This window comes from Stenotrophomonas sp. STEN031 (genome assembly GCF_056759975.1).
In genome coordinates, this window is record NZ_JBRREA010000013.1 from 56,693 (window position 1) to 105,351 (window position 48,659).

General features: G+C 65.5%; 39 protein-coding genes (1 of these 39 cut by a window edge). 29 read left to right on the plus strand and 10 right to left on the minus strand.

Translation table 11 applies throughout. The features are described from left to right. From otsB to ACVOLQ_RS08380, 3 genes are all read right to left on the minus strand, one after another. Nucleotides 1-103: the beginning of a trehalose-phosphatase gene (otsB, locus tag ACVOLQ_RS08370; protein WP_481527690.1), read on the minus strand. 644 nt of this gene lie to the left of the window's left edge; only the first 103 of its 747 coding nucleotides appear in the window; the start codon lies at nucleotides 101-103; its stop codon lies off the left edge, out of view. A 214-nt stretch (nucleotides 104-317) separates the two neighbouring features. Beyond that, nucleotides 318-1,661 (minus strand): OmpA family protein, encoded by a 1,344-nt coding sequence (locus ACVOLQ_RS08375; RefSeq protein WP_481527691.1) that lies wholly within the window; start codon nucleotides 1,659-1,661, stop codon nucleotides 318-320. 243 nt (nucleotides 1,662-1,904) lie between these two features. Beyond that, nucleotides 1,905-4,337, minus strand: coding sequence for a TonB-dependent receptor plug domain-containing protein (locus tag ACVOLQ_RS08380; protein WP_481527692.1), 2,433 nt, complete (start codon nucleotides 4,335-4,337; stop codon nucleotides 1,905-1,907). Nucleotides 4,338-4,556: 219 nt separating this feature from the next. Here ACVOLQ_RS08380 and ACVOLQ_RS08385 point away from each other — a divergent pair, with 219 nt between their 5' ends. The 6 genes from ACVOLQ_RS08385 to ACVOLQ_RS08410 all read left to right on the plus strand — a co-directional run bounded on the left by ACVOLQ_RS08385 (nucleotide 4,557) and on the right by ACVOLQ_RS08410 (nucleotide 12,828). Beyond that, on the plus strand, nucleotides 4,557-5,030 hold the full coding sequence (locus ACVOLQ_RS08385) for a DUF3574 domain-containing protein (RefSeq protein WP_481527693.1): 474 nt from the start codon (nucleotides 4,557-4,559) through the stop codon (nucleotides 5,028-5,030). A 55-nt stretch (nucleotides 5,031-5,085) separates the two neighbouring features. Further along, complete coding sequence (locus tag ACVOLQ_RS08390; RefSeq protein ID WP_481527694.1) at nucleotides 5,086-5,979, plus strand: XAC2610-related protein; 894 nt, start codon at nucleotides 5,086-5,088, stop codon at nucleotides 5,977-5,979. Nucleotides 5,980-6,043: 64 nt separating this feature from the next. After that, nucleotides 6,044-7,621: a hypothetical protein gene (locus ACVOLQ_RS08395; RefSeq protein ID WP_481527695.1), complete on the plus strand. Its 1,578-nt coding sequence runs from the start codon at nucleotides 6,044-6,046 to the stop codon at nucleotides 7,619-7,621. 77 nt (nucleotides 7,622-7,698) lie between these two features. Further along, nucleotides 7,699-8,511 carry a DUF3014 domain-containing protein gene (locus ACVOLQ_RS08400; RefSeq protein ID WP_481527696.1) on the plus strand — a complete coding sequence of 271 codons (813 nt, stop codon included), beginning with the start codon at nucleotides 7,699-7,701 and terminating at the stop codon, nucleotides 8,509-8,511. A gap of 177 nt (nucleotides 8,512-8,688) precedes the next feature. Further along, nucleotides 8,689-11,277, plus strand: coding sequence for an ATP-dependent chaperone ClpB (clpB, locus tag ACVOLQ_RS08405; RefSeq protein ID WP_481527697.1), 2,589 nt, complete (start codon nucleotides 8,689-8,691; stop codon nucleotides 11,275-11,277). A gap of 264 nt (nucleotides 11,278-11,541) precedes the next feature. Further along, complete coding sequence (locus tag ACVOLQ_RS08410) at nucleotides 11,542-12,828, plus strand: O-acetylhomoserine aminocarboxypropyltransferase/cysteine synthase family protein (protein WP_481527698.1); 1,287 nt, start codon at nucleotides 11,542-11,544, stop codon at nucleotides 12,826-12,828. Between the two features lie 263 nt (nucleotides 12,829-13,091). On the opposite strand, the gene ACVOLQ_RS08415 is transcribed toward ACVOLQ_RS08410, so the two are convergent. Continuing rightward, nucleotides 13,092-13,742 carry an NAD(P)-dependent oxidoreductase gene (locus ACVOLQ_RS08415; RefSeq protein WP_481527699.1) on the minus strand — a complete coding sequence of 217 codons (651 nt, stop codon included), beginning with the start codon at nucleotides 13,740-13,742 and terminating at the stop codon, nucleotides 13,092-13,094. Nucleotides 13,743-13,862: 120 nt separating this feature from the next. Here ACVOLQ_RS08415 and ACVOLQ_RS08420 point away from each other — a divergent pair, with 120 nt between their 5' ends. Together ACVOLQ_RS08420 and ACVOLQ_RS08425 are read left to right on the plus strand one after the other, a co-directional pair. Next, nucleotides 13,863-14,789: a LysR family transcriptional regulator gene (locus ACVOLQ_RS08420; protein WP_481527700.1), complete on the plus strand. Its 927-nt coding sequence runs from the start codon at nucleotides 13,863-13,865 to the stop codon at nucleotides 14,787-14,789. Nucleotides 14,790-14,831: 42 nt separating this feature from the next. Then, nucleotides 14,832-15,710, plus strand: coding sequence for an AraC family transcriptional regulator (locus ACVOLQ_RS08425; protein WP_481527701.1), 879 nt, complete (start codon nucleotides 14,832-14,834; stop codon nucleotides 15,708-15,710). Here the strand turns inward: ACVOLQ_RS08425 and ybaL are convergent. Together ybaL and ACVOLQ_RS08435 are read right to left on the minus strand one after the other, a co-directional pair. Beyond that, on the minus strand, nucleotides 15,686-17,398 hold the full coding sequence (gene ybaL, locus ACVOLQ_RS08430; RefSeq protein WP_313494002.1) for a YbaL family putative K(+) efflux transporter: 1,713 nt from the start codon (nucleotides 17,396-17,398) through the stop codon (nucleotides 15,686-15,688). The two genes, ACVOLQ_RS08425 and ybaL, sit on opposite strands and share 25 nt — an antisense overlap. Nucleotides 17,399-17,759: 361 nt before the next feature. Next, a complete protein-coding gene (locus tag ACVOLQ_RS08435; protein WP_481527702.1) occupies nucleotides 17,760-20,138 on the minus strand; it encodes a TonB-dependent receptor plug domain-containing protein in 2,379 nt (792 codons plus the stop codon). Nucleotides 20,139-20,450: 312 nt separating this feature from the next. Here ACVOLQ_RS08435 and ACVOLQ_RS08440 point away from each other — a divergent pair, with 312 nt between their 5' ends. Next, complete coding sequence (locus tag ACVOLQ_RS08440; RefSeq protein WP_481527703.1) at nucleotides 20,451-22,325, plus strand: ABC-F family ATP-binding cassette domain-containing protein; 1,875 nt, start codon at nucleotides 20,451-20,453, stop codon at nucleotides 22,323-22,325. Between the two features lie 139 nt (nucleotides 22,326-22,464). Here the strand turns inward: ACVOLQ_RS08440 and ACVOLQ_RS08445 are convergent, their stop codons facing one another. Continuing rightward, nucleotides 22,465-23,340, minus strand: a complete 876-nt coding sequence (locus ACVOLQ_RS08445) for a LysR family transcriptional regulator (protein WP_481527704.1) — start codon at nucleotides 23,338-23,340, stop codon at nucleotides 22,465-22,467. A gap of 166 nt (nucleotides 23,341-23,506) precedes the next feature. Between ACVOLQ_RS08445 and blaCESS the strand changes: the two genes are divergently transcribed. The 4 genes from blaCESS to ACVOLQ_RS08465 all read left to right on the plus strand — a co-directional run bounded on the left by blaCESS (nucleotide 23,507) and on the right by ACVOLQ_RS08465 (nucleotide 29,107). Beyond that, nucleotides 23,507-24,403, plus strand: coding sequence for a CESS family extended-spectrum class A beta-lactamase (gene blaCESS, locus ACVOLQ_RS08450; protein ID WP_481527705.1), 897 nt, complete (start codon nucleotides 23,507-23,509; stop codon nucleotides 24,401-24,403). Nucleotides 24,404-24,470: 67 nt separating this feature from the next. Next, nucleotides 24,471-25,715 (plus strand): cation:proton antiporter, encoded by a 1,245-nt coding sequence (locus ACVOLQ_RS08455; RefSeq protein ID WP_481527706.1) that lies wholly within the window; start codon nucleotides 24,471-24,473, stop codon nucleotides 25,713-25,715. A gap of 69 nt (nucleotides 25,716-25,784) precedes the next feature. Next, the gene (locus tag ACVOLQ_RS08460; RefSeq protein WP_481527707.1) at nucleotides 25,785-28,433 is read left to right on the plus strand and encodes a serine/threonine-protein kinase; all 2,649 of its coding nucleotides are present in this window, start codon (nucleotides 25,785-25,787) and stop codon (nucleotides 28,431-28,433) included. Nucleotides 28,434-28,510: 77 nt separating this feature from the next. After that, nucleotides 28,511-29,107: a hypothetical protein gene (locus tag ACVOLQ_RS08465; protein ID WP_313174400.1), complete on the plus strand. Its 597-nt coding sequence runs from the start codon at nucleotides 28,511-28,513 to the stop codon at nucleotides 29,105-29,107. A gap of 50 nt (nucleotides 29,108-29,157) precedes the next feature. On the opposite strand, the gene ACVOLQ_RS08470 is transcribed toward ACVOLQ_RS08465, so the two are convergent. Then, on the minus strand, nucleotides 29,158-29,910 hold the full coding sequence (locus ACVOLQ_RS08470) for a DUF3011 domain-containing protein (protein ID WP_481527708.1): 753 nt from the start codon (nucleotides 29,908-29,910) through the stop codon (nucleotides 29,158-29,160). Nucleotides 29,911-30,065: 155 nt separating this feature from the next. Between ACVOLQ_RS08470 and aspS the strand changes: the two genes are divergently transcribed. The 3 genes from aspS to ACVOLQ_RS08485 all read left to right on the plus strand — a co-directional run bounded on the left by aspS (nucleotide 30,066) and on the right by ACVOLQ_RS08485 (nucleotide 32,972). Next, nucleotides 30,066-31,823, plus strand: coding sequence for an aspartate--tRNA ligase (gene aspS / locus ACVOLQ_RS08475; RefSeq protein ID WP_481527709.1), 1,758 nt, complete (start codon nucleotides 30,066-30,068; stop codon nucleotides 31,821-31,823). Between the two features lie 3 nt (nucleotides 31,824-31,826). Further along, on the plus strand, nucleotides 31,827-32,348 hold the full coding sequence (locus tag ACVOLQ_RS08480; protein ID WP_313174376.1) for a GNAT family N-acetyltransferase: 522 nt from the start codon (nucleotides 31,827-31,829) through the stop codon (nucleotides 32,346-32,348). A 360-nt stretch (nucleotides 32,349-32,708) separates the two neighbouring features. Then, nucleotides 32,709-32,972, plus strand: coding sequence for a transposase (locus ACVOLQ_RS08485; RefSeq protein WP_481527710.1), 264 nt, complete (start codon nucleotides 32,709-32,711; stop codon nucleotides 32,970-32,972). 41 nt (nucleotides 32,973-33,013) lie between these two features. Here ACVOLQ_RS08485 and ACVOLQ_RS08490 read toward each other — a convergent pair whose 3' ends face one another. Beyond that, a complete protein-coding gene (locus ACVOLQ_RS08490; RefSeq protein ID WP_481527711.1) occupies nucleotides 33,014-34,021 on the minus strand; it encodes a FecR family protein in 1,008 nt (335 codons plus the stop codon). Next, entirely contained in the window at nucleotides 34,018-34,500 is a 483-nt protein-coding gene (locus ACVOLQ_RS08495; RefSeq protein WP_313174370.1) for an RNA polymerase sigma factor, read from the minus strand. The genes ACVOLQ_RS08490 and ACVOLQ_RS08495 overlap by 4 nt, the downstream gene beginning before the upstream one ends. Before the next feature lie 195 nt (nucleotides 34,501-34,695). On the opposite strand from ACVOLQ_RS08495, the gene ACVOLQ_RS08500 reads away from it, so the two are divergent. The 13 genes from ACVOLQ_RS08500 to pal all read left to right on the plus strand — a co-directional run bounded on the left by ACVOLQ_RS08500 (nucleotide 34,696) and on the right by pal (nucleotide 48,495). Continuing rightward, the gene (locus ACVOLQ_RS08500; protein ID WP_481527712.1) at nucleotides 34,696-37,776 is read left to right on the plus strand and encodes a TonB-dependent receptor domain-containing protein; all 3,081 of its coding nucleotides are present in this window, start codon (nucleotides 34,696-34,698) and stop codon (nucleotides 37,774-37,776) included. 36 nt (nucleotides 37,777-37,812) lie between these two features. Further along, nucleotides 37,813-38,481, plus strand: coding sequence for an esterase/lipase family protein (locus ACVOLQ_RS08505; RefSeq protein WP_313174367.1), 669 nt, complete (start codon nucleotides 37,813-37,815; stop codon nucleotides 38,479-38,481). A 64-nt stretch (nucleotides 38,482-38,545) separates the two neighbouring features. Beyond that, nucleotides 38,546-39,277 (plus strand): YebC/PmpR family DNA-binding transcriptional regulator, encoded by a 732-nt coding sequence (locus ACVOLQ_RS08510; RefSeq protein ID WP_313174366.1) that lies wholly within the window; start codon nucleotides 38,546-38,548, stop codon nucleotides 39,275-39,277. Between the two features lie 73 nt (nucleotides 39,278-39,350). Continuing rightward, nucleotides 39,351-39,872: a crossover junction endodeoxyribonuclease RuvC gene (gene ruvC, locus ACVOLQ_RS08515; protein WP_481527713.1), complete on the plus strand. Its 522-nt coding sequence runs from the start codon at nucleotides 39,351-39,353 to the stop codon at nucleotides 39,870-39,872. A gap of 10 nt (nucleotides 39,873-39,882) precedes the next feature. Further along, nucleotides 39,883-40,470, plus strand: a complete 588-nt coding sequence (ruvA, locus tag ACVOLQ_RS08520) for a Holliday junction branch migration protein RuvA (protein ID WP_303747170.1) — start codon at nucleotides 39,883-39,885, stop codon at nucleotides 40,468-40,470. 35 nt (nucleotides 40,471-40,505) lie between these two features. Beyond that, the gene (locus ACVOLQ_RS08525; RefSeq protein ID WP_481527714.1) at nucleotides 40,506-42,425 is read left to right on the plus strand and encodes a potassium transporter Kup; all 1,920 of its coding nucleotides are present in this window, start codon (nucleotides 40,506-40,508) and stop codon (nucleotides 42,423-42,425) included. A gap of 223 nt (nucleotides 42,426-42,648) precedes the next feature. Continuing rightward, nucleotides 42,649-43,695 carry a Holliday junction branch migration DNA helicase RuvB gene (ruvB, locus tag ACVOLQ_RS08530; protein ID WP_313174360.1) on the plus strand — a complete coding sequence of 349 codons (1,047 nt, stop codon included), beginning with the start codon at nucleotides 42,649-42,651 and terminating at the stop codon, nucleotides 43,693-43,695. Further along, nucleotides 43,685-44,110, plus strand: a complete 426-nt coding sequence (gene ybgC, locus ACVOLQ_RS08535) for a tol-pal system-associated acyl-CoA thioesterase (protein ID WP_481527715.1) — start codon at nucleotides 43,685-43,687, stop codon at nucleotides 44,108-44,110. The genes ruvB and ybgC overlap by 11 nt, the downstream gene beginning before the upstream one ends. Before the next feature lie 20 nt (nucleotides 44,111-44,130). Further along, nucleotides 44,131-44,913 (plus strand): protein TolQ, encoded by a 783-nt coding sequence (gene tolQ, locus ACVOLQ_RS08540; protein ID WP_481527716.1) that lies wholly within the window; start codon nucleotides 44,131-44,133, stop codon nucleotides 44,911-44,913. A gap of 38 nt (nucleotides 44,914-44,951) precedes the next feature. Further along, nucleotides 44,952-45,380 (plus strand): protein TolR, encoded by a 429-nt coding sequence (tolR, locus tag ACVOLQ_RS08545; protein WP_057628798.1) that lies wholly within the window; start codon nucleotides 44,952-44,954, stop codon nucleotides 45,378-45,380. After that, nucleotides 45,370-46,437 carry a cell envelope integrity protein TolA gene (tolA, locus tag ACVOLQ_RS08550; protein ID WP_481527717.1) on the plus strand — a complete coding sequence of 356 codons (1,068 nt, stop codon included), beginning with the start codon at nucleotides 45,370-45,372 and terminating at the stop codon, nucleotides 46,435-46,437. The genes tolR and tolA overlap by 11 nt, the downstream gene beginning before the upstream one ends. 157 nt (nucleotides 46,438-46,594) lie before the next feature. Further along, on the plus strand, nucleotides 46,595-47,914 hold the full coding sequence (tolB, locus tag ACVOLQ_RS08555) for a Tol-Pal system beta propeller repeat protein TolB (RefSeq protein WP_313174353.1): 1,320 nt from the start codon (nucleotides 46,595-46,597) through the stop codon (nucleotides 47,912-47,914). A gap of 62 nt (nucleotides 47,915-47,976) precedes the next feature. Then, complete coding sequence (gene pal / locus ACVOLQ_RS08560) at nucleotides 47,977-48,495, plus strand: peptidoglycan-associated lipoprotein Pal (protein ID WP_057628800.1); 519 nt, start codon at nucleotides 47,977-47,979, stop codon at nucleotides 48,493-48,495. Nucleotides 48,496-48,659: the final 164 nt, after the last annotated feature.

Below are 48,659 nucleotides of genomic sequence, written 5' to 3' on the forward strand. Positions count from 1 at the left end.
CCGGGTGGTCGGCAAAGGCGAGCAGGGTGCCATCCACGTCGAGAAACAGTGCGTCGTCGTCTGCCAGCGCCGGAGGTGGCGGTCGCTGTAGGTCATCAAGCATGCGGACACTATGCCGCGGCGGTTGTTACAGGAAGGTCATTTGGGGTGAACGGTTTGGGTTTACGTGTCTTAAGAGCGCCCTCACCCCAACCCCTCTCCCGCGTGCGGGAGAGGGGCTAGTGGACTACGAGTGCGCGCGATGCGAGCCCCTCTCCCGCGCGCGGGAGAGGGGTTGGGGTGAGGGCAAGCCGTTGTGCTTCACCCAAGGCAGAACATCACTTGCTAACCGCAAACTCGATCCGCCGGTTCTGCGCACGGCCTTCTTCATTGTCATTGCTGGCGCGTGGCTTTTCCTGGCCATAGCCCTTGGCAGTTAGCGTATCGGCGGCAACCCCCAGTTCGACCAGCTTGGCCACCACCGCATCGGCGCGCTGCTGGCTCAAGGTCACGTTGGCAGCGGCATCACCGGTGTTGTCGGTATGCCCACCGACCTCGATCCTGGTACCCGCCGGTGCCTGCTTGATCGCGTTGGCGGCGCTGGTCAGCGTCTCCATGCTGTCGCGGGTGATGGTGGCCGAGCCGGTGTCGAAGTAGATGTTCATCAGGTTCAGCGCCTTGACCAGGTCAGCGCCGCTGAAACCGGCTTTGAGTCCCGACAATGCCGCTGCCGCACGGTCCCACAAGCCACTGATCTCGAAGCCGCCGAACAGGTTGCGCAGCTTGTCACTCACCGTGAAACGATCGGCTTCGGCCATGCCGCTGGTGTCGATGTTGAGCTTGTCGCCATCGAAGCCGAACTTCAGGCCTTTGGCTTTCAGCTCAGGCAGCGCGGCGATCAGCTTGTCCAGCCAGTTGGCAGGCAGGGTAGCGGGATCGACAGTGATGTCACCGGACAGGTTGCTCTCGCCATAGGTGGCCTTGAGTGCATCCCATAGCCGCGTCTTGTCGGAATCGGCGGCAACCCGGCCGTTGACCATGACCTTGCCGTCCACGTTCTCGAAGCCAAAGCGGGCGTTTGCCTGGGCGGCGGGCTCTGATGCGGGAGCAGTTGGCGCGGTCGCCACCGGCTCTGCCGCCGGTGGTGCGGCGACATCCTCCTTCTTGCAGCTGCGGAACAGCAGGAACGCTGCGATCAGGATGATCAGCGGAATCAGCCATTTCCAGAAGCTTCCGGATGCGGCTGGCGGGGGCACGGCGGCACCGCCGCTATAGCCTGCAGCAGGTGTTGTGGTGCCAAACCATCGGTCGTAGTCGGCCGGGCGCGCGCTGGGGATGCTGCCGCCCTGGGTCAATTGGCCGACGATCTTCGGCAGCAACCAGGCACCGGCCATATTCACCGCGGCAGGGGGAATGCCGAGTTTGTTGGCGATGCCGCTGGCCAGGTTCTGGCCGAAGCCGGCGCTGAACTGGTCCGGCTGCAGGACGTTGTCGCCGGGTGTGGTGCCTATCCAGGAGGCGAACAGCGTGTCCAGGCCTGCGTCATCAAAGCGCTTTCGCAGCCCGGCAAAGCCACCGTAGGCGGGATCGAAGATGTTATCGACAAGCTGGCGCACCAGACGCCCTGCGTTGTCGCCAAGATGAAAGCGGCTGGCCGCTTCGCGAATCAACGACTCGAACATATACGCCTCCGCAATGGATGGCCGGGCTGGAATGCGCCGGCAGGCGTAAGGAGCGCTCTGTGCTGTTAAAGCTGGATGAATTCGGGTGGCATGAGCTAGAAGCTTCCCCTCACCCCAACCCCTCTCCCGTGAACGGGAGAGGGGCTAGTGCACTACGAGCGCAAGCAATCGGAGCCCCTCTCCCGCGCGCGGGAGAGGGGTTGGGGTGAGGGGAAGCTTTTAAAAAGCCATCCCCCCGAAAAATCAGAACGTAAACCGCACCCGCCCATACCAGTAGGCGCCATTGCTGCCGATTGGCGACAACACGTCATACGGCAGGTTGCCGAAGTAGTAGATGTCTTCGTTCGACTTGTCCGGGTAGTTGTCGGTCAGGTTCTGCCCGCCCACCGCCACGCTCCATTGCGGTGTGATGCGGTACTCGACTTCCGCATCCAGCTGCCATTCGGCCTGGTAGGTCTGGGTCGGGACGTAGCCGCCACCAAAATCGAAGACGCGCTTGGCGCTGCCATGACGGCTGACGCGGCTGCTCAGTGACCAGCTGTCATTGGCCCAACTGGCGGCGAACTGTGCGCGGGTACGCGGTGCGGCATCGGTGAGCGTATTGCTCTCCTCCACGCCGAACAGCACGTAGTCCGGATTCAGTGCGAGCAACTGCGAAGGCGTGGCGACGACGTTCTTCAACTCGGTTTTGGCGTAACTCCAGGTGCCGGTCAGCAGCAGCTCACCGTCACCCAGCGACTGCCGCCAGTTGCCGACGAACTCGGCGCCACGGGTACGGGTATCGGCGGCGTTGACGAAGTAATGCGCGCTTTCCAGCCCGCCGATGCCGAACTGCTGCTGCACGAAATCGGTCAGCGCATCGCCGGTAATGCTTTCCGACAGAGCAATGCGGTCATCGATATCGATCTGGAACAGGTCCAGCGACAGGTCGAAGTGGCTGCCGATCTGGCTGGTGAAGCCGAGGCTGTAGTTGATCGACTTCTCCGGCTTCAGGTCGCTTGCGCCCAGCGCCCGCGCGATCGGATTGTTGACCGACAACAGGCGGCCCTGCACCAGCTGGCCACCGGCGGTATAGCCGGTTGAAGTGGATTCGTAGCCGATCTGGCTCAGCGACGGCGCGTGGAAGTTGTTGGAGACCGAACCACGCAGCGCGAACGCCGGCGCAAACGCGTAGCGCGCGCCGATCTTGCCGGTCAGCTCGCCACCGAAGTCCTCGTAGTGCTCATAGCGTGCAGCGATATCGGTGGAGAACTTCTCGCCGAAGGTCGAGGACAGGCTGGTGTAGGCACTGAACACATCGCGCGACAGATGCGCTTCGTCCTGCGGGGTCAGGCCGCCGCCGGCCTGCGAGCCGGTCGGGCGGTCGGTGTAGGGGCCGGCGGCGTAGCTGGCCGGGTCACCGGCACCGGTTTCATAACGCTCGTGGCGTCCTTCGATGCCGAAGCCAAGGCTGTGGCTGTCGTTGGCACGCACGAAAATGCGTCCGAAATCGAGGTTGGCCACGGTCTGCGCGAAACTGAAATCGGCGGTTTTGAAGCGGGTCGGGCTGGTCGGGCCGAGCGAAGCGTTGAGCGAATTGCGCAGGCGATAGGTGAATTCGTTGCGGCCATGGTCGAGGCTGGCATCGTAGTTCCAGTCGCCGAGTTCACCGCGGGCACCGGCCACCAGCTGCACATCCAGGTTTTCGCCTTCGGAGATCGGCCGGTAACCGTTCGGGTACAACTCCTTCCAGTTGGCTTCGCCGTCCGGGTAACGGAAGTAATTGGCGCCTTCGGTATCGCGCTGGTTGTAGGTGCCGAAGGCATAGGCCTTGGAGGCGGCGCCGAACGGGATTTCGGCATTGAACCAGGCATTGAGGTCCTTGCTGGCGCCATCGCCCAGTGAGTAATTGCGCTTGCCGGCCAGGGCCAGATTGTCAGGGGTCTGTGCTTCCCACGGCGGGATCTGATCGAAACCGGCACGGTTGGTGGCTTCGCGGTTCTTCAGCTCCAGGCCGACGCGCAGGAAGCCGCCGTCGTCCGTCAGCGCGGTGCCGACCTTGGCGCTGAAGAAGCTGGTCTGGCCATCGGTCAAGGTGCGGTCGATCGGCTTGAGGTCGGTGTGGTGCGCGCCGAAGCTGGCTTCGATGGCGCCGCCTTCCGGCGCGTCGTCGAGGATCACGTTGATCACGCCGGCCACCGCATCGGAGCCATACAGCGCGCCGGCGCCGTCACGCAGCACCTCGATGCGCTTGATCGCGCTGACCGGGATGGCATTGAAATCTACCGGCGTGGTGCCCTTGCCGATCTTGCTGTCGGTGTTGACCAGGGCGCTGTTATGGCGACGCTTGCCGTTGATCAGCACCAGCACATGGTCGGGTGACAGGCCGCGCAGCTGGGCGGCGCGGATGTGGTCGGCACCGCCGGAGTTGGACTGGCGCGGGAAGTTGAACGAGGGCAGCAGCGCCTGCAGCGCGCTGCCCAGCTCGCCGTTGACCACGCCAGCCTTGCGGATGTCCTCGGCACTGAGCACGTCCACCGGCGAGGTGGACTCCAGCACGGTTCGGTCGACGGCGCGGGTGCCGGTGACGATCACCGTATCCAGATTGGTCGCCTGCTGGACGTCCTGGGCAAAAGCGGGGGAAGACAGCGCCAGCGCGATGGCCAGGCCGAGCGGGGCCGAGGTGGGGCGGGACATGGGAGCTCCAGAAACTGTGGGGAAAGCGGGACGTGGGGGAGGCGCGGATGGTGAAAAGGCTTCAGGCAACACTTGCATCCATCCGGATGAAGCGATATATTATCTTCGCGTTAACGGCGGCCGGGATGCAAGTCCTGCTGGCAATTGGTTGATAACCAAACGCGATATCCCCTGCGGTGCCTTGGATGCCACCGTGTCGTTCCTGTCCGGAGGTTTTCCATGAAGTTGCACGCTGTCCTGTTGCCCCTGTTGTTTGCCGTTGCCGGAGCTGCCCTCGCCGCTCCACCTGCTGCCGAGCCTGCACCCAGTGCCCAATTGCACGGCGATGCAGCGCGACCGGCCGAAGCCGCTGGCTGGTCACGCAGCGAGCTGTATTTCGGCGTCGGCGAGGAAACCGGGCCATCGGCACGTGAGCAGACCGACGTGATCAGCGAGGCGCAGTGGCGCGCCTTCCTGGACAGGGAAGTGACGCCGCGCTTTCCCGATGGCCTGACCGTGTTTGATGCTTACGGCCAGTGGCTGTTCCGTGGCGCGGCCGAGCCCAACCGGTTGCGCACCAAGGTGCTGGTGATCCTGCACGAGGACAGCCCGCAGCGGCGCAACGACATCGAAGCCATCCGCCTGGCCTGGAAGCAGGCCACCCGGCACCAGTCGGTGCTGTGGTCGCGGCAGCCGGTCGAGGTTTCGTTCTGACCGGCACTGGATCGGCTAGCCTTCGGGCAGCCTCCAACCGCAGATGAGCTTCTCGATGATGTCCCTGATATCCACGTCCCGCTGCCGTTCTGCCGCCCGCGGCTTGCTGATTGCAGCGGTTTCGCTGCTGGCAGCGCCGGCATTCGCGGCAGATGACAGCCAGATCCGCTTCGAGGTCACAGCCGGCGTGAGCGCGCATGCGCGCTTGCTGGGCGACGGCAGCGTGGAAGTGGTCACCAACCGCTCAACGGCCCGGCAGGTGTTGCCAGCGTCCACGGACGAGGAAGGTGGCGGCACGCGGCTGGGTCACGCCGACTACAACTTCGACGGTTACCAGGACCTGGATACCAGTGCGACGCTGGGTCAAGTCAACGAATCGGTCACGGTTTACCTGTACGAGCCGGCCACTGGCCAGTTCCGCGCGTTGGCCGCACCCGAGGGCCCGGAAATCAGCTGCGAAGGCTTCTGGTCGCTGACCCCGGACCCGGCCACACGCACGTTGAGCAGCAGCTGTCGTAGCGGGCCGATGTGGTACAGCGATATCTACCGCTTTGCGGGCGAAAAGGTTTACCTGTACCGCTCAATGCGCAATGCCTTCCTCGACACCGAAGCACTCGCGCGGGTGTTGGCGCTGGCTGAAGTTGACGATGCGGAGATCCTCACGGTGTGGAGCACCTGGGATGCCGCAGGCAAGCGACTCGAAACCGCCATCTGGAATGCCTTCGATCCGCCGCTGAAGGACGCCCCGATGCCGGGCCGCAGCGCGTCGGTGGTGCCGGACAAGCTGCTGCTGTACAGCAAGGCCGGTGACACCTCGACCAAGCGCTACCTGCTCAAGGGCGACCGCGTCGAGTTGTTGGATGAAGCCGATGGCTGGTTGCAGTTGCGCTACCGCAATCCCAGCCGTGGCCCGGTGCTGGGCTGGGTGAAACTGCCCACGAACGAATGATCTGTTCCACTCGCACGCATTTTCCCGCCGTTACCATCGCTCCGCATTCCTGACGATATTCCCCATGAATTCTTCTGCATCCGCATCCCGTCCACGTTGGTTCGTCGCCGGCGATCTCAATGGCTTTTTCGGCCTGGTGGTCGATAACCTGTCGATCCTCGGTTTCATCGCGATGGCGCTGGTCGGCATCTTCCAGTTCCCGGCCGATGTGGTGTTCGGCCGCATGTTCCCGGGCACCGCCTTCGGCGTGTTGATCGGCAACCTGATGTACACGGTGATGGCGCGCCGCCTGGCTGCCCGCACTGGCCGTGATGACATCACCGCGATGCCGCTGGGGCTGGACGCGCCAACCAGCATCGGCATGGCCTTGTTGGTGCTGGGCCCGGCCTTCGTCGGCTTCAAGCAACTGGGCATGGACCCGCAGGCGGCGGCGATGCTGACCTGGAAGCTGGGCATGGCCTCGCTGGTGGTGATGGGCCTGCTCAAGCTGGTCCTGTCCTTTGTGGGCGATGCGGTCACCCGCCACGTGCCGCGTGCGGCGCTGCTCGGCTCCATCGGTGGTGCGGCGCTGACACTGCTGGGTTTCCTGCCGCTGATCGAAAGCATGCGCCAGCCGTTGGTGGGCCTGGTCACGCTGGGCGTGCTGCTGTACGTGCTGGTCGCGCGTGGCGTGGTGCCGCTGCGCTTGCCGGGCGTGCTGTTTTCGCTGCTGGTTGGTGTTGCGCTGTATTACGGATTGGGTGCCGCTGGCGCGCTGACCGGCTTCCAATGGCCGCCGGCCATCTCTTTCGCGGTGGCCCTGCCGCTGCCGACGCTGGGCTTTATCGACGGCCTGCCGCTGACCGTGCCGTATCTATCGCTGCTGCTGCCGTTCGGCCTGCTGATGGTGGTGGGCGGTATCAACGTGGCGGAGAGTGCGCGCGCTGCCGGTGACGATTACCGCACCCGCGACATCCTGCTGGTCGAGGCCATTGCTACGCTGATCGCTGGCGTCTGCGGCGGTGTCGCACAGACCACGCCGTACATCGGCCAGCCGGCCTACAAGCGTCTGGGTGCACGCAGCGGCTACACACTGCTGACCGGCCTGTTCATCGGCATCGGCGGCATGCTCGGCGTGGTTGCCGGGTTGGTGCAGTGGCTGCCGGTGGCGGTGCTGGCACCGATCATCGTCTTCGTCGGCCTCGACATCACTGTGCAGGCGTTCCAGCAGACCAAGCGCGAGCACGCGATCGCGGTGGCGCTGGCCTTCCTGCCGGCCATCGCCTACCTGATCAACATCAAGTTCGGCACCTGGGTAGCACCCGATGCGGCGGCCGCCCTGTATGCAGTGGTCGATGGCCATGGCCTGTCGGACGTGGCTACCCTGCAGCTGCTTGGCAATGGTTTCATCATCAGCGCGATGATCTGGGCGGCAGCACTGGTGGCCTTGATCGAGCGCCGCGCTGGCGTGGCGGTAAGCCTGCTGTTGGTGGCTGCCGCGCTGAGTGCGTTTGGCGTGATCCATTCCACCGATCCGCGCGGTGGCATCTACCTGCCGTGGCAGCTGGAAGGCCTGCGCCAGGCCATCACCTTGCAGGTATCGGCTGCCTACGCGGTGCTGGCGGTCGTGATCGGCCTGATGTCGCTGCAGAAACAGCGTTGATGCACGAGGCTTGAACCGCAGGGGAACCCGGCGGGATAAACAGGGTCACACCATCACATGCAATAAAGGTGCAAGTGATGCAGAAGCGCAAAGCAGTGTGGCCCTGGGCAGTGGTTGGCGTCGTCGCGGTAGGCGGCGCTGCATGGTGGATGTTCCGTGATGATGTGGCGCAGCTGCGGCAGGCAACGGCAACCGCTGCTCCGCTGGTGGATAGCCCGGCTGCACCGGCCGTCCAACCGCCGGCTAGGCCCGAACCAGCGGCCGAGCCGAAATATCCGCTCGACGTAGCTGCCGACCCGGCCTTGCCGGCTCTGGCCGACAGCGATGCTTCCAGTTGGCAGGCGCTGAACGGGTTGTTTCCCGCAGATGTCTTGGCCGTGCTGCTGCGTGAGCAGCTGATCCAGCGCGTGGTGGTTCATGTCGACAATCTCACCCAGCCCAGCCTGCCAGCTGCGGCGATGGCGGTGCGGCCGTTGCCAGGCGCGCTGCAGGTGGAGCAGGGCGGTGCTGGCGGTGAGCGGTTGGCAGCCGCCAATGCCACCCGCTATGCACCTTACGTGGATGCCTTTACCCGTGCCGATACGGGGGCGGTAGCGGCTGCTTACAAGCGCTTCTATCCCTTGCTGCAGCAGGCCTACCGCGATATCGGTCATCCCGATGGCCATTTCAACGACAGGCTGGTGGCGGTGATCGACCATCTGCTGCAGACCCCCGAGCCGGCCCGTCCGCTGGCGGTGGAGCCGGACGGCAAGGGCCGCTATCGCTTCGTCGACCCGGCCCTGCAATCGCTGTCGATCGGGCAGAAAGCCTTGCTGCGCATGGATGCCAGCCAGCAACAGGCGGTGAAGCAGCAGCTGCGGGCGTTGCGCGCGGCGATCACGCGCGGCTGAGCCGCGCTGCCGCTTGCGTTGGATCAAGGTTGCGGTGACAGCAGCGGGTGATACTGGGGCGGGATTGCGATTGCAGCTGAACAAGATGGCTATTCACCCTTGAATCACGCCGTTGCAACCGCATCTGAACCAGTATCGCCGGCAGTGCTGGCAACCCAACATTGAGGAAGAAGACCCATGCGGATGGACAAACTCACCTCCAACTTCCAGAAGGCCCTGGCAGATGCCCAGTCGCTGGCAGTTGGCCGTGACAACAACATCATCGAGCCGGTGCACGTGCTCAGCGCGCTGCTCGATCAGCCCGGTGGCAGCAGCCGGCCCTTGCTGGCCCAGGCCGGTGTCAACGTGCCGGTGTTGCGCGAGCGGCTGACCGAAGCGCTGGATGCACTGCCCAAGGTATCCGGCCAGGCCGGCAGCCTGTCGATGGGCAATGATCTCAACCGCCTGCTCAACAGCACCGACAAGCTGGCCCAGCAGCACAACGACCAGTTCATCGCCAGCGAGTGGTTCCTGCTGGCGGCGGTGGACGACGGTGGCCCGGCTGGCATGGCCCTGCGCGCTGCCGGTGCCGACAAGAAAAAAGTGGAGGCCGCCATCGACAAGCTGCGCGGCGGGGAAACCGTGCAGAGCGAAAACGCAGAAGAGCAGCGCCAGGCGCTGGAGAAGTACACCATCGACCTGACCGCGCGTGCCGAGAGCGGCAAGCTCGACCCGGTGATTGGCCGCGACGAGGAAATCCGCCGCACCATCCAGGTGCTGCAGCGCCGTACCAAGAACAACCCGGTGCTGATCGGGGAGCCCGGCGTGGGCAAGACTGCCATTGTCGAAGGCCTGGCCCAGCGCATCATCAACGACGAAGTGCCCGAGGGCCTGCGCGGCAAGCGCGTGCTGTCGCTGGACATGGGCGCGCTGATTGCCGGTGCCAAGTTCCGCGGCGAGTTCGAGGAACGGCTCAAGGGCGTGCTCAACGATCTGTCCAAGAACGAAGGCCAGATCATCCTGTTCATCGACGAGCTGCACACCATGGTCGGCGCCGGCAAGGGCGACGGCGCGATGGATGCGGGCAATATGCTCAAGCCGGCGCTTGCGCGTGGCGAGCTGCATTGCATCGGTGCCACCACCCTGGACGAGTACCGCCAGTACATCGAGAAGGACGCCGCGCTGGAGCGCCGCTTCCAGAAGGTGTTCGTGGGTGAGCCGACGGTGGAGGACACCATCGCCATCCTGCGTGGCCTGAAGGAACGCTATGCGGTGCACCACGGCGTGGAAATCACCGACCCTGCGGTGGTTGCGGCGGCGACGCTGTCCAACCGCTACATCACCGACCGCCAGCTGCCGGACAAGGCCATCGACCTGATGGACGAGGCGGCATCGCGTATCCGCATGGAGATCGACTCCAAGCCGGAAGAGCTTGATCGCCTGGAGCGTCGCCTGATCCAGCTCAAGATCCAGCGCGAAATGCTGAAGAAGGAAAAGGACGACGCCTCGCGCAAGCGCCTGGCCGATCTGGAAGCCGATATCGACACACTGGAGCGTGAGTTCTCCGACCTCAACGAAATCTGGAAGTCGGAGAAGGCCGCACTGCAGGGCGCGACCAAGATCAAGGAGCAGGTCGAGAAGGCCAAGCTGGATCTGGAAGCCGCACAGCGTCGCCAGGACTTCGCCAAGATGAGCGAGATCCAGTACGGCCTGCTGCCGAACCTGGAGAAGCAGCTGCAGGCCGCGCAGGAAATGGAGCGCAAGGACTTCAAGCTGGTGCAGGACAAGGTGACCGACGAGGAAATCGCCGAGGTCGTCTCGCGCTGGACCGGTATCCCGGTCAGCAAGATGCTGGAAGGCGAGCGCGACAAGCTGCTGCGCATGGAAGATATGCTGCACAACCGCGTGGTTGGCCAGGAAGAAGCGATCCGCGTGGTTTCCGACGCGGTGCGGCGTTCGCGCGCCGGCCTGTCGGACCCGAACCGTCCGAGTGGCTCGTTCCTGTTCCTGGGCCCGACCGGCGTGGGCAAGACCGAGCTGACCAAGGCGCTGGCCGACTTCCTGTTCGATTCGCCCGACGCGATGGTGCGCATCGACATGAGTGAGTTCATGGAGAAGCACAGCGTGTCGCGCCTGATCGGTGCGCCCCCGGGCTATGTGGGCTACGAGGAAGGTGGCTACCTGACCGAGGCGGTGCGCCGTCGCCCGTACAGCGTGATCCTGCTGGACGAGGTGGAGAAGGCGCATCCGGATGTGTTCAACATCCTGCTGCAGGTGCTGGACGACGGTCGTTTGACCGATGGCCAGGGCCGCACCGTGGACTTCCGCAACACCGTCATCGTGATGACCTCGAACCTGGGCTCGCACCAGATCCAGGACATGAGCGGTGACGACAGCCCGGAAGCCTATACGCAGATGAAGGCCGCGGTGATGGGCGTGGTGCAGGCGCACTTCCGTCCGGAGTTCATCAACCGCCTGGACGACATCGTCGTGTTCCACCCGCTGGACAAGCAGCAGATCAAGCAGATCGCACGCATCCAGATGCGTGGCCTGGAGAAGCGCCTGGGCGAGCGTGGCCTGCGCCTGGAAGTGTCGGATTCGGCCTTCGATGTGCTGGGCAATGTCGGCTTCGACCCGATCTATGGCGCGCGTCCGTTGAAGCGTGCGATCCAGGCGCAGCTGGAAAACCCGCTGGCGCAGAAGATCCTGGCCGGCGAGTTCGCCAGCGGCGACACCATCAAGGTGGAAGCCGGTGGTGGCGGGCAGCTGCAGTTCGGCAAGGGCTGAGAGCCAGAGCCAAAGCTTCAAGTGCGTTAAAAGCTGCCCTCACCCCAACCCCTCTCCCGCGCGCGGGAGAGGGGCAAGGTTTGCGGCGGCTCGTGGTGCGTTAGCCCCTCTCCCGCACGCGGGAGAGGGGTTGGGGTGAGGGGAAGCTTCCAGCTGAAAATGCATCAGAAGATTCCATCCCCTCACAAGTAACCCCTGCAACCGTCCACCGGTTGCCAGCCATCCTCGGCTATCGTCAGCGGTCACTCCTTAGCGAGCGCTCCGATGACCGATCCGCAGTGGAAGCCAGAAACCATCGCCGTGCACGGCGGTTATTCCCCTGACCCGACCACCCGCGCGGTGGCGGTGCCGATCTACCAGACCGTTGCCTACGCCTTCGACGACACCCAGCACGGTGCCGATCTGTTCGACCTCAAGGTCCAGGGCAATATCTATACCCGCATCATGAATCCCACCACCGATGTGCTGGAAAAGCGCATCGCGGCCTTGGAAGGCGGCATCGGTGCGTTGGCGCTGGCCTCGGGCCAGGCCGCCATCACCTACGCCATCCAGACCATTGCCGAGGCCGGCGACAATATCCTCGCCTCCAGCGCGCTGTACGGTGGCACCTACAACCTGTTCGCACACACGCTGCCGCAGTTCGGCATCCAGACCCGCTTTGCCGATTACCGTGATCCGCAGGCATTTGCGGCGCTGATTGATGAGCGCACCAAGGCGGTGTTCGTCGAATCCATCGGCAACCCGCGCGGCAATATCACCGATATCGAGGCCATCGCCAAGATCGCGCATGCGCATGGCGTGCCGGTGATCGTCGACAACACCGTGGCCACGCCGTATCTGCAGCGCTCCTTCGATTTTGGTGCGGATATCGTGGTGCACTCCTTGACCAAGTATCTCGGTGGCCATGGCACCAGTCTTGGCGGTGCCATCGTCGATTCCGGCCGCTTCCCGTGGGCCGAGCACAAGGCGCGCTTCCCGCGCCTCAATACGCCGGACGTCAGCTACCACGGCGTGGTCTATACCGAGGCATTGGGGCCGGCGGCCTTTATTGGCCGTGCCCGCGTGGTGCCATTGCGCAACATGGGCGCGGCGATTTCGCCGTTCAACGCCTTCCAGATCCTGCAGGGCGTCGAGACGCTGGCGCTGCGCATGGATCGCATCAACAGCAATACGCTGGCCGTGGCCAACTACCTGCAGAACCATGCAAAGGTCGCCTGGGTGAACTACGCGGCGCTGCCGGACCATCCGGAACATGCGCTGGTGCAGAAGTACCTGCGTGGCCACGGCTCGGGCGTGCTGACCTTCGGTTTGCCGGGTGGGCGCGAAGCCGGCGCGCGCTTCCTGGATGCCTTGCAGCTGTTCACGCGACTGGTGAACCTGGGCGATGCCAAGTCACTGGCCACGCATCCGGCATCCACCACCCATCGGCAGCTGGATGAGGCCGAGCTGGAAAAGGCCGGGGTGACGCTGGACACCGTGCGCCTGTCGGTGGGCATCGAGCATATCGATGACCTGCTGGCGGATCTGGAGCAGGCGTTGGCTGGGGCTTGAGTCCCAGCTTGGACGCTGCAGAGGAGAATCAAGGGCGGGGTTCGCTTGTTAGAAGCTTCCCCTCACCCCAACCCCTCTCCCGTAAACGGGAGAGGGGCTAACGCACTACGAGCCGCCGCAATCCTGGCCCCTCTCCCGCATGCGGGGTGAGAAGGGCTGTTTGCGAACCAAAGGTTCGCAGCCATTTGAACGCGCTTGCGTCAGCGCAAGGGCCGGGGCGCGGAGCGGGGGTTGGGGTGAGGGCAGCTCTCAGCTCCTAGCTTTTACCAGGCAACCGTAAACCGCTTGCCCACGTGCTTCGGCGTTTCCAGCTCATCCACCACTGCCACCGCCAGATCGGCCGCACTGATCGTGCCCGGGCCATCACCGGTGCTCAGCGGAGTGTCGCTGCCCACCCGGTACTTGCCGGTGCGCTCGGTCGCACTGCCCGGATGGAAGGCCACCGGCGGGCTCAGTTGGGTCCAGGCCAGCGAGGTCTCATTACGCAACTCGTTCAGCGCATCGCGCGCGGCGCTGGCACCGGGATAGATAGCCGCCGGGAAGTCGGGGGAATCCACCAGCTGGGTGCCGTCCGCCGCATACAGGCTGCCAGCGCCGCCAATCACGATGTAGCGCTTGACGCCTGCTGCCTTGGTGCCGGCCACGATCGCGCGGGTGCCACGCATGAACTCGTTGTACAGATCCGGATTGGCCCAGCCGGCGTTGTAGGCACTGATCACGGTGTCGGCACCGCTGACCCCGGCGCGTACCTCCTCAGCATTGAGCACATCGGCCTTGACCACGTGCAAGCGCGCGCGGCTTGCCAGCTTGGCTGAGTCACGCACCAGGGCGGTGACGTCATGGCCGCGCGCCAGCAGTTCGTCCAGCAGGGCCTTGCCGACGAAGCCGGTGGCACCAATCAATGCGACTTTCATGGGAAATCCTTGCGAGTGGGAATGACGCCAGTTTCCGCCTCCGCGTGCCGCCGCGGCAGTCGCAAAAAATCACAAAGACCTTGAAGCTGTGCTTCACAATGGCCCGCAAGGAGGTGACCCATGGACAGCTTCAAGCGGATGGCCCTGTTTGCCCAGGTGGTGCAGCACGGCTCGATGAGTGCGGCGGCGCGGGCCCTGGGCATGAGTACCTCGGCGGTGAGCCAGCAACTGCGCGCGCTGGAGCAGGAGGCCGGGGTGGCGCTGTTGCACCGCTCCACCCGACGGCTGGCCCTCACCGATGTGGGCAGCCGTTACTACGCGGCCTGCGCGCGTCTGCTGGACGCGGCCGGGGAGGCAGCGGCAGAACTGTCGGCCGCCCGCCAGGCCCCCAGCGGTGAACTGCGGCTGTCGGCGCCGCTGGGCATGGCCGCGCATATCGGGCCGGCGCTGGGGACGTGGTTGCAGGACAACCCGCAGCTGCGCCTGCACCTGTTCTTCGACGACGGCTGGACCGACCTGTTGCAGGCGCGCATCGATCTGGCCCTGCGCTTTGGCCAGCTGCCGGATAGCGATTGGATGGCGCAGCGCCTGGGCAGCCTGCAGCGTTGGCCCTGCGCGTCGCCGCAGTGGCTGCAGGCCCACGGCATGCCCACCGATCCCCTGCAGGTACCCGCCGCCGACTGGCTGGGTGTGCCGCAGGTGCCCGGCTTGGTCTGGCAACACCGTGACAGCGGCGAGGAACGGCTGGTGCCGGCGCATCCGCGCATCGCCAGCCAGAACCAGCCAGCGGTCCTGCAGCTATGCCAGGCCGGTTTGGGCGTGGCGGTGCTGACCAGCCTGGATGCGGCCCCGCTATTGGCTGACGGCCACCTGCAGCGCCTGTTGCCGGATTGGGAAGTGCCAGCGTTGCCGGCCTGGGCGGTGACACCACATCGCCAGACCCAACCGGCCAAGGTGCGCCAGGCCATCGCCTTGTTGCAGGACTATCTGGCGCGGATGCCTGCTGCCGGGCCGACGCCTGCGCAAGATCGGAAACGCCAGCGCTGAGCAGGCGCGCTGCAATAGCCCCACTTCCACGGAGACGATGCAATGAAAGCCAATGCCGCACAGCTGCCACGCCTGGACCGGGTCATTGCCTGTCTGCAGCAGGCCGTCGATACCGGCGGCCCCTTGCCCGACCTGGAGGCGCTGGCGGCCATCGCCCATTACTCGCCTTTCCACTTCCATCGCGTTTACCGCGCGCTGACCGGTGAAACGATAGGCCGCACGGTGCAGCGGCTGCGGGTGGTCAAGGCGCTGCAGCGTCTGGCGCATAGCGCGGCCAGTGTCACCGAGATCGCCTTGCTGGCCGGTTACGACACCCCGCAGGCCTTGGCCCGGGTGCTGCGCGAAAGCGTGGATGCCAGTGCCAGCGAACTGCGCGACGATCCGCAGCGACTGGCCGCCTGCATCGCCCAGCTGTCGCGCCCGCTGCCGGTGGCTGAAACTCCCGCGCCGCTGAGCGTGGAAGTGATCACCCTGGAGCCGTTCGAGGTGGTCGCGTTGCGTGCCCGGGGTGCCTTCGACGATCTGGATGGTGTGTTCGGCGAACTGTTCGGCTGGGCGGCCGAGCAGGGCCTGATCGAACAGCTGCAGCAGTTGATCGGCCTGCCGCTGGGTGACCACCGTGAGCTGCCTGCCGACGAGCTGCTGTTCGACTGCGCGCTGGCGCTGGATGCCGAGCTGCCGGCCTTGCCGGCATCACTGCAGCGCCTGCAGTTGGGGGGCGGGCGCATGGCGCGCCTGCATCATGTCGGCAGCTACTCCCTGCTCGAGGACGCCACCGACCGGTTGCTGCGTGAGTGGTTGCCGGGCAGCGGCCATGCCCTGCGCGACGCGCCGTTGCACTATCACTTCCTGGATGACCCCGAGGACGTTCCCGAGGCCATCCTGCGCGCCGACATCTACGTGCCGCTGGCCGCCGGCTGAGGCACGTTGCGGCGCAGGCTGCGGTAGGGCGGGGTGGACATGATCATTTCCGCCAGCGAGTAGGCCAGCTCGCGCTCGGCCATCACCGTGCCGTCGGCGCCGTGCTCCAGCAGATGCTTGACCTCGGCATCGCTGTGGGCACGCGCCAACAGGGTCAGATTGGGGTTGATGGCGCGCAGCTTGGCCAGCACCTCACCGGATTCCAGCGGTTGCGGGATGGCCAGCACGGCGATGGTGGCGCGCTCGGGGTGCGCCTCGGCCAGCACCTTGTCCGAGGCGGCACTGCCGCGGATGCCGGGGATGCCGGCGGCGTGCGCGCGTTCCACATGCTCGCGGTTGTCGTCGATCACCAGCACCGGCACGCCGCGGTCGCGCAGCACCTGCGCCAGCTCGCTGCCGACCCGGCCATAGCCGACCACGATGGCGTGGTCGTGCAGGTCCAGCGACGGACCCGGCGGGATGTCCGGCACTTCCGGCACCGGCGCGGTTTCCTTGTGGCGTGCCTGCCAGCGGTCGAGCAGGCCGAACACCACCGGGTTGAGCATGATCGAGACCAGCGCACCGGCCAGTACCAGCGATTGCCCGGTGGGCGGCAGGATCTTCAGGGCCACGCCCAGCCCAGCGATGATGAAGGCGAACTCGCCGATCTGCGCCAGCGAGGCGGAGATGGTCAGCGCGGTGCTCTTGGAGTGGCCGAAGGCGCGCACGATGAAGAAGGCGGCGGCTGACTTGCCGAACATGATGATCACTACCGTCGCCAGCACCTGCCAGGGGTGCTCGACGATGATCATCGGGTTGAACAACATGCCGACCGAAACGAAGAACAGCACCGCGAACGCATCGCGCAGCGGCAGCGAATCATGCGCGGCCTTGTGGCTGAGCTCGGATTCGTTGAGCATCATGCCGGCGAAGAATGCGCCCAGCGCGAACGAGACGCCGAACAGCGCGGCCGCACCAAACGCCACGCCCAGCGCGATGGCCAGCACGCACAGGGTGAACAGCTCGCGCGAGCCGGTGCCGGCCACTTTCTCCAGCACCCACGGAATCACCCGCCGGCCAACCACCAGCATCACTGCCACGAACAGGCCCAACTGCACGAAGGTCCAGCCGATCGAGGCCAGCAGGCCGCCAATCGAAAGTGCCTTGCCACTGGCCTCGGGGCCGAACACCTCGGCAATCACCGGCATCATCACCAGGGCCAGCACACAGGCCAGGTCTTCGACGATCAGCCAGCCCACCGCGATCTTGCCGCGCGTGGTTTCCAGCAAGCGGCGTTCCTCCATGGCCCGCAACAACACCACGGTGGACGCGGTGGCCAGCGAGAAGCCGAAGATCACCCCGTGCAGCGCCGGCCAGCCCATCAGCGTAGCCACGCCCCAGCCGAGCAGGGTGGCGACCAGGATCTGGCCGATGGCACCGGGGATGGCGATGGCCTTGACCGCCATCAGGTCCTTCAACGAGAAGTGCAGGCCGACGCCGAACATCAGCAGCATCACCCCGATCTCGGCCAACTGGTTGGCCAGCGCCTGGTCGGCGACAAAGCCCGGGGTGAACGGTCCCACGATGACACCGGCAATCAGATAGCCCACCAGCGGCGACAGCCGCAGTTTGTTGGCCAGGGCGCCAAGCACGAAGGCCAGGCCCAGACCGATGGCAATCATGTTGATCAGGGCGGTGTCATGGTGCATCAGGGCTCGCAGCAGGGGGTGGGGTACTTCGATTCTAAAGGCGATGCGCGGTTTGGTGAGGGGAAATGCATGAAAAATCTGGGTTTTTTTTATGGAGCGAGGGTGGGGTGTGGGTTTGTGGTGCTTGCTGGTGAGGGCAACAGCAAACGCCAGGGTACCCCTCCCCAACCCTCCCCTTCGCTGCGCGAAAGGGAGGGCGCCAAAGCAAAAGCTGGGTGAACCCTGCAGCCCGCATGAACTGCCCCCTCCCTTTCGCGCAGCGAAGGGGAGGGCTGGGGAGGGGTAAGCCTCTGCCGAGCCGGCAAAAGAAAATGCCCCGGGTCGCCCCGGGGCATCTTCCTTTCACGACGTCAAAACAGTCTTACCAGGTGTAGCTGATACGGCCGTATACGTAAGCGCCGTTGAAGCCGTACGGGGAGTAGTTGCTGTACGGCAGCATGCCCCAGGTCGAGTTCTGCAGGTCCGCGGTGCGATCCGGGTACTGGTCCAGCAGGTTGTCCGCACCCAGGGTCAGCTTCCAGTTCTCGCTGGGCTTGAAGCTGGCCGAGGCGTCCACTACCCAACTGGCGTCATAGGTCTGGTCGCGGGCAGCGGTGGCCGAGTTGCGCACGGTGAAGCTGCCGTAGCGGGTCGCCGACAGACCCAGCTCCCAGCGGTCCGAGCGCCAGGTGCCGCTGACGATGGCCTTGTCACGCGGGAAGCTGTCCTCGATGCGGCCGATCTCGTCGCGGCCGATCAGCGACTGGGTGATGCCCAGGCTGCCGAACACCGCCGGCGAAGCGATGAACTTCTTCACTTCGGTCTCGTTGTAGCTGTAGGCCGCGGTCAGTTCCAGGCTGCTGGCGCTGAACGGGATGGTGTAGCTGGATACTGCATCGACACCGCGGGTGCGGGTGTCCACACCATTGGTGAAGTAGGAGAACGCGGTGACCTGCGGCAGCCCCAGCCCGGCCAACAACGCATTGGCGGCGGCATTGGTGGTGATGTTGGTGGACAGCACGATGCGGTCATCGATGTCGATCTGGTAGGCATCGACGGTCAGGTACAGGCGATCAACCGGCTGCAGCACCAGGCCAAGGCTGTAGGAGGTGGAGCTTTCGGCCTTGAGCGGGCTGGCACCCAGTGCCTGTGCGGCAGCGCTGGTGGTCGGGAAGGTGCCGCGGTCGACGAAGCTGCCGTTGATGATGGTGCTGGTGACCGCCTGGTAGCTCTGCTGGGCCAGCGACGGGGCGCGGAAGCCGCTGGACGCGGTGGCACGCAGCGCGACCTTGTCGGTGAAGGCGTAGCGCGCCGACAACTTGCCCGAGAACTTGTCGCCGAAGTCCGAGTAGTCCTCGTAGCGACCGGTCAGGCCGGCGGAGAACTTCTCGGTCAGGTCGGCTTCCAGGCCGGCATAGACGGCGTAATTGTGGCGATCGTTGTGCACTTCGTTGGTCGGGGTGAAACCACCGAAGCCCTGCGCGCCGCTACCGGTATAGGAGTTCAGCTCACCGGCGTTCTGTTCCCACTTCTCACGGCGGTACTCACCGCCGAAGGACAGCGTGACCGGGTAGGCCAGGCCCCAGTCCAGCGACTTGGTGAGGTCGGCGTTGAAGATGTCCTGCTGGTACTTCAGCGTGCCGTCGTAGAACGAGGTCGGGCTGTTCACGCCCAGGCTGTAGTTGATGCTGTTGCGGGTGTGGAAATCCAGGGTGTTTTCACCGTGGTTGAGGCTGACGTCCCAGGTCCAGCCACTCTCGGTATTGCCCTTGACGCCGGCCACCAGCGAGCGGTCCTTGGAGTACTGGTTGATCTGCGGCACGAAGCCGTCCGGGTAGACCTGCGCCAGCAGCGCGGTCTGGCCGCTGTGGTTGGGCGAGCGGTAGAACGCGAACGAAGTGATGTCGCGGTTGCTCAGCAGGGCGCTGGCGTAGGCGCTGACGTTGTCGCTGAAGTTGAAGCTGGCGTTGGCCGAGGCAGCGGTGGCATCCACGCGCGGGTCGCCGACCACGAAGGTCTTCTCACCGATGGACGGGAAGTTGCCGGTATTCGGGGTGGTGCCCTGATAAGGGCCTGCGCGGTTGCTTTCGTCCTGCTGGCTGATCTGGCCGGCGAAATGCACGCTGCCACGGCCATCGGCGAAGCTGACGCCGGTGTCGCCGGAGAGCTGGTACTTGTTGCCGTCACCGGCCGAGTACTGGCCGTAATCCACGGCCAGGCTGCCGCCCTTGCCGCTGCCCTTGAGCACGATGTTGACCACGCCAGCGATGGCGTCGGAGCCGTACTGGGCCGAGGCGCCGTCACGCAGCACTTCCACGCGCTCGATGGCGGCGATCGGAATGGCGTTGATGTCCACCGCCGACGAGCCACGGCCGATGCTGCCGTTGACGTTGATCATCGCCGAGGTATGGCGGCGCTTGCCGTTGACCAGCACCAGCACCTGGTCAGGCGACAGACCGCGCAGCTGCGCCGGGCGGATGCCGCTGGTGCCGTCGGTCAGGGCCGGGCGCGGGAAGTTCAGCGAGGGCAGGGCGCGCGACAGCGCGGTGGCCAACTCGCCGGTGCCGGTGGACTGCAGCGCCTCCGGGGTGATGATGTCGATCGGTGACTGCGATTCGGCCACGGTGCGGTCGGCCACGCGGGTACCGGTGACGATCACGGTATCCAGGGTGTTGGCAGCGGTCTGGGCGAAGGCGGGGAGGGCCGGGGCGCCAAGGGCGATGGCAATGGCGACGGCGAGGGTGCTGGACGTGCGATTCATCAGGTTGCAGCTCCGGTATTGAGTGGCGGCATCGGCGGCGCGTGGGGTTCGCGGCTGTTGCGGTGCACCATCAACGAATTAATGGAATTTTTACCTCGTGTCAAACCGGATGACGCAGCTAAATTGTTGCTTTTGAAAGCTTTTTCAGTTCAGCAAAGGCGATTTGGCAATGCGAGTACTTGGCCCTTGTCAGGCAATGCCGTTCAGGCGCGTGCGATAACAGGACGTGAGTCAAGTATTGGTTAACGTTAGAATTACGTCGCAGGAATGCTGCTCACATGCACATTCCGTTTCGTTATAACGGACCCATTCATGATTTCCCTTCGTAATTTCGCCCTCCGCCGGGGCGAGCGCCTGCTGTTGTCCAACGTAGACCTCACCCTGCATGCCGGCTATCGCGTAGGCGTGGTGGGGCGTAATGGCGCAGGCAAATCCAGCCTGTTCGCCGCCGTGCGCGGTGAACTGGAAGCCGACAAGGGCGATGTGTCGCTGCCCGGCAAGATCCGCATCGCCGATGTGGCCCAGGAAACCCCGGCGCTGCCCGACCGCGCCATCGACTTCGTGCTCGGTGGTGACGACGTGGTAGCCGCCGTGCTGGCTGAAGAAGCCGCCGCCGCTGAGCGCGAGGATTGGGAAGCGGTCGCCAATGCGCACCAGAAGATGGCCGAGCTGGGGGCGTACGACGCCGAAGCCCGTGCCGGCAAGCTGCTGCACGGCCTGGGCTTCCCGGCCGAGACGCATGACCGCCCGGTGTCGGCGTTCTCCGGCGGCTGGCGCGCACGCTTGAACCTGGCGCGCGCGCTGATGATGCCCAGCGACCTGCTGCTGCTCGACGAACCGACCAACCACCTGGATCTGGATGCGGTCTATTGGCTGGAACAGTGGTTGCTGAAGTATCCGGGCACCTTGCTGCTGATCTCGCATGACCGCGAGTTCCTCGACAACGTCGCCACCCACACCCTGCACCTGCACGGTGGCAGCGCCAAGCTCTACCCGGGCGGCTATACCGATTTCGAGCGCCAGCGTGCCGAGCACCTGCGCCAGCAGCAGATCGCGCACGAGAAGGAACAGGCCGAGCGCGCCCACCTGCAGAGCTTCATCGACCGCTTCAAGGCGCAGGCCAGCAAGGCCACCCAGGCGCAGAGCCGGATGAAGCGCCTGGCCAAGATGGCCGGCACCGAAGCGGTGCGCGCCGAGCGCGAGTTCCGCATCGAGTTCTCGCCGCCGGCCAAGCTGCCGTTCTCGCTGATCCGCCTCAACGACGTCACCGCCGGCTACGGGCCGGACGCGGTGATCCTGGACAACGTCGGCTTCGGCCTGGAAGCCGGCCAGCGCGTTGGTCTGCTCGGGCCGAACGGTGCGGGTAAAACCACGCTGGTGAAGTCACTGGTCGGTGACCTGCCGTTGCTCGGCGGTGATCGCATGGCCCACCCGGACCTGCAGATCGGTTACTTCGCCCAGCACACGGTGGAATCGCTGCATGCCGGCATGACGCCGATGGATCACTTCCGCGAGATCTCGCCGGATGGCGTCAACCAGTCGTTCCGCGACTTCCTCGGCAAGTGGAATTTCCCGGGCGATCGTGCGTTCGAGACCGTGGATGGTTTCTCCGGTGGCGAGCGTGCGCGTCTGGCGCTGGCGCTGATCGCCTGGCAGCAGCCCAATGTGTTGCTGCTCGACGAACCGACCAACCACCTTGACCTGGAAATGCGCGAAGCGCTGGCCGAAGCGCTGGCCTTGTTTGAAGGGGCCATCGTGATGGTGTCGCATGATCGCCACCTGATCGGCCTGGTCTGCGATACGTTCTGGCGCGTGGCCGATGGCGTGGTCGAGCCGTTTGCCGGTGACCTGGACGAATACGCGCAGTGGCTGCGTACCCGCGCCAGTGCGCAGGGTTCACGCAACAAGAGTGATCGCCAGGAAAAGCCAGCGGCCGCACCGGTTGCGCAGGTTGCCCCGGCCAAACCGGCTTCCAACAAGAAGCCGGTCAACCCGCACAAGCTGGAAGCGGCCGAGAAGAAGGTCGAGCAGTTGGGTGCATCGCTGGCGGCGGTGGACGCGCAACTGGCGGATTCGGCCAACTACGCCGACGCGGCCAAAATGGCCAAGCTGGGCAGCGAACGTGAAGTGCTGGCGCAGCAGCTGGAGCAGGCCGAGGCAGCGTGGATGGAGATGCTGGAGGACTGAGCGTTGTGGGCGCGGCACAAGCCGTGCAGCGATGCCACTGTAGCGCCGAGCCATGCTCGGCTGGGGTTTTATCGGTGATGCCCCTTGCCGAGCATGGCTCGGCACTACAGGTGATGCCTCTGCCGAGCATGGCTCGGCACTACAGGTCCAATCCTTCCTGTGCCAGCAACCATAGGCGGAAGCGCCGTAGCGGTTCGCGCTCCTGCCGCGAGCGCAGCCGCGTCAGCCAATAGCGTCCCAGCGACAGGGTCGGCGCGAACGGCTGCAACAGCCGCCCTTCGGCCAGATCCTGCTCGAACATGCGCAGCGGCAACAACGCGACCCCGGCGCCTGCGGCCGCCGCACTGGCCAGCGTCAGTGAGGAATCAAACACCGCACCGCGCGCCTCCACGCCACTGACCCCGACCAGTTGCAGCCAGCGGGGCCACTCGTCATTGCGGTAGGAACGCAGCAACGGCACGTTGCCAAGATCACGCGGCTGCCGCAGCTTGCGCGCCACTGCCGGTGCGCACAGCGGTGCGAACAAGGTATCGACAATGGCGGTGCAGTCCTGGCCCTGCCAATCGCCATCACCGAAACGGATGGCCAGATCCAGGCCTTCGCCGGCCAGGTCGATGCGGTTGTTGTGGGTCTGCACGCGCAACTCGATATCCGGATGGGCGGCCTCGAAACCCGGCAGGCGCGGCAACAGCCAACCGGTGGCGAAGGTGCCGACCACGCCCACCGTCAGCACCTCGCGGAAGCGGCCGCCGGTGAAGCGGTCCAGCGCGATCGCCATGCGGTCGAAACTCTCCGTCAGCACCGGATACAGCGCCGCGCCTTCATCGGTGAGGGCAACACCGCGCGGCAGCCGGTGGAACAGGCTGACCTGCAGGCGGTCCTCCAGGCCGCGGATCTGGTGGCTCAGCGCGGCCTGGCTGACACACAGTTCCAGCGCCGCGCGGGTGAAGTTCAGGTGCCGGGCGGCGGCCTCGAAGGCACGCAGGGCATTGAGCGGCAGTTGCGGGCGGATCATGCGCAGTCATGATGAAAGTTGATGGTCGCCGGCATTATTTCCCCTATCGGGCGGAAAATGCGGCCTAAGGCGCAAGAAAAACTAATGGCTCCCGCTGATTCTTTGCGTTGGTCCGGGCCCTTCGTGGTCGGCAAGATCGGCGGAACCACCTTTCTGGAGAGTCGCCATGCTTGCCCGCCGCCAGTTTCTCGCCCTCGGTTCCGCTGCCTTGGCCACGGCCTTGTTGCCGACGGCGCTGGCCCGCAACGCCACGCCGCCAGCGCCCGGCGTCGTCGTCGGCAATGCCGACTTTGCCGCGCTGGAGCAGCGCAGCGGTGGCCGTCTGGGTGTCTGCCTGTGGAACCCGGCGACCGGCGAGCGCCATGGCCACCGCATGGATGAGCGCTTCCCGATGTGCAGCACCGTCAAGTTCCCGCTGGCAGCGGCCATCCTGCAGCGCGCCGAGACCGGCCAGTTGTCGCTGGACCAGCGCGTGCCGGTGCGGGCGAGCGACATCCTTGACCATTCGCCGTTCACTGAGCGCCACGTGGGCAAGGACATGACCGTGCGCGACCTGTGCCGGGCCACGATGATCGTCAGCGACAATGCCGCCGCCAACCTGCTGCTGCCGCTGCTCGGCGGGCCGGCCGGGCTCACCGCCTTCCTGCGCGCCCACGGCGACCGCATCACCGTGAGCGCCCGCAACGAGCCCGAACTCAACCGCTATGCCGAGGGCGATCCGCGCGACACCACCAGCCCGGCGGCGATGGCCGGCAACCTGCAGCGTTTCGTGCTCGGCGATGTGCTGGGCGCGGCCGCGCGCCAGCAGCTGGCCGATTGGCTGATCGACAACCAGACCGGCGATGCGCGCCTGCGCGCCGGCCTGCCGCAGGGCTGGCGGGTGGGCGACAAGACCGGCAGCAATGGCAGCGACACCACCAATGACATCGCGGTGTTGTGGCCCCTGCAAGGCGGGACGCCGTGGCTGCTGGTGAGCTACCTGCAGGGTTCTGCACTGGATGATGACGGCCGCAATGGCATCCTGCGCGGCGTGGGGGAGCTTGCCAGTGCCCGGCTGCGCTGACCGATAGCCGTCGGCGCAGGCTGGCCGGTGTCGCCTTTGCACAACCGGTCCAGAGGAAACAGGTGTCATGAGCAAGGAACTGATCTATCTGCTGCTGATCTTCGCGTTGCTGGTCATCCCGCGCGCGTTGCAGCGCTTCAACCTGCCGGCGCCGCTGACCTGCCTGGTGTTCGGCATCGGCGCGATGCTATGGCTGGGCGACGGCTCGCATGATCCGGTCGTCAGCCTGCTGGCCACGCTGGGCATCTCTTCCTTGTTCCTGTTCGCCGGTCTGGAAGTGGATGTGGCCGACCTGCGCAAGGGGATGTGGCCGCTGCTGGCGCATCTGCTGATCCGCAGTGGCACCTTGGCCGGGGTGGCGTGGCTGGCCTGGCATTACGCTGGCCTGCCATGGCAGGCGGCTGCGCTGCTGGCGCTGGCCCTGCTGACGCCGTCGACCGGCTTCATCATGGATTCGCTGTCGCAGCTGGGGCTGGATGATGCCGAGCGCTTCTGGGTCAGCAGCAAGGCCATTGCCGGTGAACTTCTGGCGCTGGCGGCCTTGTTCGTGGTGCTGCAGGCGGGCGATCCGGTGCATATGGCGCTGTCGAGCATGGCCTTGCTCGCGATGATGGTGGGGCTGCCGCTGTTGTTCGTGGCGCTTGGTCGTTGGGTGGCACCGCATGCGCCGGGTTCGGAGTTCTCCTTGTTGGTGATGGTTGGCATGCTGGCGGCGTACATCACCTATGGCCTGGGTGTGTATTACCTGGTGGGTGCGTTCATCGCCGGCCTGGTGGCGCGGTTGCTGCAGCAGCGCATGCCAACCTTGGCCTCGCACGAAAACCTGCATGCGCTGCGTCTGTTTGCTTCGTTCTTCGTGCCGTTCTATTTCTTCAACGCCGGTACCAAGGTGCCGGCCGAGGCCTTGAGTTTCGAGGCCTTGGGCCTGGGCCTGGTGATCACCCTGGTGGTGCTGCCGTTGCGCATCGCGGTGATCTGGCTGCAGCGACGGGTGTTGTTCGGGGAAAGTTTCCGCACCAGCCTGCGGGTTGCGCTGGCGCTGTCACCTACACTGATCTTCACCCTGGTGCTGGCGGCGATCATGCGCGAACGGTTTGCGATCTCGCCGGTGCTGTTTGGTGCCTTGCTGTTGTATGCGGCGCTGACCACGCTGCTGCCATCGTTGGTATTCCGCCGGCCGATGGACGTGGACCCGCTGAGCAAGGAAGACGCCCAGCCCATCGACGAGCAGGTCGTAAGAGAAGGTGGAGATGCTGCTGCACCGGCAACGGATGCGAGCTCCAGCTCTGATTCTTACGAACCACAGCGCTGAGCGCCGCTTATCATCCTCACAACCGGCACGACCTCGCAGCGAGGCGGGCGTGTGGCAAAGGGGATGTGCGTGGATCGGGAAAGCTGGCAGCAGGTGCGCGAGTTGTTTGATGCGGTGTGTGAGCTGGAACCGTCGCGATGGCGGACCGAGCTTGCGCGATTGAGTGCCGATCCCCAGGTCATCGCCGAAACCCTGGAACTTCTGCAGGCGCAGACCTGCGATCTGGGGCGTGCGCGTGACCCGATCGAAAAAATGTTTGCCGCCGCCGTTCCTTCGGAGTTGAGTGAAGGCGATGTCATCGGCCCGTGGCGGCTATGCCTACGACTGGCCAGTGGCGGCATGGGTATCGTGTTCCGCGCCGAACGTGCGGACGGACTGTACGCACAGGACGTGGCGATCAAGGTCCTGCAGGGCCAGCCAGGCGCACGGGTGGCCGAACGCCTGGCCGCCGAGCGGCGCATTCTTGCCAGCCTGCAGCATCCGAACATCGCGCGCCTGTACGACGGTGGCACGACCCCGGGCGGGCTACCGTATCTGGTAATGGAGTACGTGCCTGGCGACCCGCTGGATGTGTACTGCACACGGCGGCAGCTGGATCTTCGCCAGCGTTTGCAGCTGTTCCTGCAGGTATGCAACGCCGTGCAGGCCGCGCATGCGCGGCTGGTACTGCATTGCGACCTGAAGCCTTCCAATATCCTGGTGCGCGGGGATGGTGAGCCGGTATTGCTGGACTTCGGCGTGTCGCGGCTGCTGGGCGATGAAGGCGGCGACGCGGGTGCGCAGTTCTTCACTGCGGCGTATGCCGCTCCTGAGCTGCAGTCGGGGCGTGAGGTTGGGGTGAGCAGCGATGTCTTCAGCCTGGCTGCGGTGTTGAGCGAACTGCTGGCAGGCAAGGGCGGCAGGCGCGGCGCAAGCGACCGCCAGGCTGCGGTGGCTGCGCCCAGTGGGCTGGCCAAGGCCGATTGTCGCTGGGCGCGCGCCTTGCGCGGCGACTTGGATGCCATCGTGGTGCGTGCCGGTGCCTTGTCGCCTGGGCAGCGCTATCCATCGGTGGAAGCCCTGGCCGCCGACGTGCGCAGTTACCTGCAGCATCGGCCGGTACAGGCACGTAATGGCAGCCGGTTCTATCGCGGTGGACGTTGGCTGCGCCGCAATTGGAAAGGGGCAGGGCTGTTGCTGCTGGCACTGCTGTTTGCCGCCTGGTTCGTGTGGCGGCTGGCAGCCGAACGCGCCGCTGCCGAGCGTGAAGCCAAGGTCGCCGAGCAGGTCAGCGGCTTCCTGGTGGAAATGTTCCAGGCGGCTGATCCGCGCGAGAAAGGCGTACGCGGCGGCGAGGACATCAGCGCCCGCGAGGTGCTGGATCGGGCTGCCTCGCGCATCGACAAGGAGCTGGATGCATCGGCCGAAGTACAGGCACGCCTGAAGGGGGTGATTGGCTTGGCCTATCGCAATGCCGGTGATCTGCGCCGTGCCGATCCGATGATGCTGCAGGCGGCTGAAGCGCTGGCGGCGGCAGGCGGAGAAAGGAACCTGGACGAAGCTGCGCGTCTGTTCAACCTGTTGGCGGGGACGTATGCCAACAATCGCAACGGCACGGAGGGCGCGGCGATGGCGCGGCGCGCGCTGGCGCTGCTGGGCAAGCAGCCTGCGGACAGTTTCCGCGTTGCCCAGTCCTACAATTCACTGGGCCTGTCGCTGTTGTCGGAGCAGCGCTATGACGATGCCGAACACGCGTTCAAACAGGCGCTGCTGCGGCATCAGGCCGGCAAACGCGAGCAGTACATCGGCGTGACCCTGGACAACCTGGGCATGACGTATCGGCGCAAGGGTGACCTGGTTGCATCGGCGGCGGCATTCGACCAGTCCACGCCCTTGTTCCTGCGCATTCTCGGCGAATCGTCCTACGACTATTGGGCCAGCAATACCGAACGTGCATTGATGGTGATGGACCGGGGTGACCTGGATGAGGCCATCGCCACCTTCGAAGCCAACCTGGCACGCGCACCCGCCATCTTCGGGGAGCGCAGTGTCTATGTGGTCAGTGAGAACAACCGGCTGGCGCTGGCGCTGATACGCAAAGGCGAACTGGAACGCGCGCGGCCGCATGTTGAAGCCGCACTGCGGTTGTCGGCGCAGGTGCTGGGCAAGGACAGCTACAACTATTCGGTGGTCACCGAAACTGCCGCACTGCTTGCGCAGGCGCAGGGCGACATGCCCGCCGCTGAGTCCGCCTATCGGCAGGCGCTGGCAGTACGTGCCGCGGCGATCGGCAGGGATCACCCGGATAGCCTGGACCTGGAGTTCCAGCTCGGTCTGCTGTTGGCCCGCCAGGGTGACGATGCGGGCGATGCCATGCTGCAGCGGGCGCGTGACCTGTGGTTGCCGCGTATTCCCGCCGGCAGCGCCAACGCCATTCGCCTGCAGCAGGGCTGGGCCGAATGGCTGATCAGCAAACAGCGGCTGGATGCGGCGGCACAGGTGCTGGATGGCGTGCACTCCCTGCTGTCGGGCAGTCCCTATGCAGCGGTGCACCAACAGGTGTTGCGCGCGCGTTTGGCCGAACGACGTGGCAAGGGCGAGGAGGCTGTGCGCTACTGGCAGGCCGCCGTAGCGGCCGCCGAGCCTTTGTATGGCAGGCAATCGGCGGTAACCACGCAATGGCGAAATGCATTGCAGGCAGCCCAACACGCAACCCACGGCGGTGCCGCGTTGCCTTGAGCTGGCAGCTGGGCGAGGATCGGGGCATGAAAACCTCATCGTTCCCGAATCTGATTCGCGCGCTGGCCATGGCCGGCATGGTCGTCCTTCCCGCTTCGGTGCTTGCTGCCAGCAACGCCCCGTCAGCAACGGCGGCAGCCACCCCGGCCGACCAGTTCCTTGCCGAGCTGGCGCAGTACTGCGGGCAGGCTTTTGCCGGGCGCATCATCGCCAATCACCCGCAATCCGCTACGCCGGATCCGTTCGATGGCAAAACCCTGGTGATGCATGTACGTGGCTGCGACAGTCCGCAACAGGAGCTGCGGGTGCCGTTCCATGTGGGGACGGACCATTCGCGGACCTGGGTGATCACCCGGACCGATCGCGGCCTGCGCCTGAAGCACGATCACCGCCACGCCGACGGCAGCCCGGACGCAGTGACGATGTACGGCGGCGACACTGCGCAGGCCGGTAGTGCCGAGCGGCAGGAGTTTCCGGTGGATGCGGCATCGGTGGCGATGTTCACCGCACATGGCATGACCGCCTCCCTGCGCAATACCTGGGCGATGGAGCTGGTGCCGGGCAAGCGCTTTGTCTACGAACTTGCGCGCCCGGATGGGCGTCTGTTCCAGGTCGAGTTCGACCTGGGCACGCCGGTGCAATTGCCGCCCGCGCCATGGGGCAGCGAAGCCTGAAATGCGGAGGGCGCCGTTGCCGGCGCCCTCCAAACCGCTTGCGTTGAGGTTCAGCGCCCGCCGAAACGGGCGCGGCAACCACCGTTCATCCAGATGCTGTTGCCGTTGTAGCCCCAGTTGCGGCCTTCGACGCAGCGGGTATCGGAGACCTGCTGGATGATCACCGGACGTCCCTGGCGGCGGTCCCAGGCACAGGTGTTCAGGCGGTTGCTGTTGCTATGGCAATCGACGAAGTAATCGTTGCCGCCCCAGCCGCCACCATTGCCCCAGCCGCCACCGCGACCTTCGGCGAACTCGGCGCGGCAGCCGCCATTGACCCAGACAGTGCCATTGTTGCTGCCCCAGTTGCGGCCTTCCACGCAGCGCGTGTCGGAGATCTGCCGCACCAGTACCGCGCTGCGCCAGCCGGTGTTGCAGACCACATGGCGGTTGCTGTTGCTGTCGCAGCGGATGGTGCGGTTGCCGTTCCAGCCGCCCTGGCCATTGCCGTTGCCGTTGCCGGGACCGCCGCCCCAGCCGCCGCGGCCTTCGGCGAATTCGGCACGGCAGCCGCCATTGACCCAGACACTGCCGTTGTTGCTGCCCCAGTTGCGGCCTTCCACGCAGCGCGTATCGGAAACCTGGCGGACCAGCACTGCGCTGCGCCAACCGGTATTGCAGACCTGTTGGCGGTTGCTGTTGCTGTCGCAGCGGATGGTGCCGTTATGCGCACCGGGGAAGGCTGTTTGGGCCGGGGCCGGGGAGGGGCTCAACGCCAATGCCAGCAGGGTCGCCAGGCCGGCGAGCAGGAGGGGTCGGTTCATGGCGGCTTCCCTGTTCAGGTTGGGTGGCCGAACTATAGGCGCAGTCCCACTTAAGGCCGCGTGACTGATGGGCGGATTTGCTCCAGCCCGCGCTCAGCGCCAAAATACGGGGCTACCCGGCACCGTTTCGTACCGGGCCCCCTGCGGAGCTTTCCATGCGTACCCATTTCTGCGGCCTGGTCGATGAGACCCTGATCGGCCAAACCGTGACCCTCGCCGGCTGGACCGACGTTGCCCGTAACCTCGGCGGCGTCTGCTTCATCGATCTGCGCGACCACGAAGGCATCGTCCAGGTCACCGTCGAGCCCGACAACGCCGAAGTCTTTGCCGTTGCCGCCAGCCTGGGTTACGAGGATGTGCTGCAGGTGGAAGGCGTGGTGCGTGCCCGCCATGCGGTCAACGACAAGATCCGCAGCGGCAAGGTGGAAGTGATCGCCACCCGCATCACCATCCTCAACAAGGCCGCGCCGCTGCCGTTCCACGCGCATGAGAACCCGGGCGAAGACACCCGCCTGAAGTACCGTTACCTGGATCTGCGCCGCCCGGAAATGCAGCGCATGCAGCGCACCCGCATCAAGCTGGTGCAGGCCCTGCGCCGTCACCTGGACGAGCGCGGCTTCCAGGACATCGAAACCCCGATCCTGACCAAGGCCACCCCGGAAGGCGCCCGCGACTTCCTGGTGCCGGCGCGCATGCACCCGGGTGAGTTCTACGCACTGCCGCAGAGCCCGCAGCTGTTCAAGCAGATCCTGATGGTGGCCGGCTTTGACCGCTACTACCAGGTCGCCCGTTGCTTCCGCGACGAGGCCCTGCGTGCCGACCGCCAGCTGGAATTCACCCAGCTGGACATGGAGTTCGCCTTCGTCCGCGAGCGCGACATCCAGGATTTCGTCGAAAACATGATCCGCGCCATCTTCAAGGAAGTGGTGGACGTTGACCTGGCCGCACAGTTCCCGCGCATGACCTGGGCCGAGGCGATGCGTCGCTACGGCTCGGACAAGCCGGACCTGCGCATCGCGCTGGAGCTGGTGGACGTGGCCGAACTGGTCAAGACCAGCGAGTTCCCGGTGTTCACTGCCGCGGCCAATGACGCCGACGGCCGCGTGGCCGCGCTGCGCATCCCCGGCGGCGCCAGCCTCAGCCGCAAGCAGATCGACGAATACGCCGCCCACGCTGCCAAGTACGGTGCCAAGGGCCTGGCCTATATCAAGATCGCCGACAACGGCGAGGTCAGCTCGCCGATCCAGAAGTTCTTCGGCGAAGACACCTTTGCCGCGCTGCTCAAGCACATCGGTGCCGGCAATGGCGACATCGTGTTCTTCGGCGCCGGTGGCTACAACAAGGTTTCCGACTTCATGGGCGCACTGCGCCTGAAGGCCGGCAAGGACTTCGGCCTGGTCGCCAATACCTGGGCGCCGCTGTGGGTCACCGACTTCCCGATGTTCGAATGGGACGAGGAAGAGCAGCGCTACGTGGCCCTGCACCACCCCTTCACCGCACCGGCGGTGGACGACGTCGCCGACCTGCGCGCGCACGCCAAGACCGCGGTATCGCGTGGTTACGACATGGTGCTCAACGGCAATGAAATCGGTGGCGGCTCCATCCGTATCCACCGCCCGGAAATGCAGAGCGCGGTGTTCGAGCTGCTCGGCATTGGTGCCGAAGAGGCACGCGCCAAGTTCGGCTTCCTGCTGGATGCACTGAACTACGGCGCGCCGCCGCACGGTGGCATCGCCTTCGGTATCGACCGTATTGCCGCGCTGATGGCCGGCACCGAGTCGATCCGCGACGTGATTCCGTTCCCGAAGACCACCGGCGCGCAGTGCCTGATGACCGATGCACCGTCGCCGATCGCTGATGCGCAGCTGGCCGAAGTGCACGTGCAGGTGCGTCCGCGCGCCGACAAGGCCTGAGCCTTGGTTGCAGCCGCCAGCATCCGCCGTGCCACGCCCGAGGATGCTGGCGTGCTGTGCGCACTGGCCGAACGTACTTTTGTCGAGACGTTCGGTCATCTGTACCCGCCGCAGGACCTGGCCGATTACCTGGCCACGGCCTATCCGGTCGAACTGCAGCGGCAACAGCTGCAGTCCGGCGATTACGCGGCGTGGTTGCTGGAAGCGGACGGCGAGGCCATCGGCTTCGCCTTTGCCGGCCCCTGTGGCTTGCCGCACGCGGATGCAGCGGCTGGCGACGGTGAATTGAAACGTCTGTACGTGCTGCGCCAGCATCAAGGTGGCGGTCAGGGGGGGCAGCTGTTCGCGGCGGCCCTGCAGTGGCTGCAGACCCCGGGGCGTACATTGTGGATTGGCGTGTGGTCGGAGAACTTCGGCGCGCAGCGTTTCTATGCACGGCATGGCTTCGAGCACGTCGGGGCCTATGAATTCCCGGTCGGCAGCGTGCGCGACAATGAGTTCATCCTGCGGCGGCTTGCTGGCTGATTGGCGCTCGGCAACGCCGATTCCAGGGGTCGCCGGGAATGTGCCTTGCCGAGCATGGCTCGGCACTACAGTTGTGTGTGTGCATTTGCGGGAGCGGCGGGAGCCGCGAAGCTGGTAATCCAGCAGCGTGCCGATAACTTCCCTGCATGCACCAAAGTGTGCGCTGCATCGCTGTGGGTATGTTTGGCTGCTGCGTCTAGACAGGAAAGGGAGTGGTTTGCGTGCTCATACGTGCGCAGCCTTCCGAGTATCGGACCTGGTAGCTGAGCCTTGTTGCTGCGGCCACGGTGCGGATTGTCTGGGCGTTGGTATGGACGGCAAGACTGGCGTTGATGCAGTTGCCGACAAGGCGAAGCAAGCATGAGAAAGCATTTTGACGAGGCGCAGGTGATCGGCTTCCTGCGCGAGCTTGGTGCCGGTCAGACCCTGCAGGAGCTCTGCAGGAAGCACGGCTTCAGTGATGCGTCGCGTGTGCAGTTGCAGCGCATCTGCGCTGGTCGGCGCGCGCCTTCCTCAAGCCACCTGCGGCGGCTGCAGGGGGAGAACCAACGGCTCAAGGATTTGTTGCATATGCAGGTGCTGGAGCGCGAGCGGATCAGGCAGGCATTGCTGCAGCCACTATGAGGTGTCACTGCGCGCCGCAGGCTTCCTGCGGCGCACGGTGATCAGCGGCTGAGCTCGGTCTCGCCTGCGGCGTTGGTATGTGCCGAAATCTTGTGCAGGGCGTTCAAGGCTTCAACGAAGCCAGTGCTGTCATTGCTGCGGAACACCCCGGATACACGCAGTTCGCCCAGCGCCGCATCCTTGACCCGCAACGGGCTGCCACCATAGCGATTGAACTCGTCCACCGCCGCCCGCAATGGCAGGTCTTCAAACACCAGTTGGCCGTTGATCCATGCCGGTGCGCTGCCGCCTTGGAAGTTCTGTACTTGTGGCGTCTTGCCGGTGGTCATGTGCGCGCGCTGCCCGGGAGTGAGCGTGGCCACGGCTGCGGCGCTGCCGCCGGCAGCGCGTAGCTGTACCTTGCCTTCGAACAGGGTTACATCGAGGCCATTGTCCAGACGATAGACCTCGAACTGGGTGCCGACGGCGCGCACGCTGCCCTGCGCGGTATCCACGGTCAGCGGACGCGCGGGGTCCGCCGCCACCTTGAAGAACGCGCGACCCTGGTCCAGCACGATGCGACGTTGTTGTGCGCTGTAGCGCACACGCAGCGTGGTGCCAGTGTCGAGCGCCACTTCGGTGCCATCCTCAAGGGTGATGTTGCGCTGCTCGCCGACTGCGCTGGCAACGCGCAGCTCGCTGGTCGGCGCGGGGGGGGACAGCCGCCAGCCGATGACAACGGCAGTCAGTGCTGCCGCGCAGGCCGCCAGCCAGCGCATGCGCCGCGGCCGGCGTTGCGGCGGCTGGCGGGCGGGTTGCGTCGCTGGTGCCGGAATCGCCGCCAGGCGCTGCTCCACTTCGGGCGTGGCGGCGAAGCCGCCCAGCATCGTCCACATGCGCTCGAGCCGGTCGTAGGCAAGCCGGTGGGCGGGGGCGGCATCCAGCCAGGCCTGATGCCGGGCCTGTTCTTCCTCGCTCACCTCATCGGCGTGCAGGCGTGCGAACCAGCTCGCTGCCTGGGTGCCGATCGGGTCCGCATCTTCAACGACGTCCAGCCTGGTTTCTTTCATGGTTGCTCCAGCCGCGTGCCGAAGTGGAGCAGGGCACGCATCATTTGTTTTTCGACGGCACTGACACTGATTCCCAACTGGCTGGCAATCGCGCCATAGGTCAGGCCCTCGTAACGGTGCAACAGGAAAACCTGCTGGCAACGCGGGGGCAGGTCATCCAGTACCTTGAGGAAGGCCTGCAGGCGTTCGCGGTCCTGGTAGACGCGTTCGCCACATACCGATTCGGTCGGCCAGCCCTCGGTGTTCTCGTCGATGGGTACATGTTGGCCCACATGGCGGGTACGGTCGCGACGATAACGATCGCGCAGCAGATTGCCGGCAATTGTCATCAGATAGGCTTCGACGTTGTTGACCTTGTCCGCCTGTGGATCGCGCATCATCCGCACCAGGGTCTCCTGGGTGAGATCTTCGGCGTCTTCAACCGAACCTAGATGATTCCTGAAGTAACGCATCAGGCGGGGGCGGTACTGTTGCGCCATGACACCTGCGTCCCGGACGGTGTCGGGTGGTTGGACAGGCGGAAGGGCGGCGGTCATTGGCTGGCGTTGACAGTCTGGAGCGACACGCGCAGCTTGAGCCAGTGCCAGTAATTCTGCCAGATGAGGGATTCGGTCGATGCTGCGTCTGTACACGGGTGCCGGCTGGACGGCGGCACGCTTGTCACGGGAGGGGGAATGATTGCCAGCGCGGGCAGCGGACAACGGCAGGTACAGCGAGGTCGACCCGATGTGCTGCGCCGCTGGTTGCTGTGCCTGATTCTGTTGGCTGCCCCCGCCTGGGCACGTGAGGATGCTGGCGCGCGTTATTACAGCCTGCCGGCGCAACCCATGCAGCGGGCGCTGGCGCAGTTGGCGTCCAGCTCCGGGCTGCAGATACTGATGGCCCCGCAGATGTTGGCCGGCAAGGCGGCGCCGGCTTTGAGCGGGCGCTATCGCCCGCTACAGGCCCTGCAGGAACTGCTCGCCGGCAGCGGTCTGAGCTATCGGCTGACCGGCAGCGGGGTGGTGACCATTGTCCCGGCAGTGGCAGCGGATGCCGCCAGGCCGATTGCGCCGGCCCCGCCGCTGACAATGCCGGCCGTGGCCAGCTCGCTTGCCACGCTGCAGGTTACCGGTTCGCGGATCGCACGCAGCAGCGTTGAAGGCCCCGCGCCGGTAACGGTCATCACCGCCGAACAGATGCGGCGTGAGGGCCATTTCAGCTTGAGCGAGGCGCTGGCAATGAACGGCACGAGCACCTACGGTGCCGAATCACAGGGCGCAGGTGGGCGCTTTTCGGCCAACGCACAGCCCTTGAACCTGCGTGGGCTGGGGCCGGGACGGTCACTGATCCTGGTGGACGGCCGACGGGTGCCGGACTACCCGTTCCCTTCGAATGGCCGCAGCAATTTCCAGAGTCTTGGCAGCATTCCCCTGGCCAGCGTGGAGCGGGTGGAGCTGATGACGGGCGGCGCCTCGGCCATCTATGGCGCAGATGCGATTGCCGGGGTGGTCAACATCGTGCTCAAGCAGGCGCATGTCGGTTCGCAGGCCACGCTGCGTACCGGCACCAGCAGCCAGGGAGGCGGTGACCATGTTGACCTGCAATGGTTCAGCGGCCACGGTGGCGATGATTGGGGGCTGAGCTACGCCCTGCAGTTTTCCAGTGCCGAGTTGCTGCGGGGTTCACAGCGGAACCTGCAACCTCCGCGCAACGGTGATGCTGCCAACCCGTTCCAGCCCGCTCTCGGACTGGGCTTCGTACAGGCAGCCGGGGCTGCCAAGGGCACGCTGGTGCCCGTGCCGGATACTGTCTGCGAACGCTGGAAGGGTGAGTTCGTGGACTGGGACTTTGCCGCAGCGTCCAGTGCTGGACCGGCTCTGCTGGGACATGGCTGTGGTAGCTGGCGCAACGCCGGCTACGCGTCGCTGCGGGATGGCGTGCAGGCGCTGTCGGGACAGGTGCGCGCGCAGTGGAGGGTGTCCACACGCACGCAGGCGTGGGCGGCGTTGCAGGTATGGGATGCGCGCAGCGAACTGGCCAGCGGCCTGGAGCTGATCAGCGGGCCATTTTCCGCCAGTACCGGCAGCGTCGGCGAGGTTTACGATCCGCGGTTTGGATACGTCGCCCCGCAGCGACTGCTGACCCCACAGGAAACCGGTGGCCTGGACGCGATGAACGATCGCTATGGCGAGCGGATGTGGGACCTGTCCCTGGGGCTGCAAGGGCAGTACGGCCAGCGGCTGGATTGGAGCCTGGTGGGTGGGCGTTCGGACTATCGCGTACAGCGCGACCGACGACGCCTGCTGGGCGAAGCCGTCAATGCCTTCTTCTTTGGCGAGCCGATGGGCATGACCGATGATGGCGTCATCATCCAGCCGCTGGACCTGCAGCATTGGTACCGCCCGATCACGCCCGCTGAATATTCAGCCATGTCCGGCAAGGTGCATTACGACGCGCTGACCCGGGTGGAGGGAGCGTCCTATGTCGTGTCCGGTGGCGTCGCTGACCTTCCCGCTGGCGCGCTGGACATGGCAGTGGTGCTGGAAGCCAGCCGCCAGCGCTATCGGCTGCGGAACACGCCCTCGCTGCTGCCGTTGCAGATGGAAACCTACAACCTCACCGGTAGCGTGGGTGAGGGCGTGCGTGATCGTTACGCGGTTGGGGCCGAGCTGGGGATGCCGCTGACCGCGACCATCAGGGCCAGCGCCGCGGGTCGCATGGATCGCTATGACGATGCCACCGCCGCCGCCACCGCTCGCACCTGGAGCGCGGGGCTGGAGTGGCGGCCGCTGCGCCGCGTGTTGCTGCGGGCCAGCCATGCCACCAGTTTCAAGATGCCGGACATGCACTGGGTCTTCACCGATGGTGGCGGCAGCTATGGGGCGGCGATCGATGCACGGCGTTGCATCGTGGCGGGGGCTGCTCCCGATTGCAGCGGCTATGAGTCGGCATTCCTGACGCGGACCTATCGGAATCCGGAACTGGACGCGGAGACCGGCACATCAACAACCGCAGGCCTGGTCTGGGATGCCAGTGATGCGCTGTCGATCAGCGTGGACTACTGGGATGTCAGCAACCAGGGCGGCATCGGCCGGATTTCACCGGCGTTGTTGCTGCGAGACGAAGCCGAATGCGCCACCGGCCTGCGTCTGGACGGGAGCCCGAGTCCGCTGGATCTGCGCTCCTGGGAGTGCCGCAGGGCACGCCAGCGGGTCGTGCGTAGCGGTGACCAGGGAGAGGGGCGCGTTGTCATGGTCGAATCGACCGCCGCCAACCAGTCCGAACAACGTGTCCGCGGCATCGACACGGTGTTGGACTGGCGATTCGGCAGCAGCATCGGCGACTTCAACCTGCATGCCGCGTGGTCGCGCACCTTGCGCGGCGAACGTCGTGTGCGTGCACCGGGTACCTTGCATGAACAATGGCGTGAGGCGCAGTGGACGTCGGCGGAAAACCCGGCTTTCCGCAGCTACCTGCGCAGTACGCTGGGTTGGCAGGGGCAGGGGAGGTGGTCGGCCAATGTGTCCGGCACCCGCCAGGGTCGCTTGCCGCGCGTTGATGGACAGGGAAGCATAAAGCCGCTGCTGCTGTGGAACGCGAATGTTGCAAGACAGATCAGCCCGCGCACGGCCGTGACCTTGTTCATCAACAATCTCTTCGACACGGCACCGCCGCGGGACAGCAGCAACGATGCGTTTCCCTACTATTACGAGGCGGTCTACAGCGCGGTGGGGCGGCAACTGGCGGTACAGCTGGATTACAACTTCGACTAAAGACCGTGTCGTTGCCCGTTGTGGTGGACAAGGGCGATGACGGACACTGCGCGCATGTCATGGCAGAACTCCCCGCGTCCCCGTGTGCTGATCCTGCACGGCATCTGGAACACCCGCTCCTGGCTGTTGCCGCTGGCTTGGCGGTTGCGCACACACGGTTTCGCGGTGGATACGTTTGGTTATGCCAGCGTGTTTGGGGGCCCCGAACGGGCGGTGCCGCAGTTGGTGCAGCGCCTGCGCGCGCGCGGACCGGTGTCGGTGGTCGGGCACAGCCTTGGAGGCCTGGTTGCATTGGAGGCATTGCGGCAGGCACCGGGCCTGGACGTGCCACGGGTGGTCTGCCTGGGCTCGCCGCTATGCGGCAGTGGCACGGCCCGTTCCATGGCCGAGCACGGCTGGCTGGCGGCGTTGGGGCGCAGTGGCGACCTGCTGTTGCACGGGCTGCCGGATTGGCAGGGGCAGGCCGAGGTCGGCCTGATCGCCGGCTCGGTGGCGCACGGCCTGGGCGCAATGATGGGGGCGCTGGAAGGCGAATCCGATGGCACCGTGGGCCTGGCCGAGACCCGTCTGCCAGGGCTGGCCGACCACTGCGTGGTGCCGGTCAGCCATAGCGGGCTGGTGCTGTCGCCAGAGGTGGCCACGCTGACCGCCGGTTTTCTGCGCCAGGGGCGTTTCCCCGCGGTTGCCGCCGCAACCGGCGGATGACGGGGCTGGGGCAGGGGATCAGGTAGAATTACCGTCCTGTTCCTGACAGATGTACGGTATTCCCATGGGTCGAGGTCCTTCCATCGAAGGCCGCAAAAACGCGAATGACGCGAAGCGCGGCAAGATTTTCACCAAAATCATCCGGGAGATCAGCGTTGCTGCCCGCGGTGGCGGAGGCGACCCAAACAACAACCCGCGCCTGCGCGTGGCGATGGACAAGGGCCTGGCCGCGAACATGACCAAGGACGTCATCGAGCGGGCGATCAAGAAGGCCACCGGTGAACTGGAAGGCGTCGAGTACGAAGAGGTGCGCTACGAGGGCTATGCCCCGGGCGGCATCGCCGTGATCGTCGACTGCCTGACCGACAACCGCGTGCGCACCGTGGCCGACGTCCGCCATGCCTTCAGCAAGTGCGGCGGCAACATGGGCACCGAAGGCTCGGTGTCGTTCATGTTCAAGCGGCTGGGCGTGCTGAGCTTCGCGCCGGGCGCGGACGAGGAGGCCATCACCGAGGCGGCGATCGAGGCTGGTGCCGACGATATCGCGGTCTATCCGGACGATGGTTCGATCGATGTGATCACCGCGCCGGAGGCGTTCCAGTCGGTCAAGGATGCGATGATCGCCGCCAAGCTGGTGCCGGATCACAGTGAGATCACCTTCCGTGCCGACAACGACGTTGCCGTCGATGCCGATACCGCCGTGCAGGTGAAGAAGCTGCTGGACATGCTCGAAGACCTGGACGATGTGCAGGACGTGTATTCCAACGTCGACCAGGCAGGCCTGGAGCGGGTCTGACGACCCGCCCGGTCCCACCGGGTGAGACGGCGTCCGGCCATGCTGGGCGCCGTTTTTTACTGATAGAGGCAGCATGACCCGCATCCTTGGCATTGACCCGGGTTCGCAGCGCACCGGTGTCGGCATCATCGACATCGACGCCAGCGGCCGCGCCCGCCATGTCCATCACGCACCGCTGGTGCTGCTGGGTGCGGCGGATTTCCCGCAGCGCTTGCGCTTGCTGGCGCACGGGCTGCATGCCTTGATCGAGGAGTTCCAGCCGCAGGAAGTGGCGATCGAGAAGGTGTTCATGGCCAAGAACGCCGACTCGGCATTGAAGCTGGGCCAGGCGCGCGGCGCCGCGGTGTGTGCGGTGGTGATGCGCGACCTGCCGGTCAGCGAATACGCCGCCACCGAGATCAAGCTGGCCGTGGTTGGCCGCGGCGGCGCGGAAAAGCAGCAGGTGCAGCATATGGTGGGTTTGATGCTGAACCTGCAGGGCAAATTACAGGCAGACGCCGCCGATGCACTGGCGGTGGCCATCACCCATGCGCATGTCCGCGCCACGGCCAACCGGCTGGGAGTGGATGTGCGCCAGGCTTGGAGTCGTAAATGAGGTATTTCGCATGATCGGTCGCCTGCGCGGCATCCTCGCCTACAAGGCCCCGCCGTGGCTGGTGATCGACGTCAATGGCGTCGGTTATGAGCTGGAGGCGCCGATGAGCACCTTCTATGACCTGCCCGATGTCGGTCGCGAGGTGATCCTGTTCACCCATTACGCACAGAAGGAGGACAGCGTCTCGCTGTACGGTTTCCTGCGCGAGGGCGAGCGCAGGCTGTTCCGCGACGTGCAGAAGGTGTCGGGTATCGGTGCCAAGATCGCGCTGGCAGTGCTGTCCGGGGCCAGCGTCGACGAGTTCGCGCGGCTGATCCAGACCGGCGATGTCACCGCGCTGACCCGCATTCCGGGTATAGGCAAGAAGACCGCCGAGCGTATGGTGGTCGAACTGCGTGACCGCGCAGCCAACTTTACCGGCGGCGGCGCCCCCATTGCCGGCCAGCTGGGCGCCGATGCGGTGTCCGAGGCGACGGTGGCGTTGCAGCAACTGGGCTATAAACCGGCAGAGGCCGCCAAGATGGCGCGCGATGCCGGTGCCGAGGGCGATGATGTCGCCACGGTCATCCGCAAGGCGCTGCAGGCAGCGCTGCGCTAACTTCCTCGGCAACATGACGCCAACCTGAGATCGCCATGTCCCACGCTTCTTCCACGTCTGAATCTTCTACTCAAGGCCATGGCCACGGCGGCGCTGCCGGTGGCCTGGCGCTGGTCGTCGGCGCCATCGGCGTGGTGTTCGGCGATATCGGCACCAGCCCGTTGTACACCCTGAAGGAAGCGTTCTCGCCGCATTACGGGCTCAACAGTGACCACGACACCGTGCTGGGCGTGCTGTCGCTGGCGTTCTGGGCCTTGAACATGGTGGTCACGCTCAAGTACGTGACCATCATCATGCGCGCCGACAACGATGGCGAAGGCGGCATCATGACCTTGATGGCGCTGGCCCAGCGCACCCTGCGCAACGGGTCGCGCTCGGCGTATGTGGTGGGCATCCTCGGTATTTTCGGTGCCTCGCTGTTCTTCGGCGATGGCGTGATTACCCCGGCTATTTCCGTGCTCGGTGCGGTAGAGGGCCTGGAGGTCGCCGCGCCGGGCCTCAGTCATTTCGTGGTGCCTATCACCCTGGTGGTGCTGGCGGCGGTGTTCGCCGCGCAGCGCTTTGGTACCGAGAAGGTGGGCAAGGTGTTCGGGCCGGTGATGACCATCTGGTTCCTGTCGCTGGCCGCCATCGGCATCTGGAACGTGATTGCCGCGCCGGAAGTGCTCAAGGCCTTCAACCCGCTGTGGGCGGCACGCTTCTTCATGGAACATGGCTGGCACGGCGTCTTCATCCTCGGTGCGGTGGTGTTGGCGGTGACCGGCGGCGAGGCGCTTTACGCGGACATGGGCCACTTCGGTGCGCCGCCGATCCGTCATGCCTGGTATTTCTTCGTGCTGCCGTGCCTGGTGCTCAACTACCTCGGGCAGGGCGCGCTGGTGTTGCAGCGTCCGGACGCGGTGGCCAATCCGTTCTTCGAGGCGGTGCCACAGTGGGCGTTGATCCCGATGATCCTGCTGGCGACGGCGGCGGCGGTGATCGCCAGCCAGTCGGTGATCACCGGTGCGTTCTCGGTCTCGCGCCAGGCCATGCAGCTGGGTTACATCCCGCGCATGCGCATCCTGCATACCTCGCACGACACGATTGGCCAGATCTATATCCCCGGCATCAACTGGGGCCTGGCGGTGATGGTGTTCGGGCTGGTGCTGGCCTTCCGCAGCTCGAGCAACCTGGCGGTGGCCTACGGCATCTCGGTGTCGGGCACGATGCTGATCGACACCTTGCTGCTGGCGCTGGTGGCGCGTGTGCTGTGGCCGCGTGCGCGCCACGCCATCATTGCCCTGTGCGTGGTGTTCCTGGTGATCGACCTGGGCTTCGTGATCGCCAACGGCGCCAAGCTGCTGCAGGGCGCCTGGTTCCCGTTGGTGCTTGGCCTGGTGCTGTTCACGATGATGCGCACCTGGCGCCGTGGTCGTGAGCTGCTGCGTGATGAGATCCGCAAGGACGGTATCCGTCTGGACACGTTCTTGCCGGGTCTGATGCTGGCGCCGCCGGTGCGGGTGCCGGGCACGGCGGTGTTCCTGACCGCCGATCCGAGCGTGGTGCCACATGCGTTGATGCACAACCTCAAGCACAACAAGGTGCTGCACGAGCGCAATGTATTCCTGCACGTGGAGACGCTGCCCATGCCATACGCGGCCGAGGGACAGCGCCTGCGCATCGATTCGGTCGGCGATGAGTTCTACCGTGTCCACGTGCGCTACGGCTTCATGGAAACCCCGGATATCCCGCTGGCGCTGATGCGCTCCTGCGACCATGGCGGCATCTATTTCGACCCGATGGATACCACCTTCTTCGCTAGCCGCGAGACCATCGTGGCCAGCGCCAACCGTGGCATGCCGATCTGGCGCGACAAGCTGTTCGCCTTCATGCATCGCAACGCGGCGCCTGCCACCGGCTTCTTCCGCATACCGGGCAATCGGTTGGTGGAATTGGGCGCACAGGTGGAAATCTGAAGGGCAGGAGTGAGTGAAGAGGAGTGAGCAGCGAGGAAGGGCTGGAGCACGCCCTTTCTGTTGCCGCTGGGTTGGCGCGCAGGTTGGCGACAACGCCTGGGAAAGCATGGGCAGACCATTGCAGCCCGCTTTCTCTTGCTTCTCACTCCTCTTCACTCACTTCTCGTCCCTCCTCCTCCCAAACAAACTCCTATTTCCGTATGGCTGGACGTAACATAGTCGGATGACTGACGACCGCATCATCGGCGCCGGCGCCACCCGTGAGGATGACGCCGCCGACGCCAGCATCCGCCCGCGGAGCCTGACCGACTACCTCGGCCAGGCCCCGGTGCGCGAGCAGATGGATATCTACATCCAGGCCGCCAAGGCCCGTCGCGAGGCGTTGGACCATGTGCTGATCTTCGGCCCGCCCGGGCTAGGCAAGACCACGCTGAGCCATGTCATCGCCAACGAGCTGGGCGTGGCGCTGCGCGTCACCTCCGGGCCGGTGATCGAGAAGGCCGGCGACCTGGCGGCGCTGCTGACCAACCTGCAGCCGCACGATGTGTTGTTCATCGACGAAATCCACCGTCTTTCGCCCGTGGTCGAGGAAGTGCTGTACCCGGCGATGGAGGATTTCCAGATCGACATCATGATCGGCGACGGCCCGGCCGCGCGCTCGATCAAGCTCGATCTGCCGCCGTTCACGCTGATCGGCGCCACCACCCGCGCCGGCCTGCTGACCGCGCCGCTGCGCGACCGCTTCGGCATCGTGCAGCGCCTGGAGTTCTATTCGGCCGAGGAGCTGACCCGCATCGTGCGGCGTTCGGCAGGCATCCTAGGCATTGATTGCAGCGCCGAAGGTGCTGGCGAGATCGCCCGCCGTTCGCGTGGCACCCCGCGTATCGCCAACCGCCTGCTGCGGCGCGTGCGTGACTATGCCCAGGTCAAGGCCGGCGGGCATATCGACCAGACGGTGGCGCAGGCGGCGATGCAGATGCTCAAGGTCGATCCGGAAGGCTTCGACGAGCTGGACCGACGCATGCTGCGGACCCTGGTGGAGTACTTCGATGGCGGCCCGGTCGGGGTCGAATCGATGGCTGCGGCGCTTTCCGAGGAGCGCGGCACCCTGGAAGACGTGGTCGAGCCGTTCCTGATCCAGCAGGGCTTCCTGGTGCGTACCGCCCGCGGGCGCATGGCCACCAGCAAGGCCTACCGCCATCTGGGCCTCAAACCCAAGGCGGCACCGGCGCCTGTGGACCTGTTCGCGGAGCAACGCGATGACGAATGAGTCTCGGTTCAGTTGGCCGACACGCATTTACTGGGAAGATACCGACGCTGGCGGCGTGGTGTACCACGCCCGCTACGTGGCCTTCATGGAGAGGGCAAGGACCGAATGGATGCGCGCCCTCGGCTATGGTCAGGAAACCATGCGTTGCGGTGACGGCCAGGTATTCGTGGTCCGCGCCATGAACCTGGATTTCCTGAAGCCGGCCAAGCTGGACGATGCGCTGACCACCACGGTGGAACTGCTGCAATGCCGGCGGGCCAGCCTGCTGATGGCGCAGGTGGTGATGCGCGATGACCAGGTGCTGGCGACGGCGCAGGTCCGCCTTGCCGCCGTCGGTGCCCGCGACTTCCGTCCGCAGGCGCTCGATGACACGCTTTACGCAGTACTGAAACCCCTTCAAACACAACCCGCTTAAGCAACACTGAGGAAGATCGGATGATCGCTTTGCTTCTGGCCCTGCAGGCCACCGTGACCGAGGTCCTGCCGGCCGACGTCAGCGCCGCTGCCGCGCAGACCGTGGCGCAGGCCAGCCATGGCGGCGGCATCAATTACCTGGACCTGATGCTCAAGGCCAGTATCCCGGTCAAGCTGATCGTGCTGCTGCTGCTGGCCGGCTCGTTCATCAGTTGGGTGATCATTTTCCGCAAGGCACGCGTGTTCAAGGCCGCCGACAACGAGGCCAGCGAGTTCGAGAACCGCTTCTGGTCCGGCGCCGACCTGGGCAAGCTGTACGCCTCGGCGACCGATCGCAACCGCCAGGTGGATGGCCTGGAAGCCATCTTCGAGTCCGGATTCCGCGAATACACCCGCCTGCAGGGCCGCCGCGCCTTCGACGGCCGCACCCAGCTGGAAGGCGCGCAGCGCGCCATGCGCACCACCTACGCCCGCGAAGTGGACGGGTTGGAGCGCAACCTGGAATTGCTGGCCAATATCGGTTCCACCGCCCCGTACGTGGGTCTGGTCGGCACCGTGTTCGGCATCATGGTGACGATGCACGACATGATCAGCAGCGGTGAGCAGGCCGGTATCGCCTCGGTTGCGCCGGGTATTTCCGAAGCCCTGTTCGCCACCGCGATCGGCCTGTTCGTTGCGATCCCGGCGGTGTGGGCCTACAACCGCTTCACCACCCGCGTCGAGCGGTTGTCGGTGCGCTATGAAACCTTCGCCGAGGAGTTCAGCTCCATCCTGCAGCGCCAGCAGAGCGGCAGCGACGAGTAAGTGCGCCAGCGCCTTCCTCTGACCGCAGGAGCCCAACCATGACCGCCGCCATTCCCCGCCGCAAGCGCCGCAAGCTCAAGTCCGAGATAAACGTCGTGCCGTATATCGACGTGATGCTCGTGCTGCTGATCATCTTCATGGTGACCGCGCCGCTGCTGACCCTCAGTTTCGAGGTCGACCTGCCCAGTTCCACCGCCAAGGCGCTGGAAAGCAAGCAGGACCCGATCGTGGTCTCGGTGCGCGCCGATGGCCAGATGAGCCTGAAGCTGCCCGAAGCCAAGGATCCGCAGGCGATGGACGCCGCTGCGCTGCAGGCGCAATTGGGCGCCTTGGCCTCGCAGGACAAGGAACTTCGCGTGATCGTGGCCGCCGACAAGAGCGTGGCCTATGAAAAGGTCATGGATGCCATGGACGTGATCAAGGCTGCGAAGATTGAAAAGGTGGGTCTGGCGACCGATGCACGCTGACGCACTGCCACCGCCGCACGACAACCGCAACGAGTGGGGCCTGCCAGTCGTATTGGCCCTGCTGGTGCACCTGTTGGTGGCGGCGATCTTCATCTTTGCCTGGCTGTGGTCGCCTTCGCGCAACACCGAGGCGGCCGCTGGCGACCCTGCGCTGGAAGCCAACATGCAGCTGTCCGCCGCCGAAGCCTCGGCGGCACGGCAGGCCCTGCAGGCCTCGGAGAAGCTGCCGGACCTGCCTGAGCCGGTGGAAGAAGCCCAGCCCGAGCCGGTGCCGGAAGACACCGTGCCGCCGCCGCAGCCCATCCCCGAGCCCAAGCCGCAGGACGCGCCGACCCCGCAACAGCACAACGCCCAGGAGCGCATCGCCCAGCCGGATACGGTGGACCAGGAGCGCGTCAGTGCCCTGGCCATTTCCCAGGAAAAGGCCAGGCAGGAGCAGGAAGCCAAGCGCCGCCAGGAGCAGATCGACCTGACCGAGCGCAAGCGCGTGGAGGAGGCCGAGCAGAAGCTGCGCCTGGCCAAGCAGCAGGAAGAGGCCGACCGCAAGAAGATCGCCGACCAGCAACGCCAGGCCAGTGAGGCCCAGGCCGAGCAGGAGCGCCAGCAGAAGATCGCCGAGATCCGCCGCAAGCGTGAGCAGGCCGAGCGTGAGGCCAAGCTGGCCGAGCAGCGCCTGCGCCAGGTGGCCGATGCCCGCGCCCGTGCGCAGGCGACGTCGACCAGCAGTGGCAACACTGGGCCGAGCACGCCGTCGCCGGGGCAGGGCGGCACCAGCAATGACCTGACCGCCAAGTATGCTGCTGCCATCCAGCAGGCTGTGGTTGCGCAGTGGAACCGGCCAGACAATGTCGCCAATGGCACGCGCTGCCGGATCTTGATCAAGCAGCTGCCGGGCGGCGAGGTGATGAGTGCCGAGGTGCAATCGGGTTGCGCCATGGACGCGGCCGCACGGGATTCGATCGAGCGGGCCGTGCTCAGGGCGCAGCCGCTGCCTTTCCGTGGCTACGAAACGGTATTCCGGCGCGAACTGATGTTTACGTTCACCGCCCAGAATTGAGCGGTAGCTCCGCCGGGCAGGCTGTTGGTTTCACTGGAAATTTATTATTTGGGGCAAACGCAGGCAGATTTCACATGACTTTCGTTCACGATTGCGAAAATGTTCATCTGCCTGCTGCTATCCCTCTTTCATATTCACTCGTACTGCTGAGCGCCTCATGAAGAATCTGTCACGCTGGCTGGTCGCCCTCACCGTTCTGCTGTTGCCTTTCATGGCTGCGGCACAGCAGGGGGCATTGGAAATCGAAATCACCGGTGGCAACGCCTCGGCCACGCCGATCGCGGTTGTGCCGATGGCCTACCAGGGCTCGGCCGGTGCGCCGCAGACCGATGTGGCCGCCGTGGTGCGCGCCGACCTGGACCGCTCCGGCCAGTTCCGCAACCTGCCCGAAGCGCAGATTGTCGAACGTCCCAGCCGCGGCAGCGAGGTGCAGTACCCGACCTGGCGCGCGCTGAAGCAGGATTTCCTGGTCGTTGGCCGGGTGCAGGACGCCGGTGCCGGTGCCTATCGCGTGGAATACGAACTGTTCGACGTGGCCAAGGGCGAGCGCCTGCTCGGCCTGGCGATGACCGCACGGTCCAGCGCCATGCGTGATGTCGCCCACCAGATGGCCGATGCGATCTACGAGAAGATCACCGGTGTGCGTGGTGCGTTCTGGACCCGCATCGCCTACATCACCGCCAGCGGCAGCGGCGCCAACATGCGCTACGCGTTGATGGTGGCCGATTCCGACGGTTACAGCCCGCAGACCATCGTGCGCTCGGCCGAGCCGCTGCTGTCGCCGAGCTGGAGCCCGGACGGCCGCAAGCTGGCTTATGTCAGCTTCGAGCGCGGCAATTCCTCGATCTATGTGCAGGACATCGCTACCGGCGGTCGTGAGCTGCTGACCAGCTTCCGTGGCATCAACAGCGCGCCGTCGTTCTCGCCGGACGGCCGTCGCCTGGCGCTGGCCCTGTCGCGCAGTGGCAACCCGGAAATCTACGTGATGGACCTGGGCAGCAAGCAGCTGACCCAGCTCACCAACCATTTCGGCATCGATACCGAGCCGACCTGGGCCGCCGATGGCAGCTCGGTCTACTTCACCTCCGATCGCGGCGGTCGCCCGCAGATCTACCAGGTGCCGGCCTCGGGTGGTAGCGCCAGCCGCGTGACCTTCCAGGGCAACTACAATGCCAAGGCCAGCGTCTCCTTCGATGGCAAGAAGATTGCCGTCGCCCAGGGCGCGGGCAGCAGCTACAAGATCGCGGTGATGGACAGCAGCCTGGGGGCGGCGCGCTGGAGCACGCTGTCGCCGGGTTCGCTGGACGAATCGCCGAGTTTTGCGCCCAATGCGAGCATGGTGCTGTACGCCGCTCGTGAAGGTGGGCGTGGTGTGCTGTATGAAGTATCCGCCGACGGCCGGGTGCGTCAGCGCTTGGTATTGGCCGATGGCGATGTACGCGAACCAGCATGGGGTCCGTACCGCACTGCGCGTTGATAAAATGTTAATCTCTCCACGCATTAATCCCCAACATTGGCCAGGAGCCACTAGGTATAGCCATGAACAAGTCAACTCGTGTTTTGCTCGTTTCGCTGCTGTCGGTAGCCGCGCTCGCTGGTTGCTCGAAGAAGGTCAAGGAACAGCCGGCACAGCCGCCGGTTGATACCGGTTCGACCACCCAGCCGACCGCTCCGTCGACCTCCGGCCTGTACGGCCCGGGCGACCTGGATACCGACGCCTGCCTGCGTCAGCGCGTTGTCTACTTCGACCTGGACCAGGATTCGGTCAAGCCGGAATTCCAGGCCATCATGGCTTGCCACGCCAAGTACCTGCGTGACCGTCCGTCCTCGCGCATCACCCTGCAGGGCAACACCGACGAACGCGGCAGCCGCGCTTACAACCAGGCCCTGGGCGAGCGTCGTGGCAACGGCGTGAACTCGGCTCTGCAGGCCAACGGTGGCTCGGCTTCGCAGCTGACCGTCGTGTCCTACGGCGAAGAGCGTCCGGTCTGCACCGATTCGAACGAGTCCTGCTGGTCGCAGAACCGTCGCGTCGAAATCGTCTACACCGCGCAGTAATCGATGCGCATCAGCCTCAAACTGATGCTCGTGGCCGCGGGGGGGCCGGGGGGGGGCGCGCCCCCCGGGGGGGCCCGGGGCGCGGGGGGGGGCGGGGGGGGGGGGGGGGGGACCCCCGGGGGATAAAAGCCCGGCCCAAAACCCCCAGAGCAACCCCGGGGGCC

What these genes read in the sequence shown, in the direction of transcription:
- ACVOLQ_RS08375 (WP_481527691.1), bottom strand. Translation starts at nt 1,661, where the DNA reads ATGTTCGAGTCGTTGATTCGCGAAGCGGCCAGCCGCTTTCATCTTGGC.
- ACVOLQ_RS08380 (WP_481527692.1), bottom strand. Translation starts at nt 4,337, where the DNA reads ATGTCCCGCCCCACCTCGGCCCCGCTCGGCCTGGCCATCGCGCTGGCG.
- ACVOLQ_RS08385 (WP_481527693.1), top strand. Translation starts at nt 4,557, where the DNA reads ATGAAGTTGCACGCTGTCCTGTTGCCCCTGTTGTTTGCCGTTGCCGGA.
- ACVOLQ_RS08390 (WP_481527694.1), top strand. Translation starts at nt 5,086, where the DNA reads ATGATGTCCCTGATATCCACGTCCCGCTGCCGTTCTGCCGCCCGCGGC.
- ACVOLQ_RS08395 (WP_481527695.1), top strand. Translation starts at nt 6,044, where the DNA reads ATGAATTCTTCTGCATCCGCATCCCGTCCACGTTGGTTCGTCGCCGGC.
- ACVOLQ_RS08400 (WP_481527696.1), top strand. Translation starts at nt 7,699, where the DNA reads ATGCAGAAGCGCAAAGCAGTGTGGCCCTGGGCAGTGGTTGGCGTCGTC.
- clpB (WP_481527697.1), top strand. Translation starts at nt 8,689, where the DNA reads ATGCGGATGGACAAACTCACCTCCAACTTCCAGAAGGCCCTGGCAGAT.
- ACVOLQ_RS08410 (WP_481527698.1), top strand. Translation starts at nt 11,542, where the DNA reads ATGACCGATCCGCAGTGGAAGCCAGAAACCATCGCCGTGCACGGCGGT.
- ACVOLQ_RS08415 (WP_481527699.1), bottom strand. Translation starts at nt 13,742, where the DNA reads ATGAAAGTCGCATTGATTGGTGCCACCGGCTTCGTCGGCAAGGCCCTG.
- ACVOLQ_RS08420 (WP_481527700.1), top strand. Translation starts at nt 13,863, where the DNA reads ATGGACAGCTTCAAGCGGATGGCCCTGTTTGCCCAGGTGGTGCAGCAC.
- ACVOLQ_RS08425 (WP_481527701.1), top strand. Translation starts at nt 14,832, where the DNA reads ATGAAAGCCAATGCCGCACAGCTGCCACGCCTGGACCGGGTCATTGCC.
- ybaL (WP_313494002.1), bottom strand. Translation starts at nt 17,398, where the DNA reads ATGCACCATGACACCGCCCTGATCAACATGATTGCCATCGGTCTGGGC.
- ACVOLQ_RS08435 (WP_481527702.1), bottom strand. Translation starts at nt 20,138, where the DNA reads ATGAATCGCACGTCCAGCACCCTCGCCGTCGCCATTGCCATCGCCCTT.
- ACVOLQ_RS08440 (WP_481527703.1), top strand. Translation starts at nt 20,451, where the DNA reads ATGATTTCCCTTCGTAATTTCGCCCTCCGCCGGGGCGAGCGCCTGCTG.
- ACVOLQ_RS08445 (WP_481527704.1), bottom strand. Translation starts at nt 23,340, where the DNA reads ATGATCCGCCCGCAACTGCCGCTCAATGCCCTGCGTGCCTTCGAGGCC.
- blaCESS (WP_481527705.1), top strand. Translation starts at nt 23,507, where the DNA reads ATGCTTGCCCGCCGCCAGTTTCTCGCCCTCGGTTCCGCTGCCTTGGCC.
- ACVOLQ_RS08455 (WP_481527706.1), top strand. Translation starts at nt 24,471, where the DNA reads ATGAGCAAGGAACTGATCTATCTGCTGCTGATCTTCGCGTTGCTGGTC.
- ACVOLQ_RS08465 (WP_313174400.1), top strand. Translation starts at nt 28,511, where the DNA reads ATGGTCGTCCTTCCCGCTTCGGTGCTTGCTGCCAGCAACGCCCCGTCA.
- ACVOLQ_RS08470 (WP_481527708.1), bottom strand. Translation starts at nt 29,910, where the DNA reads ATGAACCGACCCCTCCTGCTCGCCGGCCTGGCGACCCTGCTGGCATTG.
- aspS (WP_481527709.1), top strand. Translation starts at nt 30,066, where the DNA reads ATGCGTACCCATTTCTGCGGCCTGGTCGATGAGACCCTGATCGGCCAA.
- ACVOLQ_RS08485 (WP_481527710.1), top strand. Translation starts at nt 32,709, where the DNA reads ATGAGAAAGCATTTTGACGAGGCGCAGGTGATCGGCTTCCTGCGCGAG.
- ACVOLQ_RS08490 (WP_481527711.1), bottom strand. Translation starts at nt 34,021, where the DNA reads ATGAAAGAAACCAGGCTGGACGTCGTTGAAGATGCGGACCCGATCGGC.
- ACVOLQ_RS08495 (WP_313174370.1), bottom strand. Translation starts at nt 34,500, where the DNA reads ATGGCGCAACAGTACCGCCCCCGCCTGATGCGTTACTTCAGGAATCAT.
- ACVOLQ_RS08500 (WP_481527712.1), top strand. Translation starts at nt 34,696, where the DNA reads ATGATTGCCAGCGCGGGCAGCGGACAACGGCAGGTACAGCGAGGTCGA.
- ACVOLQ_RS08505 (WP_313174367.1), top strand. Translation starts at nt 37,813, where the DNA reads ATGACGGACACTGCGCGCATGTCATGGCAGAACTCCCCGCGTCCCCGT.
- ACVOLQ_RS08510 (WP_313174366.1), top strand. Translation starts at nt 38,546, where the DNA reads ATGGGTCGAGGTCCTTCCATCGAAGGCCGCAAAAACGCGAATGACGCG.
- ruvC (WP_481527713.1), top strand. Translation starts at nt 39,351, where the DNA reads ATGACCCGCATCCTTGGCATTGACCCGGGTTCGCAGCGCACCGGTGTC.
- ruvA (WP_303747170.1), top strand. Translation starts at nt 39,883, where the DNA reads ATGATCGGTCGCCTGCGCGGCATCCTCGCCTACAAGGCCCCGCCGTGG.
- ACVOLQ_RS08525 (WP_481527714.1), top strand. Translation starts at nt 40,506, where the DNA reads ATGTCCCACGCTTCTTCCACGTCTGAATCTTCTACTCAAGGCCATGGC.
- ruvB (WP_313174360.1), top strand. Translation starts at nt 42,649, where the DNA reads ATGACTGACGACCGCATCATCGGCGCCGGCGCCACCCGTGAGGATGAC.
- ybgC (WP_481527715.1), top strand. Translation starts at nt 43,685, where the DNA reads ATGACGAATGAGTCTCGGTTCAGTTGGCCGACACGCATTTACTGGGAA.
- tolQ (WP_481527716.1), top strand. Translation starts at nt 44,131, where the DNA reads ATGATCGCTTTGCTTCTGGCCCTGCAGGCCACCGTGACCGAGGTCCTG.
- tolR (WP_057628798.1), top strand. Translation starts at nt 44,952, where the DNA reads ATGACCGCCGCCATTCCCCGCCGCAAGCGCCGCAAGCTCAAGTCCGAG.
- tolA (WP_481527717.1), top strand. Translation starts at nt 45,370, where the DNA reads ATGCACGCTGACGCACTGCCACCGCCGCACGACAACCGCAACGAGTGG.
- tolB (WP_313174353.1), top strand. Translation starts at nt 46,595, where the DNA reads ATGAAGAATCTGTCACGCTGGCTGGTCGCCCTCACCGTTCTGCTGTTG.
- pal (WP_057628800.1), top strand. Translation starts at nt 47,977, where the DNA reads ATGAACAAGTCAACTCGTGTTTTGCTCGTTTCGCTGCTGTCGGTAGCC.